Origin of the sequence: Weizmannia sp. FSL W8-0676, from assembly GCF_038593015.1 — a bacterium.
GTDB lineage: Bacteria > Bacillota > Bacilli > Bacillales > Bacillaceae_C > Weizmannia > Weizmannia coagulans.
Genome location: NZ_CP151954.1, coordinates 1,438,446 through 1,496,116 on the forward strand (window position 1 = coordinate 1,438,446; position 57,671 = coordinate 1,496,116).

Below are 57,671 nucleotides of genomic sequence, written 5' to 3' on the forward strand. Positions count from 1 at the left end.
ATTGAAGAAGACCGCCGAAAAGTGATCTCGGCTTTTAAAAATTATAAAACGATCTCTATGCCGCAATCCGTTTATTTTGAACCGACCGAAAAAGGGCAGCGGGAGAAAAGGAAGTCGCAGGAAGCCTATGGCATGAATCCGAATTTGACCATATGTGCCCGCGAATCGCAAAGCCTGCAAATCGTCAAGGAGACCTTTCGTGCAAATGTGTTGTACACCCCCGATATGGTCCTGTCGTTAAAAATTGAGCCGCAGGATCTGGAAAGGGATGGCGTGCTTTTTGTGTTAAGGGCCGATAAAGAAAAAGTGACAAATGAAAATTTTGTTTCCGAGCTCATGGAAAGAGCTGCGAACATCGGGCCTGTTGACCGCACGGATACCGTGTTATCGGAAGTGGACGCGATCGATTACGCGGACAGGGAAAAATATTTTATGAAAATGCTGCACCGGATCGGCTCGCGCAAACTTGTCATTACCGACCGGCTGCACGCGATGATTTTTTCGATTATCACCAGAACGCCGTGCCTCGTATTCGGCAACAGCTACGGGAAAGCAAAACATTCCTATACCGACTGGCTTTCCGGATTGAATTTTATCCAGTATACGGACAAGCAGGATCCAGACGAACTCGAACCGTTGATCGCCCGCCTGCTTCAGACGGAACCGAATGAAATAGATCTGTCGGAAGATTTCCAGGTGCTGCGGGATTATTTTAAATCTTAAACGATGCGTGCCATTCCGATGCCGGCCGCATCAAACACGCTTTTGTGCATGCCTACTCGGCTGGCATCCGCCGGGCTTTTTTAAACAAGGCGTGCATGTTTGCCGCATGCCTGCAAATAGTAAAATAAGCGGGGAAAGCAGGGCGGGGCAGCCTGCTCATGCGCGGCCCGGCTGAACGTCCATCAACCTCGAAGGAGAATGCATATGAAGAAAAAAGATCCTTTTCTGGAAGGCGCGAAAGTCACGAAAGACAACCAAATATACGGGACGCCGAACAGCAAAGCAAAAGACGGAACCGGAAATTCACCGAATGATGATGTAAGAGAAAAAAATAACCGGTAGCCAGACCGGATGCACGGTTTGAATTGGCGGAAAAAGACTGCTCTCTTCATCAGGGGCGGTCTTTTTCTAAAACAAGAAAAAAAGGAATGTTTAAATTATTCTATGATAATAAAATATTTGTTCCTTGTATATAAACAATTGTATTCTGGGTAAAAACATATTACAATTAAAAAGTAATTTGTGACAATGCTATTTTTCTATTTTTTAAGCATGTTTGAAAAAAACAGCGGGAGTGAATGGCGTGGAAGGAAGAGAGTTAAACAGAGGGTTGCATGCGCGGCATATTCAAATGATCGCGATTGGCGGCACAATCGGTGTCGGGTTGTTTATGGGGTCTGCCAGCACCATTAAATGGACAGGTCCGTCCGTGTTGCTCGCGTATGCGATTGCCGGTATTTTTATCTTTTTTATTATGCGTGCAATGGGGGAAATGCTCTACGTTGAGCCAAGCACGGGTTCCTTTGCCACATTCGGCCATCAATACATCCATCCGCTCGCAGGTTTTCTCACAGCCTGGAGCAACTGGTTCCAGTGGGTGATTGTCGGCATGTCGGAAATCATTGCGGTTGGATCTTACATGCAATTTTGGTTTCCGCACCTGCCGGCATGGATTCCGGGGTTTGTAGCCATGGTGATACTCGGAACGGCCAATCTCATATCTGTAAAATCATTTGGGGAGTTTGAGTTCTGGTTTGCAATGATTAAAGTGGTGACGATTATTTTTATGATTATCGCCGGGCTTGCCATCATTTTATTCGGGATCGGCAACGGGGGGCATGCCGTCGGGTTTTCCAATCTGTGGGAGCATGGCGGTTTCTTTACCGGCGGGCTGAAAGGTTTCTTCTTTGCCTTATCTTTGGTAGTGGCAGCCTACCAGGGCGTTGAGCTGATCGGGATTACGGCGGGCGAAGCAAAAGACCCCCGCCATACATTGAAAAATGCGATCCAAAATATCATTTGGCGCATATTGATCTTCTATATTGGCGCCATTTTCGTCATTGTTACGCTTTATCCGTGGAATGAACTGGATTCCATCGGCAGCCCGTTTGTGGCGACTTTTGCAAAAATCGGCATTACGGCCGCAGCCGGCATTATCAATTTTGTTGTTGTCACTGCCGCCTTATCCGGCTGCAACAGCGGCATCTACAGCGCCGGCCGGATGCTGTATACGCTCGGCGTAAACGGCCAGGCGCCGAAAATTTTCACGAAAGTATCGGGCAACGGCGTCCCGCTTTTAGGTACACTCGGTGTGCTTGCCGGCCTTGTGATTGGTGTGGTGTTAAGCTATATCGCACCGAAAAATCTGTTCGTATATGTATACAGCGCAAGCGTCCTACCGGGGATGGTGCCATGGTTTGTCATTTTAATCAGCCAGATCCGGTTCAGAAAGATGAAAAAGGCTGAAATGAAAAACCATCCGTTTAAAATGCCGTTTGCACCTGTTTCCAACTATATAACCATTGCATTTTTAATCGCTGTCCTGATCGGCATGTGGTTTAATGATGAAACGAGGATGTCACTTGTTGCGGGTATTGTCTTTCTTGGTCTTGTTACGGTTTGCTATTTTGTTTTCGGCATTGGCCGTTCGGCGGAGCCTGCAGCATCCAAAGGGAAAAAGATACTGGATCACCAATCATGAACAAAAATAGCGTGCGATTTGCGCACGCTATTTTTGTTCATTTACGATGTCCGTTATCCCGGCCCCGGCTTTCTTCTTCAACCGTCCAAGCACTTTCTCTAGTTCGTCCGGCTGCAGAAATTCAACGGGCGAAAACCCTTTTTCAAAGAGGATGGATTCAGACTCGACGATTGTGATATACCGGTTTCCGATTTTGGCGAGATGGACCGTTTCGCCAAAATCGGAAAGGAGGGCATTCACCGAAATATGGTCCAGTTTCATCTGCAAATCGGCTTCCGGAGCGGTTTCGGCAATCTGGGCCGCGGCTTCGATAACCTGTTCCGCCGGTAACCGCTCCTGTAACGCCCGCTTGGGGCTTGCTTCCCAAATCTCAAGTTCTTTTTCCAATTGTTCGTATTCGATGCTGTCTTCATGCAGCACTTCCTGAAAATGTTCTTCCACCATCGTCTTCACTTGCGCTTTCATGATTTCCGGCATCGAGTCGCCGTATTCCACATACTTTAAAAATTCTTCGAAATAACGGGCGTGGGATGCCTGGTGAATTTTCAGCTCTGATTCTTCAATCATGCCTTCTTCCGGCATGTACGGATACTGGATGGATTTCATGCCTTTTGTGGTAATCGCCATTTCCACTTTTTTCAGCAAAGTGGATTCATCGGCAATCGCGGCGACTTTCGGTTCGAAATCGCATTTCAACAAAAAAACAAACGGCTCATCGAAGTATTTCCGCATCGTTGCATTTGCGATCAGAAACGCGCCGTCCCTGACAGCATTGGTGTCTAAATAAGCGGCGAGAAAGGCTTCGCTTGCTTTTTGAAAATCACCGATCGTGCGGGCCATGCGCGCACGGTTAAACAAATTGAAGTTCGGATTGGAGTCAAGGCCGTAGCCCGGTTCCACAATAAAGTGGCCGATTTTCGTCGGCACTTGTTCGGACTTCGGATGCTTGTCCACTTTCCTTTTTACAATTTTTTCAAGTTCGCCATCGAGAAAGTCTTTTACATTGCTAACCTCATAATCTTCGTGATCCAAAGTTTGAAAGTGCCTGAACTGTTTTCTTGTTTGTTCGCCCTCTCCGTCTGTCTGGATGACGTAAAAAGAAAGGAAATGGATATTAAAATCCAATCGCTTCACCCGGTTTCTCTTTTTTCACTGCGCACTATTTTACTTGAAAAAACGGGTTTCCACAATGTGCTTGCTGGACGCGGATGATTTGCGGGATTAAAATGGGTGGGAAAACGGATTTTTGAAAAAAGAGGTGGGGATTTGCAAACCTTTTTACATATTCTGCTTTTAAGTATGGTTGAACTTGTCAACCTGCTTGGAACGATCATTGTGGTCGGGTTTGTGCTCGGTTTTTTGGAAAAGCGGGCAACGGCCTTCATTTACCACGTTTTCGGGTGGAAGGGGATTGCGGTGACGGCATGGCTCGGTACGCCGGTCCATGAATTTAGCCATGCCTTGATGTGCGGCATTTTCAGGCATGAAATTGTCGAGATCAAATGGCTCCAGCTGAAAAGCGGTGATGGCACGCTTGGGTATGTAAGCCACCAATACAACCCGGGCAGCATTTACCAGAAAATCGGAAATTTTTTCATTGGAACTGCCCCTGTGTATATCGGCATTTTGATTTTGTCGCTAGGCATGTATGTTTTATTGCCGGATACATACCGGCCGTTCATGCAGGCAATCAGGACAGGGCTTCATCCGTATTCCGGCCTCGAAAGTTTCTTTGCATTTTTTGGCCATTCTATCGGCGCACTCGCCAGCTATCTTTTTTCAATCGAAAACTTGATGAACCCCCGTTTTTGGATTTTTGCCATTGCCGGGATTTGCATTTCGTCGCATATTTCGTTGAGCGCCGCAGATTTAAAAGGGGCATGGAACGGCTGCCTGACAATTTTTGGTTTTCTTGTTTTCCTGAATGTGGCCGGTTTTCTTTTCGGGTTCCGGACAAGCGGCCTGATTGCGCGCATCTCGGCTTATAATTCATATATTTTGGCGTTTTCAGGCATTGCGTTTCTGTTTTCTTTAATTTGGATGAGCATTGGTTTGCTCTCTATTTTGGCAAAAAAGAGGCGGTAAGGAAAAAACGCGGCATACTTCCTTTTGCCGCGTTTTTTCTGTTATACTGCCCGGGCACGCGCCGTTTTTAAGCTGAGCAGAAAGAAAAATGCGCTTACTGCAATCAAAACGGCTGCCAGCACGAGGAAACGCGCTGGTGACATGCCGCTTGCGAACACAACGCCGAGTGTCACCGATGACAGGATGGAGCCTAAATACCGGCATGTTTGGAAAAGGCCGGAGCTTGTGCCGACCATGGTTTCGGGCGATTCGTTCAGCATCGCCGCCTGCAGTGCAACATTGCCGATCCCGTAACCGATGCCCAGGATAAACAGAATCACACCCATCAGCCAGACCGGGGCATGGATAAAGAAAAATGCCATGAAAACGGCGCCGGCAATCATGGTTAAAGCACCGATACGGATCGGCCCGGCGGTTCCGGCATGGTCAATCCATTTGCCCGAAACGAGGGAAATGAGGATGCTTGCGCCGGACATAAAGAGCATCATGAACCCGCTGGTGTGCACGCTGAAATGGAGCCCGTCCTGGTAGAAGCTCGGCAGCCCGAAGAACAAACAGTAATTGAATAAATTCAGCACGATAAATTGCAAATACACAACAGAGAGGGACCGGTGTTTGTATAAAAAGCGGACATCGATAAACGGGCGGCCCGTTCTGGCTTCATAGATCACAAATAGGACAAGTAGCACAATGCCTGCTGCACCGGTCCAAATATGGACAGATGATTCCAGTTCCAGCAGAAAATACAAAAGCAGCACAAGCCCGGCAGCAAACAGGAAAATGCCGGTCCAGTCGAGCTCGTGCACAACATCTTTGAAAGAAGCATGCCTGTTCTCCGGATCTTTCGGGAAGATAAACCAGCCAAGCAGAAAACTAATCAAGATAAAAGGAAAGTTCACGAGAAAAATCGACGGCCAGCCGCCAATCCCGATTAAAATCCCGCCGGCAGTCGGCCCGAGTGCCGTCATGGCCGACGCAAAAATGGAAAGGACAGCAAGCGCCGAGGCCTGGTTTTCATGAATATGGGTACGAATCAGTGCGACACCGGACGGATAAATGGCACTGGAACCGATCGATTGGAAAAGCCGCATGAGAAGCAGCACGAAAAAGGCCGGTGCAAGCGGCGCGCCGATTGCCGAAACGGCAACAAGCAACAGCCCTGCAAGAAACATTTTTTTGCGCCCGATCATATCGCCGATTTTTCCGGTTACAGGCTGGGCAACCGCGCTTGCCAAATAAAAGGATGAAATGAGCCACGACACAGTTGAAAAACTCAAATGGAAATCTTTTTGGATGCTGTGAAGGGCGAGCGAGATCATCGATGAATTCAGCGGGTTCAGCATCGTACCGGAAGCGATGGCCGTTAAAAAAACCGTTCTATTGGATAAAGCCATAACAATCCCCCTCGCTTCAGATGAAAGCCTTCTTTCTACAGAATATCCTTTTCATTTTCTTTCATGCCCGTTCAAAAACAGAAGTATCATACAACAAATATTTCGGGTGTGCAAATATTATGCCAGTGAAGATCCGGTATCCCGGCCTGAATCTGGCCAGGCCCGGGAGTGCAGCTGAAACACATCAGGCATGCCCTCTAAAGCCGTATAAATTCAGCCAATACTGCAGGAAAACACCGGCTGTTCGCTTGGTAAACTTAATTACAGAGCAGTTTGTCCTGTGAGTATATATTCGCCACATCACACGAAGCATTCCGGTTTGCGATTTCCGTTTTTTCTGTCATAATAAAGAAACAAAAACAAGAAGAATTGAGGTAGGAACATGAACGTTAAAATCAATCGGAATGCCGCAAAAATGTTAAAAAAAATATTGGATGAAGGAGATGCGGAAGGAAAAATGATCCGCGTCTTTGTGACCGAGATGCACGGTGACCATGCCCATTACGACATCACGCTGGATACACCGGGAGAACAGGATGAAATTGTCAAAACGGATAAGGGCATTGATATTTTGCTTGATTCACGCGAGCCGTATTTGGACGGCATCTGGATCCAGTATTTTTACGTACCGCAGGAAGAATTCGTGATTACAAACCCGAGGATTGAACGCGAACACGGTCATCACCATCACCATTGATTTTTTTGAACTTTATGTTGAAGGGCTGTGCTTTTCCAGGCTATGGACATTTTGAAAAAGGGGATGAAGAGGATGAAGCATCATCCGGTTTTGCTATTGTCTTACGGAGAGAAAGAAGGCGGGTAGAGACAGAAATGACGGGAGGAGGACGACGGTTTGTTTAGTGTACTGGGGAAATTAGGGTGGTTTTTTAAAGCCTATTGGAAAAGATATGCGATTGCAGTGCTTGCGCTTTCAATTGTCAACTTGCTGGAAGTGCTTCCGCCGATGATTCTCGGCGATTCCATTGATAAAATATTCACCGGGGAGATGACAGCACACATTTTTTCCCTCTACATCGGCGTTATGCTGGCGATTGCAGCTGCCCTTTACGGCCTGACCTATATATGGCAGTATAACTTGTTCGGCGGGGCGTTTATCGTGGAAAAAATGCTGCGGTCCCGGTTAATGAACCATTTTTTAAAAATGGCGCCCCCTTTTTTTGAACGGAACCGTACGGGCGATCTTATGGCGCGGGCGACGAATGATTTGCGGGCAGTATCCCAGACAGCGGGTTTCGGGATTCTGACGCTTGTTGATTCAACAATGTATATGCTGACCATTATTCTGACCATGGCCGTGCTGATCTCATGGAAGTTAACGCTCGTTTCGATCTTGCCGCTTCCGTTTCTGGCAGCCGGCATTAAAGTGCTGGGAGAGAAAATCCATAAACGCTTTACCGTCGCCCAGGACGCCTTCGGGGATTTAAATAACCGGGTGCTGGAGTCGGTTGCCGGCGTCCGTGTCATCCGTGCTTATAACCAAGAAAAAGCGGACGTATCAAGATTCCGGGCGATGACGGAGGACGTTTATCAAAAAAACATTGCGGTCGAAAAAATTGACGCGCTTTTTAACCCGCTGACAAAGATCATTACCGGGATGAGTTACACGATCGGCCTTGCTTACGGCACTTATCTCGTTTTTCACCAGCAAATTACACTTGGAAATCTTGTTTCCTTTAATGTCTATTTGGGCATGCTGACATGGCCGATGTTTGCGATCGGGGAATTAATGAATGTCATGCAGCGCGGCAATGCTTCGCTGGATCGTGTAAATGAAACATTGCGGTATGCGGAAGATGTAAAAGACCCGGAAAACCCGAAAACGGTTGAACAGCCGGATATCATAGAATTTGCCGATTATACTTTCCACTATCCGAAGTCGCGGGAAGAGAACCTGAAGCATATTCATTTAAAGATCAAAAAAGGGGAGACGGTCGGAATCACCGGCAAAACCGGCAGCGGAAAAACAACGTTGATCAAACAACTGTTGCGCGAATACCCGCTTGGAAGCGGCCGGCTGCTTGTGTCCGGCGTCCCGATTGAACAACTGAGCAAAGAAGAAGTGTTAGGCTGGATCGGGTATGTGCCGCAGGACCATGTGCTTTTCTCCAGAACGGTGAAAGAAAACATTCTGTTCGGTACCGATTCGGCTGGGGAAGCGGAACTGCAGAAAGCAATCCGGACCGCATCGCTTGAAAAAGATATTGAAATGCTCCCGGACGGCCTTGAAACGCTTGTCGGCGAAAAAGGGGTGGCTTTATCAGGCGGGCAGAAACAGCGGATCTCGATTGCACGGGCCGTCATAAAAGATCCGGAAATTCTGATCCTGGATGACGCGCTGTCCGCTGTCGATGCCAAGACCGAGGCGTCCATTATTGCGAACATCCGGAAAGAGCGGAAAAATAAAACGACCATCATCGCGACCCACCGGCTGTCGGCGATTGAACACGCCCAGTGGATTGTCGTCCTCGATAACGGCCTTATCACGGAGGAAGGGACGCACGAACAGCTGTTGAAAAACAAGGGCTGGTATTACGAACAGTACATGCGCCAACAGCTCAAGTCCCGTGAGGAGGTGGAAGCATAATGGCTGCAAAACGGCTTTTCCGCTATGCGATGAACTTTAAACGTTCCATTTTGATTGCGCTCGCGGCCCTTATGGTTGCCGTTGGGGCGGATGTGTTCAGCCCGATCGTGGCAAAAACGATGATTGACCGCCATATCACCGGCATTGAAAGCGTATGGGTGGAGACCCATGATGCCCGCCAGGCGGTTTCTTATCACGGCCGCCATTACAAACGGCTTGTTTATGCTTCCGCTGAGGAGAAAAAAGGAAAGAAGCGGACGATTGTCCAGGCAGGAAGAAACTTTTATTTCGTAAAAGGCCGTGTTGAAACCGGCGGGAAAAATACGTACCGGGACGGAAAACTGTATATGACCTATAATGGCAAAACGGCTTCTTACCGGGCGGAAAAGATATCCTATGCGGGCGTGCTCCGCTTTTACAGCCCGGAAATCCCGTATATTTTGAAACTGTTAATCTTGTATTTCGGCCTTTATGTTGTGTCGGGATTCGGCCAGTTTACGCAATATTTTTATTTGCAAAAAGCTGCAAACCGGATTATCCAGAAAATGCGGAATGACCTTTTTATCCACTTGCAAAAATTGCCGATCCCATTTTTTGACAACCTGCCGGCCGGAAAGATTGTCTCGCGCATCACCAATGATACGGAAGCCATCCACGAATTGTATGTGGCTGTGCTGTCAAACTTTTTCAGCGGCCTGGTTTATATTGCCGGCATTTATATTGCAATGTTTTTGCTCGACTGGAAACTTGCGCTTGTCTGCCTGTTGTTAATGCCCATTTTATGGCTGTGGATGCGGGTATACCGGAAGTTTGCCCAGCAGTACAACCGGATGATCCGTTCGAAAGTGAGCGAAATGAATGCCATGATCAATGAGTCGATCCAGGGCATGCCGGTCATCCAGGCTTTCCGGCGCGAAAAGCAAACGAAGGAAACCTTTGAACAGCTGAATCGGACGCATTTTAAATACCAGAACAAAATGCTGATGTTAAACGCCCTGTCGTCCCATAATTTAACCGGCATTTTAAAAAATCTCGTGCTTGTGGCGTTTCTCTGGTATTTCGGGCACAGCGCCCTTTCCGGTTTGTCAGCCGGGCTCTCCGTCGGCCTTTTGTATGCCTATGTGGACTATATTAACCGGCTGTTTAACCCGATCAGCAATATTGTCAACCAGTTCAGCAATCTTGAGCAGGCGCTTGTTGCCGGCGAACGTGTTTTCAGGCTGCTGGACGAAAAAGGCGAGGATGCGGAGGCGAAATCCGTACCGCGCTTTAAAGGGCATGTGGAGTTCCGGCACGTCTTTTTCGGCTACAAAGAAAACGAATATGTGCTGAAAGACATTGACTTTGAGGCAAAGCCGGGTGAAACGGTCGCGCTTGTCGGCCATACCGGATCCGGGAAAAGTTCCATTATGAATGTGCTGTTCCGTTTTTACGACTGTAATGAAGGAGAAATCCGGATTGACGGGACGGATATCCGGTCGCTTCCGCGGCAGGCCGTCCGTGAACATATGGCGATCGTGCTGCAGGACCCGTATTTGTTTACCGGCACGATTTATTCAAATGTCAGCCTCGGGGACCCGCGGATTACAAGGGAAAAAGCGGCTGCCGTGTTAAAAGCGGTCGGCGCCGATCAAGTGATCGGAAATCTGGAAGAAGGGCTCGATGAACCGGTCTTTGAAAAGGGGAGCACTTTATCGAGCGGGCAGCGCCAGCTCATCTCGTTTGCCCGCGCACTTGCTTTTGACCCGGCTATCTTAATTCTTGATGAGGCGACGTCCAATATTGATACGGAAACGGAATTGGCCATCCAGCATGCCATGGATGTCCTGAAAAAAGGAAGGACCACGTTTATCATTGCCCACCGGCTTTCCACCATCAAAAATGCCGACCAAATTTTGGTGTTGGACCGCGGCCGGATTGTGGAGCGCGGAAGCCATGAAGAGCTGATGGAAAGAAAAGGGAAGTATTATCAAATGTACCAAATGCAGCATTCAGGCGGAACGGAAGCAGCCGGATAAATCCGGCAAGGCGAAGCGAAACCTGTACTATAACAAACGGGCAGGGAAATTCTCTGCCCGTTTTATTTTTTCTTTAATTGTTCCTGGGCTATCCGGACCTGTTCTTTCACCATGTTTCCGCCGATCGGCCCGCCGACTTTCCCGGCCTGTTCAGCCGTCAGTTTGCCGTTATAGCCTTTTTGAAGCGGAATGCCGCGTTCACTGGCCACCTCGTATTTGATATCGTCCGGGTGGTCCGTATCGGTACGATATCCTTCTTTGGCCATCACTTCGGTTTTGAACCGGTCAAGCGCGCTTCTTGATTCTGCGATAAGCGGTTTTCTTTTTCGTTTTGGCATGCGGATTCCCTCCCCTTAATAGGATGCGGATGGCCAGCTGCTTTTATGCGCCGGGGAGAAAAAACGAAAAATGATTTTTTTGAAAAAATCATACAGGATATTTAAAATCTGTATGGAATATTTGTATAATAAGAACTGTAATAATACAGCAAATAAAAAGGGAGTATCAACGTGAAAAAAGCAGTAATTGGTGCATTGCAGATCGGGTTGCTCTGGGTCATTTACGAAATCGGGCTGGAAGCAGTCAAAATCCTGCATTTGCCGGTACCGGGGAATGTATTTGGCATGTTGGTGCTGTTTCTTTTATTGATCACGGGCATTTTGAAACTGCAGTGGATCGATACGGGCGCAACATGGATTTTAAAACATTTATCCTTCTTTTTTATTCCGATTTCCGTCGGGCTGATGTCGCTCGGTTCATTTTTCCTCCATAATGGCGTGGTGCTGATCGTGATACTGGCTGTCAGCGCGGTTGCCGGCATTGTAGGGACGGGGATGTCCGCCCAGCTTTTGGCAAGGGGGCGTGAGGCAAGCCATGAGCAGCAGTTACGCCGTGACACTTTATAGCATTTTCATCACCGTTTTCGTTTACCTGCTGTCGTTGCGGTTATCGAGAAGGTTTCCTTCCTCGTTCACAACGCCTGTATTTTTCAGTACGGTGGTATTGATCATGCTATTGACCGCAAGCCATATATCCTATAAAGCGTATCTTCCCGCAAAAGGGGTCATGACCTATTTTCTCGGCCCGGCCACCGTTGCGCTGGCTGTGCCGCTTTATAAAAACAGGGCGATTCTTGCGCGCTATTTTCTGCCGGTTGTCGGCGGCATTCTTTCAGGCAGCATGCTGACTGTCGGGACCGCCCTCGCCCTGGCCAAAATTTTCCAGCTGTCGCACAATATTTTTGCTTCCCTTGCCGTGAAATCCGTCACCGTGCCGGTTGCAAGCGAGGTGGCAAAAATCATCGGTGGCAATGAGGTGCTGGTCGCCGGGTTTGTCATGATTACCGGGATGATCGGCGCCATGTTCGGCCTGAAGCTCTTATCTTTGGCGCGCGTCCATGACCCGGTATCGCGAGGCCTTGCGCTCGGCACGATTTCCCATGGGATCGGAACGGGGGAAGCCGTAAAGGAAGGGGAGCTGCAGGGTGCCGTATCAGGTGTGGCGATGGGAATGGCCGCCATTTTAACTTCTTTTATCCTGCCATGGTTGTTCTAAACCGGGATAAACATATATTACAGATAAAGGGGTAGATACTGATGATGAAGACGCCGCTTCTGCTTTCTTCGATGATCGAGAGGGCTGAACGCTATTTTCCCGAGAAATATGTCATCTCGCGGACGCACACCGGGATTAAGCGGATTCCGTATCGTGAAATTGCAAAACGGACACGCCGGCTTGCGAGTGCGCTGGAAAAACTCGGCATGAAAAAAGGAGACCGGGTCGGTACGTTTGCATGGAACCACCACCGCCATTTGGAGGCCTATTTTGCCGTGCCATGCCGCGGGGCTGTCCTCCATATGGTCAACATCCGCCTTTCGGAAGACCATCTCGCCCATGTCATTAACCATGCGGAAGATAAAATTTTGCTTATCGATGAAGATCTCGTCCCGGTGATTGAAAAAATCCGGGATCGCCTGAAAACGGTCGAGCATTTTATCATTATGAGCGATGAGAAGGCGATTCCGGAAACTACCTTGTTTCCTGTCTCCTCTTATGAAGCCATCCTGGAAGAAGGCGATGAGCGTTATCCGTTTTTACACGACCTTGATGAACATGCGCCAGCCGCAATGTGCTACACGTCGGCAACGACCGGCTATCCGAAAGGGGTTGTCTATTCCCACCGCGGCCTTTATTTGCACAGCATGGCGCTCGGGCTTAGTGACCAGCTCAGCGTTCAGGAACGCGACGTCGCCATGACGGTCGTTCCGATGTTTCATGTCAATGCCTGGGGCCTTCCCTATGCAGCCACCTGGTTCGGGGCAACCCAGGTGCTGCCGGGGCCTTCTTTTACACCGGAAATTCTCGCACAGCTCATTGAAAAAGAAAAAGTCACGATGACAGCAGGCGTTCCAACGATTTGGATCGGCATGCTGAAAGTGCTGCAGGAAAAGCCGTATGATATCAGCAGCCTGCGCCTTATCGTAAGCGGGGGAGCGGCATCGCCTAAGGGATTGATCCGCGCTTACGAGGAAACGTACAAAGTGCCGTTTATGACTGGCTACGGGATGACGGAAACGACCCCGGTTGTTTCGTTGGCCACGTTAAAAAGCAGTATGGACTCATTTACCGTGGACGAAATTGTGGACGTGAGAGGAAAAACCGGGCTGCCTGTTCCCGGCGTTGAAGTAAAAGTCGTCAATGAGAACGGGGAAGTGCCATGGGACGGAAAAACAATGGGAGAACTGATCGTAAGAGGGCCGTGGATTGCGGATGAATATTACAATGACGAGCGTACGCAGGAAGCATTCAGGGATGGCTGGCTGTATACCGGAGATATTGCAGTCGTGGATCAGGAAGGGTACCTAAAGATTACCGACCGGACAAAAGACCTGATTAAAAGCGGCGGCGAGTGGATTTCTTCCGTCGAACTTGAAAACGCTCTCATGTCGCATGAAGCGGTCTTTGAAGCATCCGTCATTGCCGTTCCCCACCCGAAATGGCAGGAACGACCGCTCGGCTGTGTGGTTTTAAAAAGCGGATACGAAAACAAAATCACGGCCGCGGAACTAAAAGATTATTTAAAAATCCAATTTGCCTCATGGTGGGTCCCGGACGACATTTTGTTTATGAAAGAAATCCCGAAAACGTCCGTCGGCAAGTTTTTAAAACGGGCATTGCGAGAACAGCTGCAGGACCATTATGCAGGCGTGCAGTAATGCATGTGGGAAAAAGCCGGAATCTTCCTATGGATTTCGGCTTTTTCATTCGATAATATAGAGGGGAGAGGTTTTAACGGAATGACGAAAGGATTCAAATGGAAATGCCCAAAACATGGAAGAAAAAGAAGCAGAACCGGGGTAAAACGTGGATCGTCCTATTTATTCCGGTCATCGTGTTAAGCGCCTATTTTATTTTCGAAGAGAACATCCAGAAAAAAACGAATCCCCAAATCCCTGAAAAATATTTGTCCATCTATCTGGAAGCAGAGAAAATATACGGGGTTCCCTGGTATGTGCTTGCCGCTCATCACCGGGTGGAAACTAGGTTTTCAACGATGAAGCCGATGGTCTCCCCGGCTGGCGCCCAAGGCCCGATGCAATTTATGCCGTGCACTTTTGTTGGCTGGAAACATCCGTCATGCCGCGGCCTTGGAAAAGGAGACATCCCGAAAAATGAAGAAACGAACCCGGCTGTCATAAAAAAATACGGAGGATATGGCGTCGATGCGGACGGGGACGGGAAAGCAGACCCGTTTAACGATAAAGACGCGATTTTCAGCGCGGCAAATTATTTGTCGAAAAACGGGGCAGCAAACGGGCAGATTCAAAAAGCGGTTTTTGCGTATAATCACAGCCGCAAATACGTGTCCGAAGTGATGTACTATGTACGCCTTTATCAAAAAGAAGGTTTAGAAAAAGCAAGCAAATAAAAAAGGGCGGTTCCGGCCGCCCTTTTTTACTGTTATGCTTTTCTTGCTATTCTTAAAATAAAGCTTAATACAAAGACGAGAATGATCGCCCCGATTAAAGCCGGTATGATCGCCATCCCTGCGATATGCGGCCCCCAGTTTCCGAAAATCGCGCCGCCAAGCCATGCACCGACAATCCCGGCAATAATGTTCCCGATGATACCGCCCGGGATGTCCCGTCCCATGATCAATCCTGCAAGCCATCCAATAATCCCGCCTACGATCAAATATAGAATAAACGACATTTTCACATTCCTCCTGTTAACTTAAGTTTCATATCTTGTTTTATCGAACTCGTTGTACTTACTTATTGCCTTTTTTGTACCGGGCTAAACATGGGCAGTAATATTCTAAAACATCTAAAAAGACAAATATGTGGAACTTTTCAGGGGAAAGGGGAAAGCCGGCAATCCTTTGGTTTAAAGTTTACATATCATGCCCGGGATTGTGCTTTTGCCTTGAATGGTTCCGGTTTTTAACCTTTTTTTGAGCCGCTTAACGGTTCCGGCTGCCCGCTGTTGTTTGTTTTTGGCTGGTTTCTGCGGATATCATTTCCGTCGTTTTTATTCACCATTTTCATCCCTCCAACTATACAATTTGCTTTTTGCAAAGCGGTTATACAGCATATCATGAAAAAAATTGAACATACTATCTTTTGAAGGAGAGATGACAATGCCTTACCATAAAGACAAACAGCAGGCGTTTCAAGCGGCCGGGCAGCACATGGCCCTGGCGGAAGACATCCTGCAGAATTTGGACATGGGCAGTGAAGATGCCGGGCACCAGCTCGCCCATTTGAAAGAAGAAATCAACGAAACGTACCAGGAGATCGAAAATGCGCTCGAAGTGGCGAGCGAAACGCAACGGGTGCAATTGGAACAGTTCCGGCGCGATTTGGATAAAATCGTAAAACATACAGGTTTGCATTAAAGCGGGGAGAATCGTATGTGTAAAATTTTACTCGAAGGGGCAGATGAGTGGAAAAAAATGGGAAGACGCTCTATCATCTAATTGTACACTTCAAGATGAACATCTAGAGAGAGAGGTCTTCCCATGGATATTATATCAATAATTGCTGGATTATTAAAGGATACAAAAAGTCTTATGGAATTTGAAGAACAGCTTAAACTTTTGATGCAGAAGGCTTTTACACAATGGGTTGGGGAAATATTTGAAGAGTTAGATAAAACAATTAAACAGGAGAAGTTAGAGGAGGGCTGGGTGTACTGCCGGAGTGATAACAGAAACATTCAGTTTCTATTTGGAAGTGTGACCTTTAAACGCTCATTCATGCATGACAAGAGAGGAAATTCCCATTATCCTCTGGATGAATGGTTAGGGCTGGTACCACACCAACGATACAGCCCGTTAGTGGAATTAAAGGTGGCAGAGTTGGCAAGTGAGAACACCTATCGGGAAGTAGCTGATATTTTAAAAGAGTGGACAGCAGTGAGTCTTAGTCACACAACTGTAGGGAACATGGTAAAACACGTAGGGAAAACTCAGGCGGAAGCCGATAAGGCACTTGTAGAAGAGCTAGAAATAGCTGTTTCCCTGCCTGAGGGGAAGAAGGTAGACTACCTGTTTTCTGAAGCAGATGGTGTATTCGTTCGGGGACTAAAAAAGAAACAGAGTATGGAAGTCCACCACGCCATTCTCTATGAGGGATGGCAAACCAATGGTAAAAGGGTCTCCCTGCGTCAGCCCACAGTCATCATGACAACGGAAGCCATCCAGACATTTTGGGATGAAGTCCAAGCCACAGCTGCCAACACCTACTCCCTCGAAAAAACGCATGTCATTACAAACAGTGATGGAGGTGCGGGATACACAGCTGAACGGTTTCAAACAGCTTTCTCACAGTCGGAATTTCCGGTGCTCAACCAGCTGGATACCTACCACGTTGCACAAGCCATCATAAGGACATTTGGGGGCGGAAAGAGCGAGATCAAGGAGCAAATTAGAAAAGCGATTAGAACGCATGACCTGGACCAATTCACGTTATATTTGGATACGCACGAAAGCACCTTGACGGATAAAAAGGCTCTCAAGAAAATCAAGGAATTCCGTTCGTATATCTTGAAAAACTGGGACCGCATTTTTGACTGGAGAGACAGGGTGAAAAACGTGCCGGAAGGTGCGAGAGGCCTAGGAGCGATGGAATCGAATCAAAGGCATATCTCCTTCAGGATGAAAAAAAGGGGCATGCATTGGAGTGAACTTGGCGCAGAAGCCATGGTGAAAATCAAACAAGGCATACTCAATGGGACATTGAGAGAAGTCTATCTGAAACACCGTTCAAGAAGCGAGAGAAAGCAACGGAACTTGAAACAATTAATCAGGATGTCTCAACTACTCAAGCAGCCTGTACGCCCGTCAGTGGGCGTAAAGCACGGATCAGTTGCCCTGCATTCAAGCAGTTCATCGGCAATGGGACATTTAAGCAAAATATTAGAGCTTTCGTTTTAAGCTTGGCTCAGTGGGGACTGATCGTTGAGGCGCGCGAAATTTACGAGACTCCTGCGGGAAAAGCGAGCCAGGAGAGACCCCGCAGCGAGGTACGAGCGAGGAGGCTCGCCGGCCGCCCGCGGAAAGCGAGTGAATTTCGCGCGCCTCAACATCCCCGTTATCCATCTTTATACGGAAATATTACATCTTTTCCGAAAATTACACCGAGCAAGTAAAGCACGGTAGCCGAAAGTGTACAAAAAGAGTGTCTTGGAATCCCGATATTTAAACCTTATCGAGAAAAACTTGACACATACGAAAGATCCCTGCTTTTTTTCATCTGCGCCCGGATCTGGTATAATATAGAATTGTATCAGGCCTGCGACGGGAAGGTTTATACATAATGAAAAGCAATGAACAGGAGGGAATCAAAATGGCTTTGCCAAATTTTGAACAGAATTTACAAAAATATGCGAAATTGCTCGCGGCAAAGGGCATCAATGTGAAGCAGGGCGACTGGGTAAAAGTATATATTGCAGTCGACCAGGCAAAACTTGCGCGCCTTGTCGTAAAAGAAGCGTATGCACTGGGCGCGGAAAAAGTAATCGTCGAATGGTCGGATGATGAAATTACAAAGCAGCATTACCTGAACCAGCCGCAGGAAGTGCTGACGCATATTCCGGATTACAAAATTGCCGAGACGGAAGACCATGTGCTCAACCATAAAGTGAGCCGGCTGTCTATTCTTTCCAGCGACCCCGGCCTGCTCAATGAGGTCGATCCGCACAAAGTGGCCGCTTATCAAAATACAGCGGCGAAAGCTTTCAAAGCGCAGCGGGTTGCAACGCAAAATGACGATATCAAATGGACGGTTGCTGCAGCGGCGGGGGCCGGATGGGCAAAAGCAGTGTTTTCGGATTTAGAAACCGAAGAAGCACAGGTCGATGCGCTTTGGGACCAGATTTTTAAAACATGCCGTGTCTACGCGGACGACCCGGTTGCCGCCTGGGAACAACATAAACAGAAGTTAAATGAAAAAGCGGCGAAGCTAAACGGCATTCAATTCGATGCCCTTCATTATACGGCGCCGGGGACGGACCTTACACTCGGCCTTCCAAAAAACCATATTTGGGCCAGTGCGGGCAGCGTGAACCCGAAAGGCGAAGAATTCATTGCTAATATGCCGACAGAGGAAGTGTTTACTGCACCGGATACGCACAGGATGGAAGGCGTCGTGCGCAGCACAAAACCTTTAAGTTATGCAGGCACTTTAATCGAAGGCATTGTTGTCCATTTCAAAGACGGGAAAATTGTCGATATTTCTGCTGAAAAAGGCGAAGAAGCGATCAAAAAACTCGTATTTGAAAACGAAGGTGCAACAGGGCTCGGGGAAGTTGCGCTTGTACCGGATCCGTCGCCGATTTCCCAGTCCGGCATTACATTTTTCAATACATTGTTTGACGAGAATGCCTCAAACCACCTGGCCATTGGCGCAGCCTATCCGACAACGATCCAGGGCGGCACGAAAATGAGCGAAGAAGAACTGTTAAAACACGGCATGAACGTCTCCAATGTCCACGTTGACTTTATGATCGGCTCTGCTGATATGAATATTGACGGCATCAAACAGGATGGAACCCTTGTTCCGGTTTTCCGCAATGGGGACTGGGCCATCTAAAGAAAAACATCAGAAAAACATCAATATTATATTGATAAAGATTCTCAATGGACAAAACAAAGAAATCAGCTTGTCAAGCTGATTTCTTTGCCATGCTACTGGTTTTTCTTGCGTTTTTTATTAAACTGCCTTTCTTTTTCCGTTAAAGGCTCGTTTGAAAATTCTTCATTGTATCCGGCGCCTTTCCCTTGCGCTTTTGCCGCATTCATGCCCGGCCGGATATGGTTTGCTTTCTGTCTTGTCACAAGGCTCACCTCCCTGGCTACAGTTTTAGTATGTTGAATAAAGGGAAAATCATACCTTACCGATAAATTTTTTGCAAACCAAATGGCAGGTGATATAATTAAAACTTATCACAGACAATAATATTATTGTTATTTACTTATGTCATTTATTGTAATATGATGAAGCTGTGAGGCGTTTTTTATACGAATCATTCTGTTAATCTTTTAAATGACGAAAATACGAATCATGACAAAGGGGGAAAAGACATGTCCAATGATGTCTTTAAAGCGCGTACCGTTTTTGAAGTAAATGGGAAACGCTATCACTATTACCGCCTGACAGCGCTAGAGGACGCAGGAGTCGCCAATGTTGCGCGCCTGCCGTATTCGATTAAAGTGCTGCTTGAATCGGTGCTCCGCCAAATGGACGGCCGCGCGATTACGAAAGAACATGTTGAAGACTTGGCGAAATGGGGATCGGATGAAGTAAAGGACAAAGAAGTCCCGTTTAAACCGTCGCGCGTTATTTTGCAAGATTTTACCGGTGTCCCGGTTGTTGTTGATCTTGCTTCCCTCCGCAAAGCGATGGCTGATTTGGGCGGAAACGCGGATAAAATCAATCCGGAAGTGCCGGTTGACCTTGTGATCGACCACTCGGTTCAGGTTGACAAATACGGCGCGCCGGATGCCCTTCAGGTGAATATGGATTTTGAATTCAAACGCAATGCCGAACGCTATAAATTTTTAAACTGGGCACAAAAAGCGTTTGACAATTACCGTGCCGTTCCGCCTGCAACGGGGATTGTCCACCAGGTAAACCTTGAGTATCTGGCAAGTGTCGTCCATGAAAATGAACTGGAAAACGGCGAATATGAAACGTATCCGGATACCCTCGTCGGGACCGACTCCCATACGACAATGGTCAACGGCCTCGGTGTGCTCGGATGGGGTGTCGGCGGCATTGAAGCGGAAGCCGGCATGCTCGGACAGCCTTCGTATTTCCCGATTCCGGAAGTCATCGGCGTAAAACTGACCGGATCGCTTCCGAACGGGGCAACCGCTACCGACCTTGCGTTAAAAGTCACCCAGCTTTTGCGCCAAAAAGGCGTGGTCGGCAAATTTGTCGAATTCTTTGGCCCGGGCGTCTCGACGCTGCCGCTTGCAGACCGTGCGACCATTGCAAATATGGCGCCTGAATACGGGGCAACTTGCGGTTTCTTCCCGGTTGATGATGAGACGCTTGCCTATTTGCGCTTAACTGGCCGCAGCGAAGAACATGTAAAAGTTGTGGAAACTTACTTGAAAGAAAACGGCATGTTCTTTACGCCGGACAAAGAAGACCCGGTTTATACGGATGTGCTTGAACTAAACCTTTCTGAAATTGAAGCCAACCTTTCCGGCCCGAAACGCCCGCAGGATTTGATTCCGTTATCGCAAATGCAGTCCGCTTTCCAAAAAGCGATTACGGCGCCTGCCGGCAACCAGGGTTTCGGACTGGATGAAAAAGAGCTCGATAAAGAGGCTGTTATCCATTTTAACAACGGCGAAACAGCCGTGATAAAAACCGGCGCAGTCGCCATTGCAGCGATTACAAGCTGCACAAACACTTCAAACCCTTACGTTATGCTCGGGGCCGGCCTGCTTGCGAAAAAAGCGGTTGAAAAAGGGCTGGAAGTGCCGAAATATGTGAAAACTTCGCTCGCGCCGGGATCAAAAGTCGTGACCGGCTATCTAAAAGACGCCGGTTTAATGCCGTACCTCGAACAGCTCGGCTTTAACCTGGTCGGTTACGGCTGCACGACCTGTATTGGTAACTCCGGCCCGTTGAAGGAAGAAATTGAAAAAACCATCATGGACAATGATCTGCTCGTAACGAGTGTCCTTTCCGGGAACCGGAATTTTGAAGGCCGGATCCATCCGCTTGTTAAAGCCAACTATCTGGCTTCGCCGCCGCTTGTGGTTGCTTATGCGCTCGCAGGAACGGTGAATATCGATTTAAACCATGACCCGATCGGCAAAGACAAAAACGGCCAAGACGTCTACCTGAAGGATATTTGGCCGCAAGCGGATGAAATCAAAGAAAATGTCCAAAAAGTCGTCACGCCGGAACTGTTCCGCAAACAATATGAAAACGTCTTTACCGACAATGAACGGTGGAATGCGATCGAAACGAGCGACGAACCGCTGTATACATGGGATGCGGAATCGACTTACATCCAAAATCCGCCGTTCTTTGAAAATCTCTCGCCTGAACCGGGCGAAGTACAGCCGCTTTCAGGCATGCGTGTCATCGGCAAATTCGGCGATTCGGTGACAACCGACCATATCTCGCCTGCGGGTGCGATCGGTAAAGACACACCTGCCGGAAAATATCTGTTGTCAAAAGGAGTCGAACCGCGTGACTTTAACTCTTATGGTTCCCGCCGCGGCAACCATGAAGTCATGATGCGCGGAACATTCGCCAACATCCGCATCCGCAACCAGATTGCACCGGGTACGGAAGGCGGCTATACGACTTACTGGCCGACGAATGAAGTGACGTCGATTTATGATGCTGCCATGCGTTATAAAGAAAACGGCACCGGCCTTGTGGTTCTCGCCGGCAAAGATTACGGCATGGGCTCATCACGCGACTGGGCGGCAAAAGGCACATACCTGCTCGGCATTAAAACCGTGATTGCGGAAAGCTTTGAACGGATCCACCGTTCCAACCTCGTTCTCATGGGCGTGCTGCCGCTGCAGTTCAAAAAAGGCGAAAATGCCGACACGCTCGGCTTAACCGGCAAAGAAACATTTGATGTCCATATTGACGAAAATGTTAAACCGCATGACTGGGTAAAGGTTACGGCAACTGACGAAAACGGGAAGAAAACGGAATTTGAAGCGCTTGTCCGGTTCGATTCCGACGTAGAAATTGACTATTACCGCCACGGCGGCATCCTGCAAATGGTGCTGCGCGAAAAACTGCAGCAGTCCAAAAATGAAGTGCAATCAAAATCATAATGTTTAAAAAAGCTGCGGCAGAAGCCGCAGCTTTTTTTTTTGAACCAAATTTATAATTTTTCCCATAATTGCCCATACTAAGTAAAAATACTTGTAAGGAGTGGGCAAATATGAGAAAAACCCATAAAAAGACCTTTTCGGATCTTGTTGCCGAAAATAAACAGGAACTGTTGCGCGACAGGGATGCGCTGATGCGGATAGAAGAACGGCTGGACCGGAAACACGAGATGAAATTAGCAGAATAAGCCACTGTTTGTGGATCATAATCCGCTTTCCTCCGGGGGAAAATGTATGAGGAGGGGGGAGATGTGATGAGCAATCCAAACAAGAAAAGCAAATATTTCGTTCCCGATCATCTTGGCACGCAGCCGCGCGGATTTTCCGGCAATAAGGGGAAGAAGATGCAGGACCGTTCGGGACAGCATGCACAGGTGATACAGACAAAAGGGGAGTAGCTTCAACAGCCGAAGGAGGAGAACACAATGGCGCATAACCGGCCGAAACCGGACGACCGCAGCGATAATGTGGAAAAACTGCAAAACATGATCCACAATACGATCGAAAACATGGAAAGTGCGGAAGAATCGCTTGCTGTTACAAGTGATGAAACGCAAATCCAACAAATAAAGGAAAAAAATGAGCGGCGCCGTGAAAGCCTCGAAGCGATGAGAACCGAGGTAAAAGACGAAGCCGCATACAAACAGCAGCAATAAACGAAAACGGCCTTTCGACGGAAAACAGCAGCGTTTCTTTGGAACCACGCCTTTTCCCTCTCGGAAAGGCCGTTTTTTCTCTCCTTTTGCTGCGGCCATGCATGTATCCGAAGTTTTCCCCGCCCCGTATCAGGCATCCTTTTAGGAGGGGGAATTTTCTTTATGCTAAAATAAAATTGACTGTACATATGAAAGAGGTGTCCGGGATGTTTGTATCAGAAACAGAAGTCAAAGTGCGGTATGCGGAAACAGACCAAATGGGGGTTGTGTACCATGCCAATTATCTGATTTGGATGGAAGTGGGGCGGACGAAATTAATCGAAGACCTTGGCTTCCGTTATGCGGATATGGAAAAGGATGGGATTTTGTCGCCGGTCATCGATATTCAAATTTCATACAAAAAACCGGCCCGTTACGGGGAAACAGTGACCGTAAAAACATGGGTCGATGCATATGACGGACTGCGCGTAAAGTACGGATATGAGATTTACACAGAAACCGGCGACCTTGCCGTGGCCGCGAGTTCAACACATGTCTGCGTAAAGAAAGACAGCTTCCGACCGGTTTCGTTCCGCCGCCTCTACCCAAAATGGCATAAAGCATATGAAAAAGCAAAAAAATCATAAAGCGGGGGGATGGATTTGGCTTTTGGCATACACCGCAACCAGCTTAAAGCGTGGAAAGCGGCGATTGACCGCGGGGAGATTGCGTTTTTAACGCATTTTTGGCTGGACGACCGTTTCCCCGGCGCAAAATCGGTCACAAAAGTCGGCTGTAAAGATCTTGAGAAACTAGCTGCATGGGGAGCGCGCTACCAGCTAAAAAAAGAATGGATTCATGTCCGTAAAGACGGTTACAGCCATTTCGACCTGCTTGGCAGGAAGCAGCGAGAAATTTTGCAAAAAGAAGGGCGCCTTGCGGAAGCAAAAAAATTTTTAAAATGAAAAACCGGCATCACTGGCAGCAAAAAAGCAAAAGCTGCCGGATGATCCCGGTTTTAACCTTTTTTATATTCATATACCGGTTCATCCCGTTTCGGGTCATACCCGATATACAAATCATGGCCGTCAAAATACCATTCGTCCGTGCTTTCAATGAAAAAGGCATTGCCGTTCCGTTCAACGGCCGCCGCCGGATCGTCGGGAATGTCCTTTTGAACGCCAAGTGAAAATCCGTGCTGGATAGGCGTGGAACCGCCATATTTGGCAAAAAAGCGGACGGATTCGCCGTCATCCAGTTCCAGTTCCCTTTTAAACCAGTTTACCGCCTCATCTGTAATGTGCATTTTCATGCCGCCACTTCCTTCCAACTGCGCCTTTTGCATTTTCATTATAGACCAAAGCACGCTTTTCCCCTAACCTTTTGCCTCCGGACCGGTTCCGGGTTTGCAGGAAACATCGGGTTTTAAAAAACGGCTGCCTTACAGCCACTTGACTTTCGGCTCGGTCTTATTTTTAATCCGCTTAATATTGGCTTTATGGCGGTAAATAATGAAAGAGGCGAGCGCCAGAACGATGACAAACAGCGGCCAGTCATGCGTCACGATCATATAAATGAGCGTATACAGGATGCCAAAAAAAGCCGCCATGATGGAAGAAAGCGAAACATATTTGCTTATTTTTAAAGTAACCAAAAAGACGATAATCACCATAACAAACAAGGGCCATTGGTAGGCAAGGACAACGCCTGCAGAAGTGGCCACCGCTTTGCCGCCTTTAAATTTGGCAAATACCGGAAGCATATGGCCGATCACCGCAATCAGCCCGATTAAAAGCGGGTGCACCGTATGCTCCAGTCCAAAAAAGTGGGGCAATAAGGTGGCAATCGTCCCTTTCAGAATATCCACCACTGTTACGACACTGCCGGCTTTGATGCCGAGCACGCGGAATGTATTGGTTGCGCCGAGATTCCCGCTGCCGTGCTCGCGGATGTCTATCCCGTAAAAAAGCTTACCAACGATCAGGCCTGTCGGGATTGAGCCGAGCAGGTAAGCCAAAAGGACCATCAGGGCAATAGTCATGTGCAAAACTCCTTGGAAAAAATCTATGCTTATTGTAGCATGTTCTTAAAGGAAAGAGGAATATTTTTTGCCGATTCTGTGCAGATTTTCGCGCCAGGCAGGAATTAGAAAAGATCAAGCGAATGTTTAAGATGGGACCGGACTGGCGAAAGTACAAGAAAGGAGAGGGGTTGATCAAATGGCAATAGAAAATCCGAGCAGGGAAGAAATCAGGGAAATTTTACAAAAAGCAAAACGGATTGCAGTGGTAGGATTGAGCAATAACCCGGAAAAAACATCTTATATGGTAGCCAAAGCCATGCAGGATGCCGGTTATGAGATTATTCCGGTCAATCCGAAAGCAACGGAAATTCTCGGGGAAAAGGCTGTTCCGTCTTTAAAAGATATCGAAGGCCATGTGGACATTGTCGATATTTTCAGGCGGCCCGAATATTTGCCGGAGCTGGCACGGGAGTTTGATGAAATCGATGCGGATGTTTTCTGGGCGCAACTTGGCATCGAAAACGAAGAAGCGTACCGGTTTTTAAAAGAAAAAGGCTATACGGTAGTGATGAACCGCTGCATTAAAGTGGAACATGCCCTGACAAAATAGGCTTTTTCATGCAGGCGCCAGCTTAAAGGGCGCTTGCTTTCTTTATATTTGCCCAATCAAGCGGCCGTTTGCCGGAGAAGTTCCATAACCGTTGCTTTGCCCCTGCGTTATTTCCGCATACCCTTTACAAATTCCGTTTTATCGATAAAATGAGTATGATAAAAACGGCAAATGATGTTATAATGAGAACGAATATTTGTTCCTATGAACGGCGGATGCACGTGCTTTGCAATTGAAAGGGGAATAGATGTGGCGAAGAAACAAAATATATTGGAATATAACGATGATGCGATCCAGGTGCTGGAAGGGCTGGAGGCAGTAAGGAAAAGACCGGGCATGTACATCGGGTCGACCGATGCGCGCGGTTTACACCATCTTGTCTATGAAATCGTCGACAATGCGGTGGATGAGGCGCTGTCCGGGTACGGAAACCATATCATCGTCAACATTCACAAAGATAACAGCATCAGCGTCCAGGATTTTGGGCGTGGCATGCCGGTCGGGATGCACAAGCTCGGCAAACCGACGACAGAAGTGATCTTGACGATTTTGCACGCCGGCGGAAAATTCGGGCAGGGCGGCTATAAAACGAGCGGCGGCCTGCACGGTGTCGGCGCGTCTGTCGTGAATGCCCTGTCGGAATGGCTGGTTGTTACGATACACCGCGACGGTTATGTGTATGAACAGCGTTTCCGTGACGGCGGCAAACCGGAAACAACGCTTGAGAAAACCGGGAAAACCAATAAGACCGGCACAACGATACACTTTAAACCCGACCCGTCCATTTTCAGCACCATCACTTTTAATTACGATACATTATGCGAACGGTTGCGCGAATCGGCCTTTCTTTTAAAAGGGTTAAAAATTGAAATCACCGATGAACGTTTCGGGCGGCATGATCTGTTCCACTACGAAAACGGCATTGAAGCCTTTGTCCAGTACTTGAACGAAGGAAAAGAAGTGCTCCATCCGGTTGTGTTTATCGAAGGGGAAACAAACGGAATCGAAGCGGAATTTGCCTTTCAGTTTAACGACGGCTTTTCGGAAAACATTTTATCCTTCGTGAACAACGTGCGCACGAAAGACGGCGGCACGCACGAGGCTGGGGCAAAAACGGCCTTGACGCGCGTCGTGAACGATTATGCAAGAAAAACCGGACTGTTAAAAGAAAAAGATAAAAACCTCGAAGGGACGGATATCCGCGAAGGGCTGTCCGCCATTATTTCCGTCCGCATTCCGGAAGAGCTGCTCCAATTTGAAGGGCAGACGAAAGGAAAACTTGGCACAAGCGAAGCCCGCTCTGCAGTTGATACGATTGTTTCGGAGCACCTGTCTTATTTTCTTGAAGAAAACCCGGATACGAGCAATCTTTTGATCCGGAAAGCCATCAAGGCGTCGCAGGCAAGGGAAGCAGCGAGGAAAGCGCGGGAAGAAGCCAGAAGCGGCAAAAAACGGAAGAAATCGGAAACGACTTTATCCGGAAAGCTGACGCCGGCGCAAAGCCGCAATCCGCAGCGGAATGAATTGTATCTGGTTGAAGGGGATTCGGCGGGCGGTTCTGCGAAACAGGGGCGCGACCGGAAATTCCAGGCTGTTTTGCCGCTGCGCGGAAAAGTCATCAACACGGAAAAAGCAAAGCTTGCGGATATTTTTAAAAATGAAGAAATCAATACCATTATTTATACGATCGGTGCCGGCGTCGGCCCTGAATTCAATTTGGAAGACGTCAATTACGACAAAGTCATTATCATGACCGATGCCGACACGGACGGTGCCCACATCCAGGTGCTGCTTCTCACGTTCTTTTACCGCTATATGCGGCCTTTGATCGAAGCGGGAAAAGTTTACATCGCGCTGCCGCCGCTTTATAAAGTCAGCAAAGGCACCGGCAGGAAAGAAATCGTGGAATATGCGTGGACCGAAAAAGAATTGGATGAAACGATCAAAAAAGTCGGACGCGGCTATATCCTGCAGCGTTACAAAGGGCTCGGCGAAATGAATGCCGACCAGCTTTGGGAAACGACGATGAATCCGGAAACGCGGACTTTGATCCGTGTCCGCATTGATGATGCGGCCCGTGCCGAACGGCGGGTGACCACGCTCATGGGCGATAAGGTCGAACCGCGCCGGCAATGGATTGAAAATCATGTGGAATTCGGGCTTGAAGACGATACCAATATTTTAGACAATGAGAATTTGATGATTGAGGAAGGGGACATGAACGGATGAAGACGGCTGAACGTTTTCAAGATTTGCCTTTGGAAGAGGTGCTGGGCGACCGATTCGGCCGGTACAGCAAATATATTATCCAGGATCGTGCCCTTCCGGATGCGCGGGACGGCCTGAAGCCGGTGCAGCGGCGGATTCTGTATGCGATGCATGTAGAGGGGAACACCGCTGACAAGCATTTCCGGAAATCGGCAAAAACGGTCGGCAACGTCATCGGCAACTACCATCCGCACGGGGATTCTTCCGTTTATGAAGCGATGGTGCGGATGAGCCAGGACTGGAAGCTGCGAAATGTGCTCATCGAGATGCACGGCAATAACGGGAGCATTGACGGCGACCCGGCCGCGGCCATGCGGTATACGGAAGCAAGGCTCGCCCCGATTGCATCCGAACTCCTTCATGATATTGATAAAGAAACGGTTAAATTTATCCCGAATTTCGATGATACCGCAAATGAGCCGGTTGTGCTGCCCGCCCGGTTTCCCAACCTGCTGGTGAACGGCTCGACCGGCATCTCGGCCGGATATGCAACCGAAATTCCACCGCACCACCTCGGGGAGATCATTGACGGGGCCATCATGCGGATGGAAAACCCGGATTGCACGGTGGACGACCTGATGGCGGTCATAAAAGGCCCTGATTTTCCAACAGGTGGCATTGTCCAGGGAATTGACGGGATTAAAAAAGCATATGAAACTGGCAAAGGCAAAATGGTCGTAAGAGGCAGGACATCGATTGAAGAGATCCGCGGCGGGCGGAAGCAGATTGTCATCGCAGAGATTCCTTATGAAGTCAATAAAGCCAATCTTGTCAAAAAAATCGACGAGCTCCGGATTGACCGGAAAGTGGAAGGCATTTCCGAAGTCCGTGATGAAACTGACCGGACCGGGCTCCGGATTGTGATCGAACTGAAAAAAGATGCGGATGCAGACAGCGTCCTGAATTATTTATTTAAAAACACCGATCTCCAGGTTTCCTACAATTTCAATATGGTGGCCATCCATAACCGCCGCCCGCAGCTGATGGGACTCCGCGAATTGCTTGATGCTTATATTGAACACCAGAAAGAAGTGGTCACAAGAAGGACGGCATTCGATCTCAAAAAAGCACGTGACCGCAAGCATATTGTCGACGGCCTGATGAAGGCACTTTCCATTCTCGATAAAGTCATTGCGGCGATTCGGGCATCCAAAGATAAAAAAGATGCCAAAGCGAACTTAATCGCAAAGTTTGATTTTACCGAGCCCCAGGCTGAAGCGATCGTCACGCTGCAGCTCTACCGCCTGACCAATACGGATATTACGACGCTGCAGAATGAAGCGGAAGACCTTGAGAAAAAAATTGAGACCTATCTCGCGATTTTATCCAGCGAGAAAAAACTGTTCACGGTAATCAAAAAAGAACTGAGAGAAATCCGGAAAAAATACGCCGATAACAGAAGGACAACGATTGAAGCGGAAATACAGGAACTAAAAATCAATCTGGAAGCAATGATCCCGAATGAAGATGTGATGGTCACCATTACGAAAGATGGTTATATTAAACGGACAAGCATCCGTTCTTACACCGCTTCAAACGGCCGGGACCTTGCTATTAAAGACAGCGACCGCCTGCTCTTTAAACGGCAGCTCAATACCGTCCAGACGGTGCTGCTTTTCACAAATAAAGGGAGCTATATCTATTTGCCGGTCCATGAACTGCCGGATATCCGCTGGAAAGATCTCGGGCAGCATGTTTCCAATCTTGTGGCGCTTGAGCGCGATGAAAGCATCATCAAAGTGATCCCGATTGAAGATTTCAACCAGCCGCAGTTTATTTTGTTTTTTACGAAAAACGGCATGGCGAAGAAAACGGAATTGCAGCAGTACCAGGCACAGCGCTATTCGAAAGCCCTTGTCGCAATAAACTTAAAGGGCGATGATGAAGTGGTCGATGTCCACCTGACAGACGGCTCGAAAGAAGTCTTCCTCGCTTCCCGCCTCGGTTACGGGCTCCGGTTTGATGAAGCGGAAATCAGCGTTGTCGGCCAGCGGGCAGCAGGGGTAAAAGGCATGAACCTGAAAGAAGGCGACCGGCTCGTTAGCGGGAAAATCATTGAAGATCCGGAAAAAGATAAAGTTTTCATTGCCACCCAAAGAGGCGCCGTCAAGAAGATGAAAGTGTCCGAATTTGACAAAACAAGCCGGGCCAAACGTGGCGTCCTCATGCTGCGCGAATTAAAAGCCCATCCGCACCGGATCGCCGGGGCCGTGATTGCAGGCAATGGGGAAACCGTCTCGGTCGTAACGGAAAAAGGGCATCAGGAAGACATTCCACTCCATGACTTGCGCGACCATGACCGTTATTCAAATGGCTCATTTGCCATTGATGAAGAAGAAAACGGGACAGTGGCAGAAGTATGGAAGCAGGAACCGGAAGAGGCTGCCGCGGAAGAAAACGATTGAAAAAAGTGTTTGCCGTTTTCGGCAAACACTTTTTCCATCTTCAGGCAAGTTTTACATAATTCTATTCTTGCGGCGTATCCTAAAGGAAAACGGATGCGGGGTGAGAAGATGAAAAAAGAATACATGCTTGCACTGCTCGCATTATGGTTTATGGCAGCCGGCACGGTTGTGATCGCGGACGCGGGCGGGAAGACGAAAGCCGGCAAAATGGTGATTCACCGGTATGAGGCGGATGTAACCGGGGACGGAAAAAAGGATGCGATTATACTGGAAGGCATCCCGTTTGCTGCTGGCAGCCCGTATATGAAAAAGATTTGGGCGCGGATTGCCGCGTCGGAAGGAAAGAAATATAAACTGCCGTATGAGCCCGGGTATGAACCGGAAATCCGGTTCAAAGACCTCAACCATGACGGTGTAAAGGACATGCTCGGATCAAGCAACAGCGGCGGAAGCGGGGGCATAAACCAGTACCGCCTCGATACGCTGAAAGGCGGCATTTTAAAATATTTGCCGATGCCGCCCGTGTTAAAGCTTAGCGGCAAATTTGAAAATGCCCTGTCGGCAAGGCTTAACATTGAAAATACGAACGAAACATTCCTGATTGATTTAAGAAAACGGAAAAAAGATTATATCCGGCTCGGCATTTACCAAAAGGATGGAATGCTCAATGAACCGTTTGAACTGATGATCGATCCGGTGGCGGTTTACAAACCGGTGAAAATAAAAGGCAAAAAAGGATGCGGGCTCGAAGGTTACCAGCAAATAAGCGGCGCCTATCATGCAGATAAACTGGGCGATGTCAAGGCAACATGGTATTTTGAAGACGGCAAATGGATCCTGGTCCGTGCCAAATGGCAGCCGGCAAATGCATAAAAAACTCCCGCGCCGGGAGTTTTTTATGCGGATTTGAAAATTGAAAATGTTTTTGCGCAAAAATAGATTATAATAGTAATAAATTACAAATAAAACAGGGGTAGAGCAGATTGGACAGACAAAAAAGCAAGTACAGATGGATTGTTTTTTTCGCGGTGCTGTTTTCCTATATGGTGATTGTCAGCCAGCGAACGGCACCGGGCTTGATTCCGGATAAACTGATGAGCGAGTTTCATTTGACAGCGTCCGTCATCGGTTTGTTGACAGGTGTGCAGTTTCTCGCTTATGCGGGGCTGCAAATTCCGATTGGGATGTTTTCCGACCGGTTCGGGCCGAATATTTTTCTGGTTACAGGCACTTTATTTAGCGGCATCGGCACGTTCTTATACAGCATCTCGCCGAATGAAGCGTGCCTGCTCATATCCCGGGTGCTCGCCGGCATGGGGGATGCGGCCATTTGATTAATCTTGTCCTGATCTTAAGCCAGTGGTTTTATGCGAAAGAGTTTGTCGGGCTGATCGGTTATGCCGGCATGGGCGGAAGCGTGGGTTCTTTGCTCGCAACCGTTCCGCTGACAGCCTGAATATCAGCTTCAGGATGGCGCCTGCCGTTTTTTGTAACCGGCATCCTGCTGCTTGCAAGTACGGTGATGCTGTATGCCGTGCTTATCCGGCTGCCGCAAAAACGGGAAGGGGGAGCACATGCGCATGCGAAAGTCCGCCACTCCTTTGACGTGAGGGAAGTCGGATCGGTTTCCGGATTTGCCAATACCGGCGGCTTTTTAAGCGCGGTGCTCTTGCCGAGCTTGTTTGGGAAAGTGCTGGACCATTTCAATGCTGCTGATGCGGCCGGTTACCATTACGGCTTTTTAATCCCGGCGTTCTTTTCGCTTTTTGGCGTGCTCGGGACGGTGATGATCCGGGAAACGGCGCACAGCAGCTGCCCGTTTGAATGATAATAAAAATTTTTAAAAAAACCGGTAAAATGGTTCACGTATCCTTTTAAATGTGTTATACTAATGAACGAAAAGTATAACACATTTGTCAAACAGTGCATATACTGGTGGCATACGGGAGGGGCAGTGAAAAGAAACCACATACATACGGAGCCATTTTCCGGTTCGAAAAGGATGGGAACGATACATGGAACAAAAAGAAATAGTGCATATCATCTCGGACTCGGTCGGAGAAACGGCTGAATTTGTTGTAAAAGCGGTTGCTGCGCAGTTTAACGGCGGCCACATTGAAATCAGGCGGCACCCGCATGTGGAAGAAACAGACGATATCGAACCGGTAATTGAGGCGGCAAAAAAACAAAATGCCATCATTGCTTACACGATTGTCGTTACCCCTTTGAAAGCATACATTGACCGCCGCGCCGGCGAAGAGGGGGTTATTGCGGTCGACCTGATGAATCCGTTGATGGAAGCTTTTATGAAAAAGTTTCACAAGGAGCCGTACCATCGCCCGAAATTAATGCGCAAGCTGGATCAGGAATACTTTAAAAAAATCGAAGCCATTGAATTTGCCGTGAAATATGATGACGGGCGCGATCCAACCGGGCTGAAAAAAGCGGACATTGTCCTGCTCGGCGTCTCCCGGACGTCGAAAACGCCGTTGTCCATGTATTTGGCGCACCACAGCTTTAAAGTGGCGAATGTCCCGATCGTGCCGGAAATCGCGCCGCCTGATGAATTGTTTTCCATCCCGCGGGAAAAGTGCATCGGGCTGATGATTTCGCCCGAGAAACTGAATGAAATCCGGAAAGAACGGATCAGGGCAATGGGTTTAAAATCGGACGCCAATTATGCGAGCTTTGAACGGATTTATGAAGAACTCGTTTACGCGGAGAACATCATGCGGAGACTCAGATGCCCGGTCATTGATGTTTCGAATAAAGCGGTGGAGGAAACAGCAAGCCTTATTATTGAAATGTTCAAAAACAGGGAGGAGCTGCTCAAATGACAAAATTTGTCTACTTGTTCAACGAAGGCAACAGCCATATGCGCGACCTGCTCGGCGGCAAAGGGGCCAATCTAGCGGAAATGACAAACATCGGCCTGCCGGTGCCGTTCGGTTTCACAATTACAACCGAGGCATGCAATGACTATTATGCAAACGGCAAAAAAATTTCGGGCGCAGTCGAAACGCAAATTGAAGAAGCGCTTTTGACACTGGAAGAAAAAACCGGCAAAAAACTGGGCGGCAAGGAGAACCCGCTGCTCGTCTCCGTCCGCTCCGGCTCTGTGTTTTCGATGCCGGGGATGATGGATACGGTACTGAACCTCGGCATGAACGACGAGACCGTGGAAGCTGTCGCAGGACTGACCGGCAATCCGCGCTTTGCTTACGATTCGTACCGCCGGTTTATCCAAATGTTTTCTGACGTGGTGCTCGGCATTGATGTATACCATTTCGAACACTTGCTTGAACAAACCCGGGAACAAAAAGGGTATACAGCTGATCCGGAAATGACTGCGGAAGACTGGAAAGACATCATAGCCGGCTATAAAAAAATCGTTAAAAAACATACGAAACAGGATTTCCCGCAAGACCCGAAAACGCAACTGTACCTTGCCGTAAATGCCGTTTTCGATTCGTGGAATAACCAGCGTGCCATTGTATACCGCCGCCTGAATAAAATTCCGGACCATCTCGGGACCGCCGTCAATATCCAAAGCATGGTATTCGGAAATATGGGGGATGATTCCGGAACCGGCGTCGCTTTTACACGGAACCCGTCAACAGGCGAACGCGTGCTGTACGGCGAATATTTAATCAATGCCCAAGGCGAGGATGTCGTCGCCGGCATCCGCACCCCGCAGCCGATCCAGGTGCTGGCAAAAGACATGCCGGAAGTGTACCGCCAGTTTGTAAAAACAAGCAAATTACTGGAAGAACACTACAAAGACATGCAGGACATTGAATTTACGGTGGAACGCGGCAAACTGTACCTTTTGCAAACCCGGAACGGCAAACGGACGGCGCAGGCTGCAATCCGCATAGCCGTTGAAATGGTGAAAGAAGGCATTCTCGATAAAAAGACAGCGCTTTTAAGGGTTGATCCGGAACAGTTGAATCAGCTCCTGCACCGCCGTATTGATGATGTCGCGGCCAAAAACCATCTTGCAAAAGGGCTGCCGGCATCCCCGGGAGCTGCAACCGGCGCCGTTGTATTTGATGCTGATGAAGCGGAACGGCTCGGCAAGGAAGGGAAAAAAGTGATTTTAGTCCGCCCCGAAACGACACCGGATGATATTCACGGCATTATTGCATCCCAGGCGGTTGTGACAAGCCGCGGCGGGATGACGAGCCATGCGGCGGTTGTCGCGCGCGGGATGGGGAAAGCATGCATCTGCGGCTGCGAATCTTTGAAAATTGATTTGAAAGCGGAACAATTTACGGTCGGCGATACGGTTGTCCGTTACGGGGATGTCATCACGATCGACGGTTCGACAGGTGAAGTGATGCTCGGCGAAGTCCCGATGATCGACCCTGAGCTTTCCGGCGAATTCAAAACGCTGCTTGAATGGGCGGATGAGGTGCGCGATCTCGGCGTGCGCGCCAATGCCGACAACCCGGCGGACGCGAAAAAATCGCTCGAATTCGGTGCAGACGGCATCGGCCTTTGCCGGACGGAGCATATGTTTATGGACATTAAGCGCGTGCCGATCGTTCAGGAAATGATCCTCGCCGAGACTTTGGAAGAGCGCGAAAAAGCTTTGGATAAACTGCTTCCGATGCAGCAGGGCGATTTTGAAGGCATCTTTGAGGAAATGGCCGGCCATCCGGTGACGATCCGCCTGCTCGATCCGCCAATGCACGAATTTTTGCCGGATAAGGAAGAACTGCTAGTAGAAGTAACAAAACTGCAGCTTACGGCACCAGGCTCAAAAGAACTGGAAGAAAAAGAATACTTGCTGAAAAAAGTCCAGCATCTTGCTGAATTCAATCCGATGCTCGGCCACCGCGGCTGCCGGCTCGGCATGATTTTCCCTGAAATCTACGAAATGCAGGTCAAAGCAATTTTTTACGCTGCCGCTGCCGTCCTGCAAAAGGGAATAAAAGTCCAGCCGGAAATTATGATTCCGCTTGTCGGCCATGTGAATGAGCTGAAACGGATGCGCGCGCTCGTGACGGATATGGCGAATCAGGTCATGGAGGAAAAGGGCTTGAAATTCGATTATACAGTCGGCACGATGATCGAAATACCGCGCGCCGCCCTTACCGCAGACCAAATTGCAGAAGAAGCCGATTTCTTCTCGTTTGGCACGAATGACTTAACGCAAACGACATTCGGCTTCAGCCGCGACGATGCGGAAGGAAAATTTTTGCAGCAGTATATCGAGCAAAAAGTGCTGCCGGAAAATCCGTTTGCCGTCCTTGACCAGGAAGGCGTCGGCAAACTTGTCGAAACCGGCGTCAAACTCGGCCGCCAGACAAAACCGGGCTTGAAAACCGGCATTTGCGGCGAACACGGCGGTGAAAAAAGCTCGATCGAATTCTGCTACAAAACGGGCCTGAACTACGTCAGCTGCTCGCCTTACCGCGTACCGCTCGCAAGGCTCGCCGCTGCACAGGCCACCATCCGGAACAAAAAAGAAGACACCGGTAAAGTGACAGTCGCTGCAAAATAAATCATTTTTTACAAAGCGCACGGCGGGTTACCCCCCCCGTGTGCTTTTTTTTCTGGCAGGCTCATGAAAAAAGCATGCCGGGGCGTGCTAACTCATAAGTAAAACATATCAATTAAGATGAAAAAGCCATTATTTATAATGATAAAAGAAGGAATGTAAGATTAAGGGGAGGAGGGATGAGGGTGGCATTTCATTTTATCGCAATCGACCATGTCCAGCTTGCTGCTCCACGTGGCAGTGAACAGACAGCCAAAAAGTTTTACGCGGAAATCCTCGGATTTACAGAAGTTGAAAACCGGCAGAATTGAAAAAACGCGGCGGCTGCTGGTTTCAAAACGGAAAAATACAAATCCATATCGGCATTGAAGAACCTTTTTTACCCGCCAAAAAAGCGCATCCTGCATTTGAAGTCAGAAATCTCGAAAGCTTGAAAGACAGGTTTGCCCGCTATCAAGTTAAGTGGGCAGAAGACGGCAAGCTTCCAGGAGCAGCGCGTATTTACGCAACTGATCCATTCGGAAACCGGCTCGAATTTTTAGAATGGAAGAGCAAGTAAAAAAACGTGCAAAATGGTGAAATGAGAAATTGGCAATATCACTGTAAAATTGCGCAATCATGAAAGCAAATCCGTCTGGAAATCCAAAATGCGTGCATGCCTGCCCGGGTCTTGGTTAAAGTAACAAGGACGGAAGGAGGTATAAACATGGACAACACCCATAAATATGTGCAGAAGCTGAATGAACAGCAAAAGAAGCAGGAACAAAATAAAAAACGGCAGGGGAACGGAAGCCCGAGTGAAAAGCTGCCGACAAACCGGCACTAAAAAAATGGCGTGTGGAATACACGCCATTTTTCAAAAGAACGGGACAGCCACGCTCCAAAAAACGGGAACTAGTTTACATAATAATGTTATAAAAAACTAAACATTTCTTTACCGCTGAGATGCCTGTTTACCCGGAAAAATGGAAAAGGCAGCCAATCAGATGGCTGACTGGTTGCCCATGTTTTCTTCCGCTTTCATACTTCGCGCAATTTGTTGTGCATGGCGCTTTGCTTCTTTAACGGACTTTCCTTTTACAGTAATCAATCGTCCGTCAATAATGAAGTTGAAAATTCTGTTTCTCATATGTTATCACCTCTTCTTTGTTTACCCATTGTTCTTTTTTTAAAACATATGCTTCGTTCGGAAAGTTTGTTAGTAGTTGAAGATGCAGTTAGTAGTAAAAATATTGCAGCGGGCAGTTTCATGTTATCCGTCGTGCGCAGGAATTTTTTGCGGGACTCGGGCTTTACACTGATAAAATTATAACAGAAAAACAACGTAAATACAACATATTGATACGGAAAAGTTTTTTCTGCCCATATTTTGAAAAGCTCTGCTTTAAAACTAATAAAAATCACATCATTCATTTGGACAGGCAACAGAATGGCAAAATTTCGTTCGCTTTATGTAGCATAGTAAACAAATCTTAAAGAAGAAAGGATGCAAAATCTTGTCACTTAAAGAACATATCCTCCGATTGGAAAAATCGCTGCTTGAACCTTCGACACGCTCGGATCCGGCAAAATTGAGCGCATTGCTGGCGGAATCTTTTTTGAATTCGGCTCATCGGGAAAAATCTGGCATAAACGGAAATATACCGGACCGGGCGGCATTGGGGTGAGGGAGATGGCGCTTACAGATTTTGAAATGCATCCATTGGCTGATGGCGTGGTCCTTGCAACCTGCAGGGTGGACGACCGAACAAGAAAGCAGCAAACCTTGCGCAGTTCCATTTGGAAATATACGGACAGGAGCTGGAAAATGGTTTTTCACCAAGGAACGGTTGCCCCCTCCAAATAATGTTTTCATTATTTTGAAAACGTTTAAAACAATATGGAAACCTGTTACAATGGGGGAAAGGCAAAGGGGAGGAATTTGGATGTTGAAAAACGATTTGGCCAAACGGCTGAAAACACGGTACCCGATGATTCAGGCTCCGATGGCAGGGGGCATCACAACACCAGAGTTGGTGGCTGGGGTGTCAAACGCCGGCGGGCTGGGCATGATCGGGGCGGGGTACTTGACCGCTGCCCAAACAAAAGAACAAATCCGGGAAATCAAACAGTTAACCGGAAACCCTTTTGGCATCAATTTTTTTGTTCCCGGCGGGTTTGAAGCGGCAAATGAAAAAATAACAGCCGCAAATGACATTTTAAATCGGGTCCGCAAACAGTTAAAAATAGAGGCAAAAGCAGAAATAGAAGTTCCTGATCTTCATCGCGTGCAAAATCAATTTTTGGCACAGGTGCAAGTGGCTGTCGAAGAGAAAGTGCCTGTTTGTTCATTCACTTTTGGAATACCTTCCGGGGAAGTGATCGAAAGGCTGAAACAAAACGGGATCCTCCTAATTGGAACGGCAACAACCGTCGATGAAGCGGTTGAAGCGGAGCAGGCCGGGATGGATATGGTGGTTGCGCAAGGCAGTGAAGCGGGGGGCCACCGGGGAAACTTTTTGAAAGACCATGAGGAAAGCATGATTGGCCTGATGTCACTGGTTCCCCAGGTTGCCGACAATGTCCGGATTCCCGTCATTGCGGCAGGCGGTATTATGGATGGCAGGGGGCTTGCAGCAGCGCTTTGCTTGGGGGCAAAAGGCGTGCAAATGGGAACCGCCTTCCTGGCCTGTAAGGAAAGCGGCGCACATCAGGCCCATAAGGAAGCCGTTCTCCATGCGAAAGAAGATGAGCTTGTCCTCACCCGGTCATTTTCCGGAAAATGGGCAAGAGGCGTAAAAAATGCGTTTATCTCGGAAATGAAGCCGCATGAAGCGCTTTTTCCGGATTATCCCGTGCAAAATGCGCTCACACAGGATATCAGAAAGGCTGCCGGAAAGCAGAACAACCGTGAGTTTATGTCACTTTGGTCCGGCCAAAGCCCGCGGCTCGCAAAACATCAAACGGCAAAAGCATTGATTGACCATGTCATAAAAGAAGCTGAAGAAATCATGGGCAAAATGCCTCAATCCCTATAGATTTTTACCGGCAATGAAACAAGGTATCAAGGCACCGGCACCACCTGTAGCGTTAAGTCCAGTCATTGCCTGGACTGTAGCAGAAACCATATTAGGAGCCATATTTGCTCCTCTGAGTGCAAATATAAAGAGTGGCAAACTATTTGGATTTAGACACCCATGCCGCAGTGAACGCGGCACCAGAGGAAGAATGAAAATCAGCCGGTGCAATTTTTCAGGATAGAAAAAACGGAAATTAATGGGCACGATAATCTTATGAAGAGGTGATGAAAACGATGGACAGTATTACAGCTATCTTTATTGTGGTATCAGTGATTATCTTGATTTCGTATTATATCCCCAGATTATCGTTTAATACAAAGTATGATGGATTTAAGTTATATCTAAATAGAGGCTTAATAGGTGTTCCTTCAGCTTTCTTATTAGCAAGCATTATTTTCTTGTTGATTGGAGCAATATTTTAAAAGCATTAGGGGAAGAAATTTGAAATTCATTGATGTAAAGCGGGAAGCATGCCGGTTCTGCCTGCCACTAAAGCGTGTTTCAAGGAAATTCCCCCCTGCTTTTTATTAATAGATACCGGCTCTGCCCGCAAGAATAGTTAACGGACTTCCCGGATTTGCGAGAGCGGGTAAAATACCGCTTCGGTTTTTCCCGCCAGTTCTTTCTTCGGAATAAGGCCGAGCCCGTTTCTGCTGTCTTCGCTGTACATCCGGTTATCGCCCATTACGAAATATTTATTTTTTGGCACGGCGAGAGGACCGAAATTATTCGTCAGCTTGCTGCCTTCTTTACGTGCTGCTTTCAGGTTTTTCGCAAGGTAAGGTTCTTTGTGCAATTTCCCATTAATATAGAGATGGTCATTTTTGACTTGAATTGTATCTCCGGGAAGGCCAATAATCCGCTTTACATAGTTTTCTGTTTCCCCCTTGATGATGACGATGTCGCCTCTTTTGTAATCGGCAGCAGAATGGGCTTTATAGACGAGAATTTTATCATGGTTATGAAGTGTCGGCTCCATTGATTCCCCTTCAACCATATAAGGGGCAATGAAAAATCCCCTGATGACCCCCACAAGCAGAATGGCAAATATGAATGATTTTAACAAGCTTTTTATTCCTTTGCTCATTTGACCAGCTCCCATAACATATCTTCATCGTAATCTATTCTTCCAGAAAGGCAGGAAATCCTTTATATTATTTAATAATATGCAACATTCCAATGTTATAAACATAAGAAATGGGAACGCGGGAGCGATTTGTGCAAAATAATTTAGGCTATTTGGGTAGGAAAAGGAAGATCAATTTGCAAAAATATGATTATCAATGCCCGGCTTTCTGTTTTGCCAAGTGGGGCTCGGGAGAATAATGTTACTGCAGATGATTTCACAATATTCAATGCACAAGAAGTGTGCCCGCAATATTTAGTATAGGAAGTAACGCTTGCAGACAGGGGATGATTTTTTGAAACTGGCTGGCGTGATTTTGGTGGTGGCTGGGGTGATTCTTCTTCCGTTTGGCATTTTGTAGTTCAGAAAAGAATGGAAAGCCTACCGGGAATTTTCCCCGAAAACCCAAAAGGTATTTGTGCTGATTGAAATATTCGATGTATTATCGGTTTTCCCTATACTGCCAACCTGGTGGATGTACCTTTCAGCATTCTGTATTGTGATGGGTGCCATCCTGATCAAAACGCATTAAGAATGCTGAAAAACGCGGCAGCAGATAGCGTCCTGCTGTTGTTTTGGGCGGGATGGGAAGTTATAGCCGAGTTTTCATAAAAAAGTGCTGAGCTGAGGGGGCTGCTGGATGTTAAAAAAAGCTTATGGGGCTGACTGTATTTTTACTGGCTGCGGATGTTTCATGTTGCCCGCTTATTTTTCAGCTTATCCATAAAGCTGAGGAGTTCCGCTGTCTGTTTTTTTCCATTGGGGAAGCGGAAGGGGGCGGAGAGTAAACGCTTGTTTCTTTATGGAACTTTTTCACATGATCACCTCAGCTGATTATCTGCAATAGTGTATGCAAAGCTGCGAAAAAATATGAAGGGCAATAACCGGTTTGTTATTGCCCTGAAGATTTTTTGCCGTACTTTTTCAGGATCTGTTCGTTTTCTTTCATGATTTTTAAAGTCGTCGGGCTTGTGCCAACCGAAGGAACACGGACTCTTGATTTTCTTCTGAAAGTTCTCCGGATATTTCCGGTTTCATTTCTCTGTGCCAGGAGCGCGCTGTTTTTTTTCATTTTTGTCACCGCCTTGTTTTTCAATCCATGTCGTCCGGCGGAGCCGCGAAATCATAAACATGGGCCATGATGACAAACAGGATACAATCCATTTCTGTAATGGCTCTGGAACCGGATATTTTTAATAGATACAATGCATCATGAAACAGATAAATCGGATGGAGCGCATAGTTTTCATCAATATGATACACCGTCTCCAGCCTGTCCAATTTCGCGCGGGCGGAACCGGGATTTGCGAAACTGTACAATGCCTGATCTTTTTCTGGCGGGGTGGTAAACGGCAAAATGTTAACGCTCATATCCGCTTTTTCCGCATAAGATGCCAGCACTTCTTTTAAACCTAACAGATATCCTTCTTTACTACCATAATACCCTACGATGCCCTCATCATTCAAGATGTCGAGCATATTTTTAGCCATTAACAGATTGTCCTGGATCAGAGACTCATTTGCAGAAACGGTTTTCGTAAATCTTTCCAATTCATATTTTCCGGCTTTGCGGAAATACATATTTAAAAAAATAAAACCGTCGATTGCTGCAAAAATAAGCGCGGTGATGGCATAGTTTTTAAAATTCATGAAAATGCTCGCCGGATGGATCGTCCAGTAAACCAGCGCACCGAATAAATAAACCAAATACCAGATTTTCCGGATCAGAAAAACTTTTGCATCCATCTTTTCTTCATTTTTTCCATACAGGTAAGTATAGATCACGAGACCGGCAAAACAAAGCCAAACAAAAGTTTTAAAAAACAGCGTTTCCAAATCTCCGCCCCCCTATATTCCCGAAAAGTACTGTCTGCCATTATTTTATCATAAAAAGGGGAACTTTTGTTTGCATTCCTGCATAAAAGGCAGAATTGATGAAATGTTCCTAGGATGATAGACTGATAAAGAAAGATATGTTAGAATTTAACAACATATGGATGGGGAGCTGGCAGTTTTGGAAGCAAAAAATGCGTTAAGCATCCGGCGGCTGGGCGGCAAGGAAAAACTTCCGATGGATTTACTGCTCCTTGCCGACCCGTCACGCGAAATGGTGATGGCTTATGCCAACCGCGGAGAATGCTATGTGGCGGAAATTGAAGAAAAGGTGATCGGCGTTTACATCCTGCTACCGGCGAGGCCGGGAATCGTGGAATTGGCGAATGTGGCGGTTGCAAAAGAACATCAAGGGAAAGGCTTTGGAAAACGGCTTGTGCTGGATGCCATCCGGAGGGCAGGAAAAAGAGGATTTAAAACGATCGAAGTAGGCACCGGCAATTCCAGCATCAGCCAGCTGGCCTTGTATCAAAAATGCGGTTTCCGGATCTCCGGGGTGGACAGAGGCTTTTTCGTCAGGCATTATGCTGAAACGATATATGAAAACGGGATTCGCTGCCGGGATATGGTACGGTTATCCCTCGATTTGGTAGAAACGACATGCAAGGGGTAATGGAATTGGAACTGGTCTTTTACAATGATGATTTCAAGCAGCAATTGGACAACTATACAATAACGGATGATCAGCTCCGTTTCACCGGCCATCCGGATGAAGCCATTGCCCTTGCAAAAGAGGATCCGGAACGGCACCCTGTTGTTGCAGTCCGCCATAACATGATCACAAACTTTTTTGTGCTTCATGAAAAAAATGGCGCCAGGCCATATACAAGTCATCCGCATGCCATATTGCTGCGGACGTTTTCAACCGATTTCCACCAGCAGGGAAAAGGATACGCCAGGCAATGTTTAAAACAGCTGCCCCATTTTGTCCGTACCCATTTTCCGGAAATAGAGCAGATGGTTCTTGGGGTGAATACGGAAAATGTTGCTGCCCAAAATTTGTACAGACAAGCCGGGTTTGTGGATGAAGGGGGCAGGATGTTTGGAAAAAAAGGCGAATTGATTATTATGCATTACCATTTAGGCAAAGAAGGGATATACAGATGGAAATAAAAGAACTTGCAAACCGGGAAGAGTGGAAAGCAGCGTTTCCGGTGATGAAACAGCTGCGTAAACATTTGGACGAAGAACACTATCTCCAGCTGGTGGAAGAGGCGGCAGAAAAATCGGATTACAAGATGGCCGCAGTAATAGATGACGGAAACATTGTGGCGGTAACCGGCTATATGCCGATGATTACCTTGTACAACGGGCGGTTTATTTGGGTATGCGACCTGGTGACGGATGAAGCGCACAGATCAAAAGGGTACGGTGCCAGGCTTTTGGCGCATGTGGAAAAACAGGCCGGCGAAAACGGATACGGCATTGTTTCCCTGTCATCCGGCCTGCAAAGAAAAGACGCCCACCGGTTTTATGAAGAAAAAATGGATTATGATAAAGTCAGTTATGTTTTTTTAAAAAGATTGTAAACTTTACATCTTCGTTGGAAAGGGATATAATAGCTAAAAAATAATCTTTCAAACTACTAGGGGTGCCCGGATCTGGCGGGCTGAGAGAAAAACCGGCGTTTTTCAACCCTTTGGACCTGATCCGGATCATACCGGCGTAGGAAAGTAGGAATTTGTAAAAAATTTCTTGCTGATAAAGTCAGGTCTTTTCGGGCCTGGCTTTTTTGCATGGAAAGGGGTGGGACAAATGAAACTCGATGAGCAGGTGGTTGCCGTCACCGGCGGAAGCAGGGGGTTGGGCAAGGCGCTTGTAAAAGCTTTTGCAAGAGAGGGGGCGGGCGTTGTCATCAACTATTTTGAGAGTGAGGGGAAGGCAAAGGACCTTCAGCATATTTTAGGCGAAAAAGCGGTTGCCCTGAAGGCGGATGTAAGGGATCCGGTCCAGGTAAGAAAGATGTTCCGGCAGGCCGAAGCTTATTTTTCCAGGCCTGTCACGACGATTGTAAATAATGCCCTTGTGCATTTCCGCTTTGATCCGGAATCCCGGCACGATGCTTCCCGGATTTCGTGGGAGGAATACAGCCTGCAGATGGAAGGTGCGGTTCGCGGCGCATTAAATACCATCCAGGCCGGCCTTGCGGGAATGAAACGGCTGCATTTCGGCAGGGTGATCAATATTGGCACAAACCTGTTTCAAAATCCGGTTGTCGCCTACCATGATTACAATACGAGCAAGGCTGCGCTCCTCGGCTTCACCCGGAGCATGGCGAAAGATCTGGGGCAATATGGCATTACCGTTAATATGGTATCCGGCGGCCTTCTGAAAACGACGGATGCAAGTGCGGCCACATCTGAAGAGGTTTTTCAATTGATTCAGGCAACAACCCCGCTGCAAAGGGTGACAGAACCGGAAGACGTTGCGGATGCCGTGTTGTTTTTTGCATCGCCATGGGCCAGGGCGGTAACCGGGCAAAACCTCGTCGTTGACGGCGGACTTGTAATGGATTAGGAGGGAATGAAAATGGAAAAGGAAAAACCAATTGAACTGCTTGAAAAAATCAGGGAAGCCAATCCGCTTATCCATAATATCACGAATATTGTGGTGGCTAATTTCACAGCAAACGGGCTGCTGGCACTTGGCGCATCTCCGGTAATGGCCGATGCGGTGGAAGAAGTTGCCGATATGGCGAAAGCGGCAAATGCGGTCGTATTAAATATCGGCACTTTGAATGAAAAAGCCGTCGAAGCCATGATTTTGGCGGGAAAGTCTGCAAATGAAAATGGCGTTCCGGTCGTCCTTGATCCGGTAGCTGCCGGTTCAACCCGTTACCGGACAGAAACGGCAAAAAAATTGCTGAAAGAAATCCGCTTCACATCCATCAGGGGAAATGCCGGAGAAATCGCCAATCTGGTCGGAATAGATGCCAAAGTTAAAGGCGTCGATGCAGGAGATACCAGCCTGGATACGGGCGAACTCGCTTTGAAAGCAGCAAAAACGCTTCATACAACGGTCGTGGTAAGCGGCAAGACAGATGCGGTGTCAAACGGTTCCGAACTCTATCTCGTACATAACGGCCACCCGCTTTTAACAAAAGTCACCGGGACAGGCTGCCTTTTGTCCGCAGTTTGCGGCGCCTTTCTCGCTGTTGAGGAAGATCCGGTTCAGGCATCCGTTTCGGCGCTTGCGATTTACGGCGCTGCTGCGGAAATCGCAAGGGAAAAAACAGGCGGGGATTTGCCGGGCAGTTTTCAAATGGCATTTTTAGACCAGCTGGCAGAAATAGGGGCTGAAGAAATCCAAAAATATGCCTCTTTTGAAAAGAAAGAAGGATGAACGTCATGAAAAAAGCACTTACCATTGCCGGTTCTGATTCCGGGGGCGGTGCCGGCATCCAGGCAGACTTGAAAACATTTCAGGAATTGGAAGTATACGGCATGTCCGTGATTACCGCGGTGACAGCGCAAAATACACGCGGCGTCCAGGGGGTATTTCCGCTCGGACCCGAAGCCGTCTCCCGCCAATTGGAGTCCATTGCCGGAGATATGGGGACGGATGCGCTAAAAACCGGCATGTTGTTTGATTCCGGCATCATCGAAGTGGCCGCGGAAAAAATCAAAACCTACCGCTGGGAAAAACTCGTTGTGGACCCGGTGATCATTGCAAAAGGCGGGGAAACCCTTTTGCAAAAGGAAGCGGTTCAAGCCTTAAAAAGCAAGCTGCTTCCGCTCGCCTTCATTGTGACGCCGAATCTTCCGGAAGCAGAGGAACTGGCAGGAATGCCCATCCGAAATGCCGGGGATCGGAAGGAAGCGGCACGCATCATTGCGGATTGCGGCCCCCGGTATGTCCTTATTAAAGGCGGCCATAACGCATCTTCCCCGGTTTCGAGCGACTTGCTTTTTGACGGGGTGAATTTTTACGAATATACAGCGAAAAGGTACGCAACAAAAAATACGCACGGCACCGGCTGTACGTTTTCTTCGGCGATTACGGCGGAATTGGCAAAAGGCGCGGATATATTTGCTGCAGTGTCGACAGCAAAAGCATTCATTTCCGCCGCGATCGAAGACGGCATTCAAATTGGACACGGGCACGGGCCGACAAACCATTGGGCGTACCAAAAAAGGAGAATGAAAAACGGATGACAGCCGAATATTTGCGTGGCGCATTGAAACTGTATTTTATTATGGGCAGCCCGAACTGCACGCTGCCGCCGGAACAAGTGCTGGAAAAGGCCATCAGGGGCGGCGTCACCCTTTTTCAATTCCGTGAAAAAGGGAACGGTGCACGAAAAGGCGAAGAAAAGAAAGCGCTTGGTGAAAAATTGAAGTGGATATGCCAAAAAAACGGGATTCCTTTTCTTGTAAATGATGATATTGCACTTGCGTTGGAACTGGATGCTGATGGTGTGCATGTCGGGCAGGAAGATGAACCGCTGGCATCCGTACGAGAAAAGTTTGGGGATAAGATCATCGGCGTCTCGGCCTATACGTTGGAGGAAGCCAGGCAGGCAGCAAACGGAGGCGCGGATTATCTTGGCGTCGGCCCCATTTTTCCGACGAAATCGAAAGAAGATGCGAAAGAAGCGAAAGGCACAGCCGTCATTCGCGAAATCCGCCAAAATGGCATCCGGATTCCAATTGTCGGAATTGGCGGCATAGGGCCGGGCAATGCAAAAAGCGTCATAGAAGCGGGCGCAGACGGCGTTTCCGTCATTTCTGCGATCGCAGGCGCGGAAGATGCAGAAGCGGCAGCTGTCCTGTTGAAAAGGGAGCTCGCTTTATAATGAAGGCGTAAAGCCCTGCGCCTTTTGACAGTTTAAAAATGGAATCAAGATAAGCCGGGTGTAGGAGCCTGGCTTTTTTGGTGCCAAGCAGGCTGAATGGCGGTGAATTTTTTGCGAGAATTTTTCAATATCTTGGTTGATAAAACGTTTGTTCTTGTGATAAAATACAAACAAACATTCCGGTGGAAGGGAAGGTGAGGGCTGTTAAAACCAGATAACCTCTCATCATTTGTTGTTTTTTGTGCTGGCAAGGCGCAGAGAATGGTTTATGCGAATAAGGGGGAGAGGCAGTGGAAAATTACAGAAAATGGGAGGATGTACCGGAAAATCTGAAAACAAAAACACAGCTGAAAGCATTAAAACGGAAGCCTGTCGGGGAACCCAAAGCGATGAAAATCGGCTATCGCGGAAAAAAATATCCTTTGTACGATATAAACGAAACACAGGTCGTGAAACAAAGACAAACGGATATATCCAAACTCGAAATGACGATTCATAACATCGCTGAATCTCTATATATTATCAACAAGTCAGCTAAAAAAAGCAGGGATACAAAAAAGATAAACTATTTTGACAGGAATTATGGTGTGGTCAACAGAGCAAAAACACGGCAATTAAAACTGTATGCATTAAAAGATGCTGTCCTCCGCAAGTTGCTTGATGAAAATAAGGCTGAAATGATCGGCTATCATACTCAGAATGGAAAGAAATTGCTGCTCATTCAGCTGGAAGACTACACCTTTCATTTACCGGCAGAACAAGGCCAGACGAAATGTTTGAAGCACCTGGGCGAAATTGCTATTATTCCGGCAGCGGCAACAAGAAAAGTTACGCTAAAATATAATGAAGCGGTAAAACTTTTAGAAACCTTTTTGCAAAAGGATTGAAAACAGCGAATCCGGAAAGTCAAACGGGAGACATGCGGGATTTTCTTAAAATGTTTTTCAAAGTTTACGCAAATGATGGTAAAATTTAGATAGCAATTTGGGAAAGGAGCAGGCATGATGGCGGACGGTGTTGTTGTTTCGGTAAATACAGGCAAACCAAAGGCGCTTGCCTATAAACAGAAAGTGGTGCAGAGTGGCATTTTTAAAACACCACAGGAAGGCCCGGTATATCTGGCAAAAGAAAATTTCGAAGGGGACAAGCAGGCGGACCTTGTGCATCATGGCGGAGCGGATAAAGCAGTCTGCGTGTATGTTGGTGATCATTTTCCGGTATGGGGGAAGAAATTTAACCGGACTTTTGAGCCGGGGGCATTTGGCGAAAATATTACGCTCTCGGGATGTTCGGAAGCAGATATCCATATCGGCGATGTTTTTCAAATGGGGGAAGCGGTTGTGCAGGTATCACAGCCGCGGGAGCCTTGCTATAAAATTGCTGCGAAACACGGATTGGACAGTTTTCCTGCCGATATTGTGGAAACTGGCTGGTCCGGCTTCTATATGCGTGTGCTCGAAGAAGGTTTTGTCCGGAAAAATGACAGCTTTATCCTCCTTGAAAAAGGGGAAAAACAGCTTTCCATCCTGCATATTAATAAAATCAGATACCATGATAGAACAAATTTTGATGCGATAGAAGAAATTTTAAGTGTAAAGGCACTTGCCGGCGACTGGCAAAAAGCATTCCGAAAATTATGGATGAAAAAAGGGAATAGATAAAAGAAGCGGCAGCTGTGACAGTTTTCTCCAATGTAAACATACGAAGGAGTACTGGGGTTCCCTGAAAATGACCGGTACGTATGTAACTGAGGAAGTTCAATGCCGTTCCGCCATCTTAACTCGCAGCATAGATCCCTGTTTCTTCATTATATTAAGGAGCAGGGATCTTAAAAAAAGATGGAAAACATTACCTTGCTCGTATGTGTAAAATTTTACTCGAAGGGGCAAATGAGTGGAAAAAAATGGGAAGACACTCTATCATCTAAATGTACACCTTGAATGAACATCTAGAGAGAGGTCTTCCCATGGATATTATATCAATAATTGCTGGATTATTAAAGAATACAAAGAGTCTTATGGAGTTTGAAGAACAGGTTAAAATTCTGATGCAGAAGGTTTTTACACAATGGGTTGGGGATGTATTTGAGGAGTTAGATAAAACAATAAAACAGAAGAAGTTGGAGGAAGGCTGGGAGTACTGCCGGAGTGATAACAGAAGCGTTCAGTTTCTATTTGGAAGTGTGACTTTTAAACGATCATTAATGCGTGATAAGAGAGGGAACTCACATTATCCTTTGGATGAATGCTTGGGGCTGTTACCCCACCAGAGATATAGCCCGTTAGTGGAATTAAAGGTGGCAGAGTTGGCAAGTGAGAACACCTATCGGGAGGCGGCGAATATTTTAAAAGAATGGACAGCCGTGAGTCTTAGTCATACAACTGTAGGGGAAATGGTGAAACGCGTAGGGAAAACGCAGGCGGAAGCCGACAAGGCCCTTGTAGAAGAGATGGAAATAGCTGCTTCACTGCCTGATGGGAAGAAGGTAGACTACCTGTTTTCCGAAGCAGATGGCGTATTCATCCGGGGACTGGAAAAGAAACAGGGTATGGAAGTCCACCATGCCATTCTCTATGAAGGTTGGGAAACCAATGGAAAAAGGGTCTCCCTGCGTCAGCCCACAGTCATCATGACAACGGAAGCCATCCAGACATTTTGGGATGAAGTCCAAGCCACAGCTGCCAACACCTATTCCCTCGAAAAAGCGCATGTCATTACAAACAGTGATGGAGGTGCTGGGTACACAGCTGAACGGTTTCAAACAGCATTCTCACAGTCGGAATTCCCGGTGCTCAACCAGCTGGATACCTACCACGTTGCACAAGCCATTGTAAAAACATTTGGGGGCGGAAAGAGCGAGATCAAGGAGCAGATTAGAAAAGCGATTAGAAAGCATGACCTAGACCAATTCACGTTATATTTGGATACGCACGAAAGCACCTTGACGGATAAAAAGGCCCTCAAGAAAATCAAGGAATTCCGTTCGTATATCTTGAAAAACTGGGACCGCATTTTTGACTGGAGAGACAGGGTGAAAAACGTGCCGGAAGGTGCGAGAGGCCTAGGAGCGATGGAATCGAATCAAAGGCATATCTCCTTCAGGATGAAAAAAAGGGGCATGCATTGGAGTGAACTTGGCGCAGAAGCCATGGTGAAAATCAAACAAGGCATACTCAATGGGACATTGAGAGAAGTCTATCTGAAACACCGTTCAAGAAGCGAGAGAAAGCAACGGAACTTGAAACAATCCATCAGGATGTCTCAACTACTCAAGCAGCCTGTACGCCCGTCAGTGGGCGTAAAGCACGGATCAGTTGCCCTGCATTCAAGCAGTTCATCGGCAATGGGACATTTAAGCAAAATATTAGAGCTTTCGTTTTAAGCTTGGCTCAGTGGGGACTGATCGTTGAGGCGCGCGAAATTTACGAGACTCCTGCGGGAAAAGCGAGCCAGGAGAGACCCCGCAGCGAGGTACGAGCGAGGAGGCTCGCCGGCCGCCCGCGGAAAGCGAGTGAATTTCGCGCGCCTCAACATCCCCGTTATCCATCTTTATACGGAAATATTACATCTTTTCCGAAAATTACACCGAGCAAGTGAAGCACGGTAGCCGAAAGTGTACAAAAAGAGTGTCTTGGAATACCCGATATTTAAACCTTGTCGAGAAAAACTTGACACATACCCTTGCTCTATCTTATTGACTTAAGTTACGGATAAATGTTATGATAAATGAGCTGACCCGTTAGGTGGATAAACAACGGGGTTAAAAAAAGATGTTGACAGCGAATTGATATTTTGATATAATAATTAAGTCACTGTTAAGAACAGCAAAGATTGTTCCTTGAAAACTGGACAAAACGAAACGTCAAATTCTTTTTGAGCTTTTATCAAACATCTTTACTGAGAGTTTGATCCTGGCTCAGGACGAACGCTGGCGGCGTGCCTAATACATGCAAGTCGTGCGGACCTTTTAAAAGCTTGCTTTTAAAAGGTTAGCGGCGGACGGGTGAGTAACACGTGGGCAACCTGCCTGTAAGATCGGGATAACGCCGGGAAACCGGGGCTAATACCGGATAGTTTTTTCCTCCGCATGGAGGAAAAAGGAAAGGCGGCTTCGGCTGCCACTTACAGATGGGCCCGCGGCGCATTAGCTAGTTGGCGGGGTAATGGCCCACCAAGGCAACGATGCGTAGCCGACCTGAGAGGGTGATCGGCCACATTGGGACTGAGACACGGCCCAAACTCCTACGGGAGGCAGCAGTAGGGAATCTTCCGCAATGGACGAAAGTCTGACGGAGCAACGCCGCGTGAGTGAAGAAGGCCTTCGGGTCGTAAAACTCTGTTGCCGGGGAAGAACAAGTGCCGTTCGAACAGGGCGGCGCCTTGACGGTACCCGGCCAGAAAGCCACGGCTAACTACGTGCCAGCAGCCGCGGTAATACGTAGGTGGCAAGCGTTGTCCGGAATTATTGGGCGTAAAGCGCGCGCAGGCGGCTTCTTAAGTCTGATGTGAAATCTTGCGGCTCAACCGCAAGCGGTCATTGGAAACTGGGAGGCTTGAGTGCAGAAGAGGAGAGTGGAATTCCACGTGTAGCGGTGAAATGCGTAGAGATGTGGAGGAACACCAGTGGCGAAGGCGGCTCTCTGGTCTGTAACTGACGCTGAGGCGCGAAAGCGTGGGGAGCAAACAGGATTAGATACCCTGGTAGTCCACGCCGTAAACGATGAGTGCTAAGTGTTAGAGGGTTTCCGCCCTTTAGTGCTGCAGCTAACGCATTAAGCACTCCGCCTGGGGAGTACGGCCGCAAGGCTGAAACTCAAAGGAATTGACGGGGGCCCGCACAAGCGGTGGAGCATGTGGTTTAATTCGAAGCAACGCGAAGAACCTTACCAGGTCTTGACATCCTCTGACCTCCCTGGAGACAGGGCCTTCCCCTTCGGGGGACAGAGTGACAGGTGGTGCATGGTTGTCGTCAGCTCGTGTCGTGAGATGTTGGGTTAAGTCCCGCAACGAGCGCAACCCTTGACCTTAGTTGCCAGCATTGAGTTGGGCACTCTAAGGTGACTGCCGGTGACAAACCGGAGGAAGGTGGGGATGACGTCAAATCATCATGCCCCTTATGACCTGGGCTACACACGTGCTACAATGGATGGTACAAAGGGCTGCGAGACCGCGAGGTTAAGCCAATCCCAGAAAACCATTCCCAGTTCGGATTGCAGGCTGCAACCCGCCTGCATGAAGCCGGAATCGCTAGTAATCGCGGATCAGCATGCCGCGGTGAATACGTTCCCGGGCCTTGTACACACCGCCCGTCACACCACGAGAGTTTGTAACACCCGAAGTCGGTGAGGTAACCTTTACGGAGCCAGCCGCCGAAGGTGGGACAGATGATTGGGGTGAAGTCGTAACAAGGTAGCCGTATCGGAAGGTGCGGCTGGATCACCTCCTTTCTAAGGAATAAAAGGAAAACTTCGTTTTCCAAAATCAAGTTTGACGTTTCCGTTTTGTTCAGTTTTGAAGGTTCAATCCTTCAGTATGTGTTCTTTGAAAACCGGATAGGAGAAACAAACCAAGTAAACCGAGAATCGCTTATTTTTGGATTTAAACCTTTTTATGGTTAAGTTAGAAAGGGCGCACGGTGAATGCCTTGGCACTAGGAGCCGATGAAGGACGGTACAAACACCGATATGCTCCGGGGAGCTGTACGTAAGCTTTGATCCGGAGATTTCCGAATGGGGAAACCCCCTGTCTTTAATCGGACAGGATTCCTGCCTGAATCCATAGGGCAGGAAGGGCACACCCGGGGAACTGAAACATCTCAGTACCCGGAGGAAGAGAAAGCAATTGCGATTTCCCAAGTAGCGGCGAGCGAACAGGAAACAGCCCAAACCGGAAGGCTTGCCTTCCGGGGTTGTAGGACACTCATATGGGAGTTACAAAAGAACGGGGTAAGTGAAGCGGCCTGGAAAGGCCTGCCGGAGAAGGTAAAAGCCCTGTAACTGAAACTTCGTTCTCTCCCGAGTGGATCCTGAGTACGGCGGGACACGAGGAATCCCGCCGGAATCCGGGAGGACCATCTCCCAAGGCTAAATACTCCCTAGTGACCGATAGTGAACCAGTACCGTGAGGGAAAGGTGAAAAGCACCCCGGGAGGGGAGTGAAAGAGATCCTGAAACCGTGTGCCTACAAGTAGTCAGAGCCCGTTAACGGGTGATGGCGTGCCTTTTGTAGAATGAACCGGCGAGTTACGGTCTCATGCAAGGTTAAGCTGAAGAAGCGGAGCCGCAGCGAAAGCGAGTCTGAACAGGGCGAAAGAGTATGAGGCCGCAGACCCGAAACCAGGTGATCTACCCATGTCCAGGGTGAAGGCAAGGTAACACTTGCTGGAGGCCCGAACCCACGCACGTTGAAAAGTGCGGGGATGAGGTGTGGGTAGCGGAGAAATTCCAATCGAACTTGGAGATAGCTGGTTCTCTCCGAAATAGCTTTAGGGCTAGCCTCAAGCGGAGAGTTTTGGAGGTAGAGCACTGTTTGGACGAGGGGCCCTCATCGGGTTACCGAATTCAGACAAACTCCGAATGCCAAAAACTTATGCTTGGGAGTCAGACTGTGAGTGATAAGATCCATGGTCGAAAGGGAAACAGCCCAGACCGCCAGCTAAGGTCCCAAAGTATACGTTAAGTGGAAAAGGATGTGGCGTTGCTTAGACAACCAGGATGTTGGCTTAGAAGCAGCCATCATTCAAAGAGTGCGTAATAGCTCACTGGTCGAGTGACGCTGCGCCGAAAATGTACCGGGGCTAAACGTATCACCGAAGCTGCGGATGGACACCGTTTGGTGTCCGTGGTAGGAGAGCGTTCTAAGGGCGTTGAAGCCGGACCGGAAGGACCGGTGGAGCGCTTAGAAGTGAGAATGCCGGTATGAGTAGCGAAAGAAGGGTGAGAATCCCTTCCACCGAATGCCTAAGGTTTCCTGAGGAAGGCTCGTCCGCTCAGGGTTAGTCGGGGCCTAAGCCGAGGCCGAAAGGCGTAGGCGATGGACAACAGGTTGATATTCCTGTACCGCCTCTTCACCGTTTGAACGATGGGGGGACGCAGGAGGATAGGGCAAGCGCGACACTGGTTGATCGCGTCCAAGCAGTTAGGCCGGTGCGGAGGCAAATCCTTCGCGCCAAGGCGGAGCTGTGATGGCGAGGGAAATTAAAGTACCGAAGTTCCTGATTCCACACTGCCAAGAAAAGCCTCTAGTGAGGTGAAAGGCGCCCGTACCGCAAACCGACACAGGTAGGCGAGGAGAGAATCCTAAGGTGAGCGAGAGAACTCTCGTTAAGGAACTCGGCAAAATGACCCCGTAACTTCGGGAGAAGGGGTGCTTTTTGGGGTGTATGCCCCGGGAAGCCGCAGTGAATAGGCCCAGGCGACTGTTTAGCAAAAACACAGGTCTCTGCGAAGCCGCAAGGCGAAGTATAGGGGCTGACACCTGCCCGGTGCTGGAAGGTTAAGGAGAGGGGTTAGCCGCAAGGCGAAGCTCTGAACTGAAGCCCCAGTAAACGGCGGCCGTAACTATAACGGTCCTAAGGTAGCGAAATTCCTTGTCAGGTAAGTTCTGACCCGCACGAAAGGTGTAACGATCTGGGCACTGTCTCAACGAGAGACTCGGTGAAATTATAGTACCTGTGAAGATGCAGGTTACCCGCGACAGGACGGAAAGACCCCATGGAGCTTTACTGCAGCCTGATATTGAATTTTGGTACAGCTTGTACAGGATAGGTAGGAGCCTTGGAAACCGGAGCGCCAGCTTCGGCGGAGGCATCGGTGGGATACTACCCTGGCTGTATTGAAATTCTAACCCGCACCCCTTACCGGGGTGGGAGACAGTGTCAGGCAGGCAGTTTGACTGGGGCGGTCGCCTCCTAAAAGGTAACGGAGGCGCCCAAAGGTTCCCTCAGAATGGTTGGAAATCATTCGCAGAGTGTAAAGGCATAAGGGAGCTTGACTGCGAGACTTACAAGTCGGGCAGGGACGAAAGTCGGGCTTAGTGATCCGGTGGTTCCGCATGGAAGGGCCATCGCTCAACGGATAAAAGCTACCCTGGGGATAACAGGCTGATCTCCCCCAAGAGTCCACATCGACGGGGAGGTTTGGCACCTCGATGTCGGCTCATCGCATCCTGGGGCTGTAGTCGGTCCCAAGGGTTGGGCTGTTCGCCCATTAAAGCGGTACGCGAGCTGGGTTCAGAACGTCGTGAGACAGTTCGGTCCCTATCCGTCGCGGGCGCAGGAAATTTGAGAGGAGCTGTCCTTAGTACGAGAGGACCGGGATGGACGCACCGCTGGTGTACCAGTTGTCTTGCCAAAGGCATCGCTGGGTAGCTATGTGCGGAAGGGATAAGTGCTGAAAGCATCTAAGCATGAAGCCCCCCTCAAGATGAGATTTCCCACAGTTTAACTGGTAAGATCCCTGAAAGATGATCAGGTTGATAGGTCCGGGGTGGAAGCGCGGTGACGCGTGCAGCTGACGGATACTAATCGATCGAGGACTTAACCACGAAAAGCGAAGGTGCCTTGTTTAGCCCCGACAAGCGAATGTTCTGACCGGAACGGAGCCGTCTTTTGGCTCCGTGGCGGGCAGGTGATTCGACCTCGAGGGGCTAGGCACCGGAGCTGGACAGTAGAAAAGTGAAGGGCGCCTTGGTCATCGGCGTACGGATTTCGGAGCTTTCGACTGAGATAAAGGAAACACGGCGAGCCCCTAAAGGCGAGTCGATGCCCGCTTATCGTAGGGAGAAAGCGCAGAAATACGCTAGCCGATAGGCGCTGGAGCTAGACAATTTTCAAAGTTAGAAACCAAAGCTATTCTCCGTTTACAGTTTTTTCTCCCATCCGGTTTTCAGGGAACACATCCCAAATAAAATACAGGTCCGGTGATGATGGCGGAAAGGACACACCCGAACACATCCCGAACTCGGAAGTTAAGCTTTCCAGCGCCGATGGTAGTTGGGGGTTTCCCCCTGCGAGAGTAGGACGTTGCCGGGCCAAAGCAAACCGCAGATTACGATCTGCGGTTTTTTCAGTGCGCCGTGCATGGCGATTCGCTAGGCGGTGTAAGTCCGCTATGGGGGTAGGTAGCGACCAACCATTAGCCAAGAGCAAGGGTGTCCATCGTGAGATGGAATCTGAAGGAAGCTGGAGGCAAAATTCTGACCCGAGGAACACGAACATCATTAGGCGTACTCTCTCAGGGTAAGGCTGCTGAACAAGTCAAAGCCCAAAAGCTATCCGGATGTGGAAACGTAAATGGTGCGGGTACATGGAATGAAAGTGAATCACCTTACCACGGGAGGTCTCACGGACAGGTGGAAACAGAGTATGAAACCTGGTTGAAACAAGATTTGCCGTGAGAAGTCAGCAGAAGCCATAGTACGGAGATGCCTGGGGCATCGAAGGAAGGGCTGAACTAAAGGAAGTGGAAGTCAATGAAAGTTACCGAAGAAACGAACAAATGCAGAAAACAGGAAGAAACCTGCTGTCAAAAAGATACTGCGGAACAGGAAGGATATGACAGAGGGCATAGTTTCAAGAGGATAACCGAAAACAACACCACTAACACCAACAGACAGAACGAATGGATGCTTGAACGAATCCTTTCAAGTAATAACCTGCACCGTGCCTATAAAAAGGTAAAGAAAAACAAAGGTGCGGGCGGTGTCGATGGAATGAAAACAGGTGAACTTTTGGCATACCTAACTGAACACCAGAGGGAACTCGTCCTCTCCATTCGAAATGGGACATACAAGCCCCAACCCGTTAGAAGGGTAGAAATACCAAAAGACAACGGAAAAACAAGGAAACTTGGAATACCAACGGTAGTGGACCGAGTCATCCAACAAGCCATTTCGCAGGTCCTAGTCCCTATATATGAAAGAAAGTTTTCAGACAATAGCTATGGTTTCCGACCACATAGAAGTACACATCAGGCACTTCTCAAGTGCCAAAGGAATGTAAATGAAGGATACCAGTATGTAGTAGATCTGGACTTAGAACAGTACTTTGACACGGTAAACCATAGTAAGCTTATCCAGATATTGAGTGAAACAATTCACGACGGACGTGTAATCTCCTTAATCCATAAATTCCTAAATGCAGGTGTTATGATCAAAGGGGTAAGGACAACAAATGATTTCGGTGTTCCACAAGGAGGACCACTAAGTCCGCTTCTTGCCAATGTAATGTTAAACGAATTGGATAAAGAAATGGAAGCAAGAAATCACCGATTTGTCCGTTACGCTGATGATGTGATCATATTCTGCAAAAGCCGAAGAAGCTGTGAAAGAACATACCATAACATTCTCCCATTCATTGAGAAGAAATTGCGACTCAAAGTGAACCGAGAGAAGACGATGATCACACATATCAGAAACATCAAATTCTTAAGTTATGGATTCTACCTTTATGAAGGAAAATGCAAATTCCGGGTACACCCGAAGGGTGTTCAAAAATTAAAGGAGAAAATTCGCACAATCACAGGAAGGAGCAACGGATTAAGCGTAGAGGAAAGAAAGAAAAGGCTAAATGACACTGTCCGAGGATGGGTAAATTACTACAAGCTAGCGGATATGAAAAGTCTGGTAACCAGACTGGACCAATGGACACGAAGAAGAATGCGAATGGTAACTTGGAAAAGATGGAAGAGAGTACGCACAAGATTTTATTGGCTCAAGAAATTAGGGATCAATAAAAGAAAGGCGTGGGAATGGGCTAACACAAGAAAAGGCTACTGGAGAATCTCCGGCAGCCATATCTTAGCCAGAACCCTTACGAACGAACTCTTTCGAAGAGCAAGGTATATAAGTTTTCTGGATTATTATCTGTTTGTACGGTCGTAAACTTTAGAACCGCCGTGTACGGAACCGTACGCACGGTGGTGTGAGAGGTCGGCTAATCAAATAATGATTAGCCTCCTACTCGATTGCACTTTATAAATCCGGTAGTTGGTCTTCCTTTAAATGGAACGCTCACATCAAATGAAGTAGTTGTTCTTTTAAATGGCTGCAGTTATGATATCCGGAAAAACAGATCGGCTTCAGTTTCATGTGCGTCATCAAACATTCCGGTTTCCTCCTTTAGTGTCCAAATAGATCATATTTTCTAACAAGGTGAACTGAACCAAGCC

Annotated in this window: 52 protein-coding genes, 3 rRNA genes, 3 pseudogenes and 1 riboswitch (1 of these 59 only partly in view); of the genes and pseudogenes, 46 read left to right on the plus strand and 12 right to left on the minus strand. The window is 48.0% G+C overall.

What is annotated here, in order from left to right; genetic code table 11:
- The 3 genes from NST20_RS06945 to NST20_RS06955 all read left to right on the plus strand — a co-directional run.
- Positions 1 to 723 carry the 3' portion of a polysaccharide pyruvyl transferase family protein gene (locus tag NST20_RS06945; protein ID WP_342400313.1) on the plus strand. Its footprint begins 309 nt before the window's first position, so only the last 723 of its 1,032 coding nucleotides appear in the window; the start codon falls outside the window, past its left edge; the stop codon is at positions 721 to 723.
- Positions 724 to 927: 204 nt separating this feature from the next.
- Positions 928 to 1,065, plus strand: coding sequence for a hypothetical protein (locus NST20_RS06950; protein WP_017552812.1), 138 nt, complete (start codon positions 928 to 930; stop codon positions 1,063 to 1,065).
- 241 nt (positions 1,066 to 1,306) lie between these two features.
- Positions 1,307 to 2,704 (plus strand): amino acid permease, encoded by a 1,398-nt coding sequence (locus tag NST20_RS06955; protein ID WP_342400314.1) that lies wholly within the window; start codon positions 1,307 to 1,309, stop codon positions 2,702 to 2,704.
- Between the two features lie 27 nt (positions 2,705 to 2,731).
- Here NST20_RS06955 and NST20_RS06960 read toward each other — a convergent pair whose 3' ends face one another.
- Entirely contained in the window at positions 2,732 to 3,829 is a 1,098-nt protein-coding gene (locus NST20_RS06960; protein ID WP_342400414.1) for a DUF3900 domain-containing protein, read from the minus strand.
- Positions 3,830 to 3,970: 141 nt separating this feature from the next.
- Here NST20_RS06960 and NST20_RS06965 point away from each other — a divergent pair, with 141 nt between their 5' ends.
- Complete coding sequence (locus NST20_RS06965; protein WP_342400315.1) at positions 3,971 to 4,789, plus strand: hypothetical protein; 819 nt, start codon at positions 3,971 to 3,973, stop codon at positions 4,787 to 4,789.
- A gap of 41 nt (positions 4,790 to 4,830) precedes the next feature.
- On the opposite strand, the gene NST20_RS06970 is transcribed toward NST20_RS06965, so the two are convergent.
- Entirely contained in the window at positions 4,831 to 6,183 is a 1,353-nt protein-coding gene (locus tag NST20_RS06970) for an MFS transporter (RefSeq protein ID WP_342400316.1), read from the minus strand.
- A 382-nt stretch (positions 6,184 to 6,565) separates the two neighbouring features.
- On the opposite strand from NST20_RS06970, the gene NST20_RS06975 reads away from it, so the two are divergent.
- The 3 genes from NST20_RS06975 to NST20_RS06985 all read left to right on the plus strand — a co-directional run bounded on the left by NST20_RS06975 (position 6,566) and on the right by NST20_RS06985 (position 10,806).
- Entirely contained in the window at positions 6,566 to 6,880 is a 315-nt protein-coding gene (locus tag NST20_RS06975) for an iron-sulfur cluster assembly accessory protein (RefSeq protein ID WP_328014193.1), read from the plus strand.
- Between the two features lie 156 nt (positions 6,881 to 7,036).
- Positions 7,037 to 8,788, plus strand: coding sequence for an ABC transporter ATP-binding protein (locus NST20_RS06980; protein ID WP_207369218.1), 1,752 nt, complete (start codon positions 7,037 to 7,039; stop codon positions 8,786 to 8,788).
- Positions 8,788 to 10,806, plus strand: a complete 2,019-nt coding sequence (locus NST20_RS06985; RefSeq protein WP_328014195.1) for an ABC transporter ATP-binding protein — start codon at positions 8,788 to 8,790, stop codon at positions 10,804 to 10,806. The genes NST20_RS06980 and NST20_RS06985 overlap by 1 nt, the downstream gene beginning before the upstream one ends.
- Before the next feature lie 62 nt (positions 10,807 to 10,868).
- Here NST20_RS06985 and NST20_RS06990 read toward each other — a convergent pair whose 3' ends face one another.
- The gene (locus tag NST20_RS06990) at positions 10,869 to 11,144 is read right to left on the minus strand and encodes an alpha/beta-type small acid-soluble spore protein (RefSeq protein WP_342400317.1); all 276 of its coding nucleotides are present in this window, start codon (positions 11,142 to 11,144) and stop codon (positions 10,869 to 10,871) included.
- A 171-nt stretch (positions 11,145 to 11,315) separates the two neighbouring features.
- Between NST20_RS06990 and NST20_RS06995 the strand changes: the two genes are divergently transcribed.
- The 4 genes from NST20_RS06995 (at position 11,316) to NST20_RS07010 (ending at position 14,734) form a co-directional block, all read left to right on the plus strand.
- Positions 11,316 to 11,711, plus strand: a complete 396-nt coding sequence (locus NST20_RS06995) for a CidA/LrgA family protein (RefSeq protein ID WP_041819658.1) — start codon at positions 11,316 to 11,318, stop codon at positions 11,709 to 11,711.
- Positions 11,680 to 12,360, plus strand: coding sequence for an LrgB family protein (locus NST20_RS07000; protein ID WP_342400318.1), 681 nt, complete (start codon positions 11,680 to 11,682; stop codon positions 12,358 to 12,360). The genes NST20_RS06995 and NST20_RS07000 overlap by 32 nt, the downstream gene beginning before the upstream one ends.
- 41 nt (positions 12,361 to 12,401) lie before the next feature.
- On the plus strand, positions 12,402 to 14,021 hold the full coding sequence (locus NST20_RS07005; protein WP_342400319.1) for a long-chain fatty acid--CoA ligase: 1,620 nt from the start codon (positions 12,402 to 12,404) through the stop codon (positions 14,019 to 14,021).
- Between the two features lie 104 nt (positions 14,022 to 14,125).
- Complete coding sequence (locus tag NST20_RS07010) at positions 14,126 to 14,734, plus strand: lytic transglycosylase domain-containing protein (protein ID WP_342400320.1); 609 nt, start codon at positions 14,126 to 14,128, stop codon at positions 14,732 to 14,734.
- 32 nt (positions 14,735 to 14,766) lie between these two features.
- On the opposite strand, the gene NST20_RS07015 is transcribed toward NST20_RS07010, so the two are convergent.
- A complete protein-coding gene (locus tag NST20_RS07015; protein ID WP_013859301.1) occupies positions 14,767 to 15,018 on the minus strand; it encodes a GlsB/YeaQ/YmgE family stress response membrane protein in 252 nt (83 codons plus the stop codon).
- A gap of 181 nt (positions 15,019 to 15,199) precedes the next feature.
- A pseudogene (locus tag NST20_RS07020) lies at positions 15,200 to 15,347 on the minus strand (small acid-soluble spore protein P).
- Between the two features lie 98 nt (positions 15,348 to 15,445).
- Here NST20_RS07020 and NST20_RS07025 point away from each other — a divergent pair.
- From NST20_RS07025 to NST20_RS07035, 3 genes are all read left to right on the plus strand, one after another.
- On the plus strand, positions 15,446 to 15,703 hold the full coding sequence (locus NST20_RS07025; protein ID WP_061566580.1) for a hypothetical protein: 258 nt from the start codon (positions 15,446 to 15,448) through the stop codon (positions 15,701 to 15,703).
- A gap of 123 nt (positions 15,704 to 15,826) precedes the next feature.
- A complete protein-coding gene (locus NST20_RS07030; protein ID WP_342399544.1) occupies positions 15,827 to 17,242 on the plus strand; it encodes an ISLre2-like element ISBco6 family transposase in 1,416 nt (471 codons plus the stop codon).
- 412 nt (positions 17,243 to 17,654) lie between these two features.
- Positions 17,655 to 18,899 carry an aminopeptidase gene (locus NST20_RS07035; RefSeq protein WP_342400321.1) on the plus strand — a complete coding sequence of 415 codons (1,245 nt, stop codon included), beginning with the start codon at positions 17,655 to 17,657 and terminating at the stop codon, positions 18,897 to 18,899.
- 95 nt (positions 18,900 to 18,994) lie between these two features.
- On the opposite strand, the gene sspO is transcribed toward NST20_RS07035, so the two are convergent.
- Entirely contained in the window at positions 18,995 to 19,144 is a 150-nt protein-coding gene (gene sspO / locus NST20_RS07040; RefSeq protein ID WP_013859306.1) for a small acid-soluble spore protein O, read from the minus strand.
- A 246-nt stretch (positions 19,145 to 19,390) separates the two neighbouring features.
- On the opposite strand from sspO, the gene acnA reads away from it, so the two are divergent.
- From acnA to NST20_RS07070, 6 genes are all read left to right on the plus strand, one after another.
- The gene (acnA, locus tag NST20_RS07045) at positions 19,391 to 22,126 is read left to right on the plus strand and encodes an aconitate hydratase AcnA (RefSeq protein WP_342400322.1); all 2,736 of its coding nucleotides are present in this window, start codon (positions 19,391 to 19,393) and stop codon (positions 22,124 to 22,126) included.
- A 110-nt stretch (positions 22,127 to 22,236) separates the two neighbouring features.
- Positions 22,237 to 22,371 (plus strand): FbpB family small basic protein, encoded by a 135-nt coding sequence (locus NST20_RS07050; RefSeq protein ID WP_013859308.1) that lies wholly within the window; start codon positions 22,237 to 22,239, stop codon positions 22,369 to 22,371.
- A 66-nt stretch (positions 22,372 to 22,437) separates the two neighbouring features.
- Entirely contained in the window at positions 22,438 to 22,581 is a 144-nt protein-coding gene (locus tag NST20_RS07055) for an acid-soluble spore protein N (protein ID WP_013859309.1), read from the plus strand.
- Between the two features lie 27 nt (positions 22,582 to 22,608).
- A complete protein-coding gene (tlp, locus tag NST20_RS07060) occupies positions 22,609 to 22,839 on the plus strand; it encodes a small acid-soluble spore protein Tlp (RefSeq protein ID WP_013859310.1) in 231 nt (76 codons plus the stop codon).
- Between the two features lie 206 nt (positions 22,840 to 23,045).
- Positions 23,046 to 23,465, plus strand: coding sequence for a thioesterase family protein (locus tag NST20_RS07065; RefSeq protein ID WP_342400323.1), 420 nt, complete (start codon positions 23,046 to 23,048; stop codon positions 23,463 to 23,465).
- 15 nt (positions 23,466 to 23,480) lie between these two features.
- Positions 23,481 to 23,783, plus strand: coding sequence for a hypothetical protein (locus NST20_RS07070; RefSeq protein WP_014098355.1), 303 nt, complete (start codon positions 23,481 to 23,483; stop codon positions 23,781 to 23,783).
- 53 nt (positions 23,784 to 23,836) lie between these two features.
- Here the strand turns inward: NST20_RS07070 and NST20_RS07075 are convergent, their stop codons facing one another.
- On the minus strand, positions 23,837 to 24,130 hold the full coding sequence (locus NST20_RS07075) for a HesB/YadR/YfhF family protein (RefSeq protein WP_342400324.1): 294 nt from the start codon (positions 24,128 to 24,130) through the stop codon (positions 23,837 to 23,839).
- A gap of 129 nt (positions 24,131 to 24,259) precedes the next feature.
- Positions 24,260 to 24,859: a glycerol-3-phosphate 1-O-acyltransferase PlsY gene (plsY, locus tag NST20_RS07080; RefSeq protein WP_342400325.1), complete on the minus strand. Its 600-nt coding sequence runs from the start codon at positions 24,857 to 24,859 to the stop codon at positions 24,260 to 24,262.
- Between the two features lie 178 nt (positions 24,860 to 25,037).
- On the opposite strand from plsY, the gene NST20_RS07085 reads away from it, so the two are divergent.
- The 9 genes and pseudogenes from NST20_RS07085 to NST20_RS07125 all read left to right on the plus strand — a co-directional run bounded on the left by NST20_RS07085 (position 25,038) and on the right by NST20_RS07125 (position 36,456).
- Complete coding sequence (locus NST20_RS07085; RefSeq protein ID WP_013859315.1) at positions 25,038 to 25,451, plus strand: CoA-binding protein; 414 nt, start codon at positions 25,038 to 25,040, stop codon at positions 25,449 to 25,451.
- Positions 25,452 to 25,700: 249 nt separating this feature from the next.
- Entirely contained in the window at positions 25,701 to 27,680 is a 1,980-nt protein-coding gene (gene parE, locus NST20_RS07090; protein ID WP_026104551.1) for a DNA topoisomerase IV subunit B, read from the plus strand.
- Positions 27,677 to 30,124, plus strand: a complete 2,448-nt coding sequence (parC, locus tag NST20_RS07095; RefSeq protein ID WP_019721220.1) for a DNA topoisomerase IV subunit A — start codon at positions 27,677 to 27,679, stop codon at positions 30,122 to 30,124. The genes parE and parC overlap by 4 nt, the downstream gene beginning before the upstream one ends.
- A gap of 9 nt (positions 30,125 to 30,133) precedes the next feature.
- Positions 30,134 to 30,997, plus strand: coding sequence for a hypothetical protein (locus tag NST20_RS07100; protein ID WP_195850344.1), 864 nt, complete (start codon positions 30,134 to 30,136; stop codon positions 30,995 to 30,997).
- 110 nt (positions 30,998 to 31,107) lie between these two features.
- Positions 31,108 to 31,952, plus strand: a pseudogene (locus NST20_RS07105) (MFS transporter).
- A gap of 187 nt (positions 31,953 to 32,139) precedes the next feature.
- Positions 32,140 to 32,961 carry a pyruvate, water dikinase regulatory protein gene (locus NST20_RS07110; protein ID WP_013859320.1) on the plus strand — a complete coding sequence of 274 codons (822 nt, stop codon included), beginning with the start codon at positions 32,140 to 32,142 and terminating at the stop codon, positions 32,959 to 32,961.
- Complete coding sequence (gene ppdK / locus NST20_RS07115) at positions 32,958 to 35,633, plus strand: pyruvate, phosphate dikinase (protein WP_342400326.1); 2,676 nt, start codon at positions 32,958 to 32,960, stop codon at positions 35,631 to 35,633. The genes NST20_RS07110 and ppdK overlap by 4 nt, the downstream gene beginning before the upstream one ends.
- 182 nt (positions 35,634 to 35,815) lie before the next feature.
- A pseudogene (locus tag NST20_RS07120) lies at positions 35,816 to 36,189 on the plus strand (VOC family protein).
- A 147-nt stretch (positions 36,190 to 36,336) separates the two neighbouring features.
- The gene (locus NST20_RS07125) at positions 36,337 to 36,456 is read left to right on the plus strand and encodes a DUF4023 family protein (protein WP_035188959.1); all 120 of its coding nucleotides are present in this window, start codon (positions 36,337 to 36,339) and stop codon (positions 36,454 to 36,456) included.
- A gap of 156 nt (positions 36,457 to 36,612) precedes the next feature.
- Here NST20_RS07125 and NST20_RS07130 read toward each other — a convergent pair whose 3' ends face one another.
- The gene (locus tag NST20_RS07130) at positions 36,613 to 36,759 is read right to left on the minus strand and encodes a hypothetical protein (protein WP_013859324.1); all 147 of its coding nucleotides are present in this window, start codon (positions 36,757 to 36,759) and stop codon (positions 36,613 to 36,615) included.
- A gap of 367 nt (positions 36,760 to 37,126) precedes the next feature.
- Between NST20_RS07130 and NST20_RS07135 the strand changes: the two genes are divergently transcribed.
- From NST20_RS07135 to NST20_RS07145, 3 genes are all read left to right on the plus strand, one after another.
- Entirely contained in the window at positions 37,127 to 37,297 is a 171-nt protein-coding gene (locus NST20_RS07135; protein WP_342400327.1) for a hypothetical protein, read from the plus strand.
- On the plus strand, positions 37,252 to 37,476 hold the full coding sequence (locus tag NST20_RS07140) for a hypothetical protein (protein ID WP_342400415.1): 225 nt from the start codon (positions 37,252 to 37,254) through the stop codon (positions 37,474 to 37,476). The genes NST20_RS07135 and NST20_RS07140 overlap by 46 nt, the downstream gene beginning before the upstream one ends.
- A 79-nt stretch (positions 37,477 to 37,555) precedes the next feature.
- Complete coding sequence (locus NST20_RS07145; protein WP_342400328.1) at positions 37,556 to 38,647, plus strand: nitronate monooxygenase; 1,092 nt, start codon at positions 37,556 to 37,558, stop codon at positions 38,645 to 38,647.
- Positions 38,648 to 39,248: 601 nt separating this feature from the next.
- Here NST20_RS07145 and lepB read toward each other — a convergent pair.
- From lepB to NST20_RS07160, 3 genes are all read right to left on the minus strand, one after another.
- The gene (lepB, locus tag NST20_RS07150) at positions 39,249 to 39,776 is read right to left on the minus strand and encodes a signal peptidase I (protein ID WP_081110489.1); all 528 of its coding nucleotides are present in this window, start codon (positions 39,774 to 39,776) and stop codon (positions 39,249 to 39,251) included.
- Positions 39,777 to 40,707: 931 nt separating this feature from the next.
- On the minus strand, positions 40,708 to 40,887 hold the full coding sequence (locus NST20_RS07155) for a hypothetical protein (protein WP_029141588.1): 180 nt from the start codon (positions 40,885 to 40,887) through the stop codon (positions 40,708 to 40,710).
- Positions 40,888 to 40,907: 20 nt separating this feature from the next.
- Entirely contained in the window at positions 40,908 to 41,651 is a 744-nt protein-coding gene (locus tag NST20_RS07160) for a type II toxin-antitoxin system SpoIISA family toxin (protein WP_013859330.1), read from the minus strand.
- 157 nt (positions 41,652 to 41,808) lie between these two features.
- Here NST20_RS07160 and NST20_RS07165 point away from each other — a divergent pair, with 157 nt between their 5' ends.
- From NST20_RS07165 to ltrA, 14 genes are all read left to right on the plus strand, one after another.
- Positions 41,809 to 42,321, plus strand: coding sequence for a GNAT family N-acetyltransferase (locus NST20_RS07165; protein ID WP_342400329.1), 513 nt, complete (start codon positions 41,809 to 41,811; stop codon positions 42,319 to 42,321).
- Positions 42,321 to 42,821: a GNAT family N-acetyltransferase gene (locus NST20_RS07170; RefSeq protein WP_342400416.1), complete on the plus strand. Its 501-nt coding sequence runs from the start codon at positions 42,321 to 42,323 to the stop codon at positions 42,819 to 42,821. The genes NST20_RS07165 and NST20_RS07170 overlap by 1 nt, the downstream gene beginning before the upstream one ends.
- Positions 42,812 to 43,237: a GNAT family N-acetyltransferase gene (locus NST20_RS07175; RefSeq protein WP_013859333.1), complete on the plus strand. Its 426-nt coding sequence runs from the start codon at positions 42,812 to 42,814 to the stop codon at positions 43,235 to 43,237. Before NST20_RS07170 ends, NST20_RS07175 begins: the two co-directional genes overlap by 10 nt.
- A 48-nt stretch (positions 43,238 to 43,285) precedes the next feature.
- A riboswitch (TPP riboswitch) is annotated at positions 43,286 to 43,397 on the plus strand.
- A 66-nt stretch (positions 43,398 to 43,463) separates the two neighbouring features.
- Positions 43,464 to 44,225 carry a 3-oxoacyl-ACP reductase gene (locus NST20_RS07180; RefSeq protein WP_061566653.1) on the plus strand — a complete coding sequence of 254 codons (762 nt, stop codon included), beginning with the start codon at positions 43,464 to 43,466 and terminating at the stop codon, positions 44,223 to 44,225.
- Positions 44,226 to 44,237: 12 nt separating this feature from the next.
- Positions 44,238 to 45,050 carry a hydroxyethylthiazole kinase gene (gene thiM / locus NST20_RS07185; RefSeq protein ID WP_237349281.1) on the plus strand — a complete coding sequence of 271 codons (813 nt, stop codon included), beginning with the start codon at positions 44,238 to 44,240 and terminating at the stop codon, positions 45,048 to 45,050.
- A 5-nt stretch (positions 45,051 to 45,055) separates the two neighbouring features.
- Positions 45,056 to 45,862: a bifunctional hydroxymethylpyrimidine kinase/phosphomethylpyrimidine kinase gene (gene thiD, locus NST20_RS07190; protein ID WP_013859338.1), complete on the plus strand. Its 807-nt coding sequence runs from the start codon at positions 45,056 to 45,058 to the stop codon at positions 45,860 to 45,862.
- Entirely contained in the window at positions 45,859 to 46,503 is a 645-nt protein-coding gene (gene thiE, locus NST20_RS07195) for a thiamine phosphate synthase (RefSeq protein ID WP_342400330.1), read from the plus strand. Before thiD ends, thiE begins: the two co-directional genes overlap by 4 nt.
- A gap of 389 nt (positions 46,504 to 46,892) precedes the next feature.
- Positions 46,893 to 47,390 carry a YkyB family protein gene (locus tag NST20_RS07200; protein ID WP_230951764.1) on the plus strand — a complete coding sequence of 166 codons (498 nt, stop codon included), beginning with the start codon at positions 46,893 to 46,895 and terminating at the stop codon, positions 47,388 to 47,390.
- Between the two features lie 117 nt (positions 47,391 to 47,507).
- Entirely contained in the window at positions 47,508 to 48,164 is a 657-nt protein-coding gene (locus tag NST20_RS07205; RefSeq protein ID WP_265115320.1) for an MOSC domain-containing protein, read from the plus strand.
- A gap of 305 nt (positions 48,165 to 48,469) precedes the next feature.
- A complete protein-coding gene (locus tag NST20_RS07210) occupies positions 48,470 to 49,885 on the plus strand; it encodes an ISLre2 family transposase (protein ID WP_342400331.1) in 1,416 nt (471 codons plus the stop codon).
- 511 nt (positions 49,886 to 50,396) lie between these two features.
- A 16S ribosomal RNA gene (locus NST20_RS07215) occupies positions 50,397 to 51,950 on the plus strand.
- 165 nt (positions 51,951 to 52,115) lie between these two features.
- Positions 52,116 to 55,047: ribosomal RNA gene (locus tag NST20_RS07220) — 23S ribosomal RNA — on the plus strand.
- A gap of 371 nt (positions 55,048 to 55,418) precedes the next feature.
- Positions 55,419 to 55,534 (plus strand): 5S ribosomal RNA (gene rrf, locus NST20_RS07225).
- Together the 16S, 23S and 5S rRNA genes form the textbook arrangement of a ribosomal RNA operon.
- A gap of 440 nt (positions 55,535 to 55,974) precedes the next feature.
- Entirely contained in the window at positions 55,975 to 57,384 is a 1,410-nt protein-coding gene (gene ltrA / locus NST20_RS07230) for a group II intron reverse transcriptase/maturase (RefSeq protein ID WP_013859304.1), read from the plus strand.
- Positions 57,385 to 57,671 lie beyond the last annotated feature (287 nt).

Coding starts and splice junctions, on each gene's coding strand:
- NST20_RS06950 (WP_017552812.1), top strand. CDS start 928: ATGAAGAAAAAAGATCCTTTTCTGGAAGGCGCGAAAGTCACGAAAGAC.
- NST20_RS06970 (WP_342400316.1), bottom strand. CDS start 6,183: ATGGCTTTATCCAATAGAACGGTTTTTTTAACGGCCATCGCTTCCGGT.
- NST20_RS06975 (WP_328014193.1), top strand. CDS start 6,566: ATGAACGTTAAAATCAATCGGAATGCCGCAAAAATGTTAAAAAAAATA.
- NST20_RS06985 (WP_328014195.1), top strand. CDS start 8,788: ATGGCTGCAAAACGGCTTTTCCGCTATGCGATGAACTTTAAACGTTCC.
- NST20_RS06990 (WP_342400317.1), bottom strand. CDS start 11,144: ATGCCAAAACGAAAAAGAAAACCGCTTATCGCAGAATCAAGAAGCGCG.
- NST20_RS07000 (WP_342400318.1), top strand. CDS start 11,680: ATGAGCAGCAGTTACGCCGTGACACTTTATAGCATTTTCATCACCGTT.
- NST20_RS07005 (WP_342400319.1), top strand. CDS start 12,402: ATGATGAAGACGCCGCTTCTGCTTTCTTCGATGATCGAGAGGGCTGAA.
- NST20_RS07010 (WP_342400320.1), top strand. CDS start 14,126: ATGCCCAAAACATGGAAGAAAAAGAAGCAGAACCGGGGTAAAACGTGG.
- NST20_RS07015 (WP_013859301.1), bottom strand. CDS start 15,018: ATGTCGTTTATTCTATATTTGATCGTAGGCGGGATTATTGGATGGCTT.
- NST20_RS07025 (WP_061566580.1), top strand. CDS start 15,446: ATGCCTTACCATAAAGACAAACAGCAGGCGTTTCAAGCGGCCGGGCAG.
- NST20_RS07030 (WP_342399544.1), top strand. CDS start 15,827: ATGGATATTATATCAATAATTGCTGGATTATTAAAGGATACAAAAAGT.
- NST20_RS07035 (WP_342400321.1), top strand. CDS start 17,655: ATGGCTTTGCCAAATTTTGAACAGAATTTACAAAAATATGCGAAATTG.
- acnA (WP_342400322.1), top strand. CDS start 19,391: ATGTCCAATGATGTCTTTAAAGCGCGTACCGTTTTTGAAGTAAATGGG.
- NST20_RS07050 (WP_013859308.1), top strand. CDS start 22,237: ATGAGAAAAACCCATAAAAAGACCTTTTCGGATCTTGTTGCCGAAAAT.
- NST20_RS07055 (WP_013859309.1), top strand. CDS start 22,438: ATGAGCAATCCAAACAAGAAAAGCAAATATTTCGTTCCCGATCATCTT.
- tlp (WP_013859310.1), top strand. CDS start 22,609: ATGGCGCATAACCGGCCGAAACCGGACGACCGCAGCGATAATGTGGAA.
- NST20_RS07065 (WP_342400323.1), top strand. CDS start 23,046: ATGTTTGTATCAGAAACAGAAGTCAAAGTGCGGTATGCGGAAACAGAC.
- NST20_RS07075 (WP_342400324.1), bottom strand. CDS start 24,130: ATGAAAATGCACATTACAGATGAGGCGGTAAACTGGTTTAAAAGGGAA.
- plsY (WP_342400325.1), bottom strand. CDS start 24,859: ATGACTATTGCCCTGATGGTCCTTTTGGCTTACCTGCTCGGCTCAATC.
- NST20_RS07085 (WP_013859315.1), top strand. CDS start 25,038: ATGGCAATAGAAAATCCGAGCAGGGAAGAAATCAGGGAAATTTTACAA.
- parC (WP_019721220.1), top strand. CDS start 27,677: ATGAAGACGGCTGAACGTTTTCAAGATTTGCCTTTGGAAGAGGTGCTG.
- NST20_RS07110 (WP_013859320.1), top strand. CDS start 32,140: ATGGAACAAAAAGAAATAGTGCATATCATCTCGGACTCGGTCGGAGAA.
- ppdK (WP_342400326.1), top strand. CDS start 32,958: ATGACAAAATTTGTCTACTTGTTCAACGAAGGCAACAGCCATATGCGC.
- NST20_RS07125 (WP_035188959.1), top strand. CDS start 36,337: ATGGACAACACCCATAAATATGTGCAGAAGCTGAATGAACAGCAAAAG.
- NST20_RS07130 (WP_013859324.1), bottom strand. CDS start 36,759: ATGAGAAACAGAATTTTCAACTTCATTATTGACGGACGATTGATTACT.
- NST20_RS07145 (WP_342400328.1), top strand. CDS start 37,556: ATGTTGAAAAACGATTTGGCCAAACGGCTGAAAACACGGTACCCGATG.
- lepB (WP_081110489.1), bottom strand. CDS start 39,776: ATGAGCAAAGGAATAAAAAGCTTGTTAAAATCATTCATATTTGCCATT.
- NST20_RS07155 (WP_029141588.1), bottom strand. CDS start 40,887: ATGAAAAAAAACAGCGCGCTCCTGGCACAGAGAAATGAAACCGGAAAT.
- NST20_RS07165 (WP_342400329.1), top strand. CDS start 41,809: ATGGATGGGGAGCTGGCAGTTTTGGAAGCAAAAAATGCGTTAAGCATC.
- NST20_RS07170 (WP_342400416.1), top strand. CDS start 42,321: ATGGAATTGGAACTGGTCTTTTACAATGATGATTTCAAGCAGCAATTG.
- NST20_RS07175 (WP_013859333.1), top strand. CDS start 42,812: ATGGAAATAAAAGAACTTGCAAACCGGGAAGAGTGGAAAGCAGCGTTT.
- NST20_RS07180 (WP_061566653.1), top strand. CDS start 43,464: ATGAAACTCGATGAGCAGGTGGTTGCCGTCACCGGCGGAAGCAGGGGG.
- thiM (WP_237349281.1), top strand. CDS start 44,238: ATGGAAAAGGAAAAACCAATTGAACTGCTTGAAAAAATCAGGGAAGCC.
- thiD (WP_013859338.1), top strand. CDS start 45,056: ATGAAAAAAGCACTTACCATTGCCGGTTCTGATTCCGGGGGCGGTGCC.
- thiE (WP_342400330.1), top strand. CDS start 45,859: ATGACAGCCGAATATTTGCGTGGCGCATTGAAACTGTATTTTATTATG.
- NST20_RS07200 (WP_230951764.1), top strand. CDS start 46,893: ATGAAAATCGGCTATCGCGGAAAAAAATATCCTTTGTACGATATAAAC.
- NST20_RS07205 (WP_265115320.1), top strand. CDS start 47,508: ATGGCGGACGGTGTTGTTGTTTCGGTAAATACAGGCAAACCAAAGGCG.
- NST20_RS07210 (WP_342400331.1), top strand. CDS start 48,470: ATGGATATTATATCAATAATTGCTGGATTATTAAAGAATACAAAGAGT.
- ltrA (WP_013859304.1), top strand. CDS start 55,975: ATGAAAGTTACCGAAGAAACGAACAAATGCAGAAAACAGGAAGAAACC.